Source organism: Microcoleus sp. B9-D4, from assembly GCF_036705105.1.
Lineage (GTDB): Bacteria > Cyanobacteriota > Cyanobacteriia > Cyanobacteriales > Microcoleaceae > Microcoleus.
Map to the genome: position 1 here is coordinate 67808 of NZ_JAUBTS010000012.1, position 57671 is coordinate 125478.

At 46.1% G+C, this 57671-nt stretch carries 51 protein-coding genes (1 of these 51 cut by a window edge); 18 read left to right on the forward strand and 33 right to left on the reverse strand.

Going from position 1 to position 57671, the window contains the following annotated elements:
- Positions 1-333: 333 nt before the first annotated feature.
- Positions 334-1809 carry an NB-ARC domain-containing protein gene (locus QUB24_RS10330; RefSeq protein WP_333153083.1) on the reverse strand — a complete coding sequence of 492 codons (1476 nt, stop codon included), beginning with the start codon at positions 1807-1809 and terminating at the stop codon, positions 334-336.
- 129 nt (positions 1810-1938) lie between these two features.
- On the opposite strand from QUB24_RS10330, the gene QUB24_RS10335 reads away from it, so the two are divergent.
- Positions 1939-2394, forward strand: coding sequence for a type II secretion system protein (locus QUB24_RS10335; protein WP_333153084.1), 456 nt, complete (start codon positions 1939-1941; stop codon positions 2392-2394).
- On the forward strand, positions 2391-2738 hold the full coding sequence (locus QUB24_RS10340) for a hypothetical protein (RefSeq protein ID WP_333153085.1): 348 nt from the start codon (positions 2391-2393) through the stop codon (positions 2736-2738). The genes QUB24_RS10335 and QUB24_RS10340 overlap by 4 nt, the downstream gene beginning before the upstream one ends.
- A 115-nt stretch (positions 2739-2853) precedes the next feature.
- On the opposite strand, the gene QUB24_RS10345 is transcribed toward QUB24_RS10340, so the two are convergent.
- The 6 genes from QUB24_RS10345 to QUB24_RS10365 form a co-directional block, all read right to left on the reverse strand.
- On the reverse strand, positions 2854-3111 hold the full coding sequence (locus tag QUB24_RS10345) for a hypothetical protein (RefSeq protein WP_333153086.1): 258 nt from the start codon (positions 3109-3111) through the stop codon (positions 2854-2856).
- Positions 3071-3163: a DUF6972 family protein gene (locus tag QUB24_RS33590; RefSeq protein ID WP_445300396.1), complete on the reverse strand. Its 93-nt coding sequence runs from the start codon at positions 3161-3163 to the stop codon at positions 3071-3073. Before QUB24_RS33590 ends, QUB24_RS10345 begins: the two co-directional genes overlap by 41 nt.
- 146 nt (positions 3164-3309) lie before the next feature.
- A complete protein-coding gene (locus QUB24_RS10350) occupies positions 3310-4254 on the reverse strand; it encodes a GDP-L-fucose synthase (protein WP_333153087.1) in 945 nt (314 codons plus the stop codon).
- Positions 4255-4658: 404 nt separating this feature from the next.
- The gene (gene gmd, locus QUB24_RS10355) at positions 4659-5690 is read right to left on the reverse strand and encodes a GDP-mannose 4,6-dehydratase (RefSeq protein ID WP_333054667.1); all 1032 of its coding nucleotides are present in this window, start codon (positions 5688-5690) and stop codon (positions 4659-4661) included.
- 445 nt (positions 5691-6135) lie between these two features.
- The gene (locus QUB24_RS10360) at positions 6136-6867 is read right to left on the reverse strand and encodes a sugar transferase (protein ID WP_333054666.1); all 732 of its coding nucleotides are present in this window, start codon (positions 6865-6867) and stop codon (positions 6136-6138) included.
- A 243-nt stretch (positions 6868-7110) separates the two neighbouring features.
- Positions 7111-8277, reverse strand: a complete 1167-nt coding sequence (locus QUB24_RS10365) for a glycosyltransferase (RefSeq protein ID WP_333153089.1) — start codon at positions 8275-8277, stop codon at positions 7111-7113.
- Between the two features lie 430 nt (positions 8278-8707).
- On the opposite strand from QUB24_RS10365, the gene QUB24_RS10370 reads away from it, so the two are divergent.
- Entirely contained in the window at positions 8708-10804 is a 2097-nt protein-coding gene (locus QUB24_RS10370) for an iron uptake porin (RefSeq protein WP_333153090.1), read from the forward strand.
- Between the two features lie 468 nt (positions 10805-11272).
- Here QUB24_RS10370 and QUB24_RS10375 read toward each other — a convergent pair whose 3' ends face one another.
- The gene (locus QUB24_RS10375) at positions 11273-13036 is read right to left on the reverse strand and encodes an NFACT RNA binding domain-containing protein (protein ID WP_333153091.1); all 1764 of its coding nucleotides are present in this window, start codon (positions 13034-13036) and stop codon (positions 11273-11275) included.
- A gap of 237 nt (positions 13037-13273) precedes the next feature.
- The gene (locus tag QUB24_RS10380; protein ID WP_333153092.1) at positions 13274-14827 is read right to left on the reverse strand and encodes an NAD(P)/FAD-dependent oxidoreductase; all 1554 of its coding nucleotides are present in this window, start codon (positions 14825-14827) and stop codon (positions 13274-13276) included.
- A 309-nt stretch (positions 14828-15136) separates the two neighbouring features.
- Between QUB24_RS10380 and QUB24_RS10385 the strand changes: the two genes are divergently transcribed.
- Complete coding sequence (locus QUB24_RS10385) at positions 15137-15724, forward strand: hypothetical protein (RefSeq protein WP_333153093.1); 588 nt, start codon at positions 15137-15139, stop codon at positions 15722-15724.
- Positions 15725-16088: 364 nt separating this feature from the next.
- Here the strand turns inward: QUB24_RS10385 and QUB24_RS10390 are convergent, their stop codons facing one another.
- On the reverse strand, positions 16089-16556 hold the full coding sequence (locus QUB24_RS10390) for a hypothetical protein (RefSeq protein ID WP_333153094.1): 468 nt from the start codon (positions 16554-16556) through the stop codon (positions 16089-16091).
- Between the two features lie 213 nt (positions 16557-16769).
- Here QUB24_RS10390 and QUB24_RS10395 point away from each other — a divergent pair, with 213 nt between their 5' ends.
- Positions 16770-16955, forward strand: coding sequence for a ribbon-helix-helix domain-containing protein (locus tag QUB24_RS10395; protein ID WP_333153095.1), 186 nt, complete (start codon positions 16770-16772; stop codon positions 16953-16955).
- A gap of 46 nt (positions 16956-17001) precedes the next feature.
- Here the strand turns inward: QUB24_RS10395 and QUB24_RS10400 are convergent, their stop codons facing one another.
- The gene (locus tag QUB24_RS10400; RefSeq protein ID WP_333153096.1) at positions 17002-17151 is read right to left on the reverse strand and encodes a hypothetical protein; all 150 of its coding nucleotides are present in this window, start codon (positions 17149-17151) and stop codon (positions 17002-17004) included.
- 213 nt (positions 17152-17364) lie between these two features.
- On the opposite strand from QUB24_RS10400, the gene QUB24_RS10405 reads away from it, so the two are divergent.
- The gene (locus tag QUB24_RS10405; RefSeq protein ID WP_333153097.1) at positions 17365-17550 is read left to right on the forward strand and encodes a ribbon-helix-helix domain-containing protein; all 186 of its coding nucleotides are present in this window, start codon (positions 17365-17367) and stop codon (positions 17548-17550) included.
- A 310-nt stretch (positions 17551-17860) separates the two neighbouring features.
- On the opposite strand, the gene QUB24_RS10410 is transcribed toward QUB24_RS10405, so the two are convergent.
- The 5 genes from QUB24_RS10410 to metK all read right to left on the reverse strand — a co-directional run bounded on the left by QUB24_RS10410 (position 17861) and on the right by metK (position 25652).
- The gene (locus tag QUB24_RS10410) at positions 17861-19825 is read right to left on the reverse strand and encodes an ATP-binding protein (RefSeq protein WP_333153098.1); all 1965 of its coding nucleotides are present in this window, start codon (positions 19823-19825) and stop codon (positions 17861-17863) included.
- 180 nt (positions 19826-20005) lie between these two features.
- The gene (locus tag QUB24_RS10415; RefSeq protein ID WP_333153099.1) at positions 20006-20404 is read right to left on the reverse strand and encodes a hypothetical protein; all 399 of its coding nucleotides are present in this window, start codon (positions 20402-20404) and stop codon (positions 20006-20008) included.
- Between the two features lie 146 nt (positions 20405-20550).
- Positions 20551-22467, reverse strand: coding sequence for a HEAT repeat domain-containing protein (locus QUB24_RS10420; RefSeq protein ID WP_333153101.1), 1917 nt, complete (start codon positions 22465-22467; stop codon positions 20551-20553).
- Between the two features lie 545 nt (positions 22468-23012).
- Positions 23013-24185, reverse strand: a complete 1173-nt coding sequence (locus tag QUB24_RS10425) for a family 10 glycosylhydrolase (RefSeq protein ID WP_333153102.1) — start codon at positions 24183-24185, stop codon at positions 23013-23015.
- Positions 24186-24389: 204 nt separating this feature from the next.
- Positions 24390-25652 carry a methionine adenosyltransferase gene (gene metK / locus QUB24_RS10430; protein WP_333153103.1) on the reverse strand — a complete coding sequence of 421 codons (1263 nt, stop codon included), beginning with the start codon at positions 25650-25652 and terminating at the stop codon, positions 24390-24392.
- Positions 25653-25965: 313 nt separating this feature from the next.
- On the opposite strand from metK, the gene QUB24_RS10435 reads away from it, so the two are divergent.
- On the forward strand, positions 25966-27690 hold the full coding sequence (locus tag QUB24_RS10435) for an AAA-like domain-containing protein (protein ID WP_333153104.1): 1725 nt from the start codon (positions 25966-25968) through the stop codon (positions 27688-27690).
- 92 nt (positions 27691-27782) lie between these two features.
- Here the strand turns inward: QUB24_RS10435 and QUB24_RS10440 are convergent, their stop codons facing one another.
- A complete protein-coding gene (locus tag QUB24_RS10440) occupies positions 27783-28130 on the reverse strand; it encodes a rhodanese-like domain-containing protein (protein WP_333153105.1) in 348 nt (115 codons plus the stop codon).
- 224 nt (positions 28131-28354) lie between these two features.
- Positions 28355-28984, reverse strand: coding sequence for a hypothetical protein (locus tag QUB24_RS10445; protein ID WP_333153106.1), 630 nt, complete (start codon positions 28982-28984; stop codon positions 28355-28357).
- A gap of 197 nt (positions 28985-29181) precedes the next feature.
- On the opposite strand from QUB24_RS10445, the gene rpsD reads away from it, so the two are divergent.
- Complete coding sequence (gene rpsD / locus QUB24_RS10450) at positions 29182-29790, forward strand: 30S ribosomal protein S4 (RefSeq protein ID WP_193975783.1); 609 nt, start codon at positions 29182-29184, stop codon at positions 29788-29790.
- A gap of 386 nt (positions 29791-30176) precedes the next feature.
- On the opposite strand, the gene QUB24_RS10455 is transcribed toward rpsD, so the two are convergent.
- The 5 genes from QUB24_RS10455 to QUB24_RS10475 all read right to left on the reverse strand — a co-directional run bounded on the left by QUB24_RS10455 (position 30177) and on the right by QUB24_RS10475 (position 36410).
- Complete coding sequence (locus tag QUB24_RS10455) at positions 30177-31379, reverse strand: catalase (protein ID WP_333153107.1); 1203 nt, start codon at positions 31377-31379, stop codon at positions 30177-30179.
- Positions 31380-31393: 14 nt separating this feature from the next.
- Positions 31394-31516 carry a hypothetical protein gene (locus tag QUB24_RS10460; RefSeq protein WP_333153108.1) on the reverse strand — a complete coding sequence of 41 codons (123 nt, stop codon included), beginning with the start codon at positions 31514-31516 and terminating at the stop codon, positions 31394-31396.
- 62 nt (positions 31517-31578) lie between these two features.
- The gene (locus QUB24_RS10465; RefSeq protein ID WP_333153109.1) at positions 31579-33294 is read right to left on the reverse strand and encodes a peroxidase family protein; all 1716 of its coding nucleotides are present in this window, start codon (positions 33292-33294) and stop codon (positions 31579-31581) included.
- A 6-nt stretch (positions 33295-33300) separates the two neighbouring features.
- Positions 33301-34344, reverse strand: a complete 1044-nt coding sequence (locus QUB24_RS10470) for a DUF2235 domain-containing protein (protein WP_333153110.1) — start codon at positions 34342-34344, stop codon at positions 33301-33303.
- A 632-nt stretch (positions 34345-34976) separates the two neighbouring features.
- Positions 34977-36410, reverse strand: coding sequence for an MFS transporter (locus tag QUB24_RS10475; RefSeq protein WP_333153145.1), 1434 nt, complete (start codon positions 36408-36410; stop codon positions 34977-34979).
- A gap of 1127 nt (positions 36411-37537) precedes the next feature.
- On the opposite strand from QUB24_RS10475, the gene cbiD reads away from it, so the two are divergent.
- The 3 genes from cbiD to QUB24_RS10490 all read left to right on the forward strand — a co-directional run bounded on the left by cbiD (position 37538) and on the right by QUB24_RS10490 (position 41225).
- Entirely contained in the window at positions 37538-38701 is a 1164-nt protein-coding gene (gene cbiD / locus QUB24_RS10480) for a cobalt-precorrin-5B (C(1))-methyltransferase CbiD (RefSeq protein WP_333153146.1), read from the forward strand.
- A gap of 346 nt (positions 38702-39047) precedes the next feature.
- Positions 39048-40649 (forward strand): glutamine-hydrolyzing GMP synthase, encoded by a 1602-nt coding sequence (gene guaA / locus QUB24_RS10485; RefSeq protein ID WP_445300397.1) that lies wholly within the window; start codon positions 39048-39050, stop codon positions 40647-40649.
- A 360-nt stretch (positions 40650-41009) separates the two neighbouring features.
- Positions 41010-41225: a hypothetical protein gene (locus QUB24_RS10490; protein ID WP_333054638.1), complete on the forward strand. Its 216-nt coding sequence runs from the start codon at positions 41010-41012 to the stop codon at positions 41223-41225.
- Positions 41226-41718: 493 nt separating this feature from the next.
- On the opposite strand, the gene QUB24_RS10495 is transcribed toward QUB24_RS10490, so the two are convergent.
- Complete coding sequence (locus QUB24_RS10495; RefSeq protein WP_333153113.1) at positions 41719-41901, reverse strand: hypothetical protein; 183 nt, start codon at positions 41899-41901, stop codon at positions 41719-41721.
- Here QUB24_RS10495 and QUB24_RS10500 point away from each other — a divergent pair.
- Positions 41888-42784: a pirin family protein gene (locus QUB24_RS10500; RefSeq protein ID WP_333153114.1), complete on the forward strand. Its 897-nt coding sequence runs from the start codon at positions 41888-41890 to the stop codon at positions 42782-42784. The two genes, QUB24_RS10495 and QUB24_RS10500, sit on opposite strands and share 14 nt — an antisense overlap.
- Positions 42785-42985: 201 nt before the next feature.
- Here the strand turns inward: QUB24_RS10500 and QUB24_RS10505 are convergent, their stop codons facing one another.
- The 5 genes from QUB24_RS10505 to QUB24_RS10525 all read right to left on the reverse strand — a co-directional run bounded on the left by QUB24_RS10505 (position 42986) and on the right by QUB24_RS10525 (position 49365).
- Positions 42986-43561, reverse strand: a complete 576-nt coding sequence (locus tag QUB24_RS10505; protein WP_333153115.1) for a TIGR04376 family protein — start codon at positions 43559-43561, stop codon at positions 42986-42988.
- Between the two features lie 335 nt (positions 43562-43896).
- On the reverse strand, positions 43897-45135 hold the full coding sequence (locus tag QUB24_RS10510; RefSeq protein ID WP_333153116.1) for a hypothetical protein: 1239 nt from the start codon (positions 45133-45135) through the stop codon (positions 43897-43899).
- A gap of 465 nt (positions 45136-45600) precedes the next feature.
- Positions 45601-46746: a hypothetical protein gene (locus QUB24_RS10515; protein ID WP_333153117.1), complete on the reverse strand. Its 1146-nt coding sequence runs from the start codon at positions 46744-46746 to the stop codon at positions 45601-45603.
- Between the two features lie 510 nt (positions 46747-47256).
- Entirely contained in the window at positions 47257-49179 is a 1923-nt protein-coding gene (locus QUB24_RS10520) for an ATP-binding cassette domain-containing protein (RefSeq protein ID WP_333153118.1), read from the reverse strand.
- A gap of 30 nt (positions 49180-49209) precedes the next feature.
- Complete coding sequence (locus tag QUB24_RS10525; protein WP_333153119.1) at positions 49210-49365, reverse strand: hypothetical protein; 156 nt, start codon at positions 49363-49365, stop codon at positions 49210-49212.
- A 250-nt stretch (positions 49366-49615) separates the two neighbouring features.
- On the opposite strand from QUB24_RS10525, the gene QUB24_RS10530 reads away from it, so the two are divergent.
- Together QUB24_RS10530 and QUB24_RS10535 are read left to right on the forward strand one after the other, a co-directional pair.
- Positions 49616-50125, forward strand: a complete 510-nt coding sequence (locus QUB24_RS10530; RefSeq protein ID WP_333153120.1) for a DUF262 domain-containing protein — start codon at positions 49616-49618, stop codon at positions 50123-50125.
- An 84-nt stretch (positions 50126-50209) separates the two neighbouring features.
- Positions 50210-50914: an MAE_28990/MAE_18760 family HEPN-like nuclease gene (locus QUB24_RS10535; RefSeq protein ID WP_333153121.1), complete on the forward strand. Its 705-nt coding sequence runs from the start codon at positions 50210-50212 to the stop codon at positions 50912-50914.
- Between the two features lie 50 nt (positions 50915-50964).
- Here QUB24_RS10535 and QUB24_RS10540 read toward each other — a convergent pair whose 3' ends face one another.
- Positions 50965-51216: a helix-turn-helix transcriptional regulator gene (locus QUB24_RS10540; RefSeq protein ID WP_333153122.1), complete on the reverse strand. Its 252-nt coding sequence runs from the start codon at positions 51214-51216 to the stop codon at positions 50965-50967.
- A 363-nt stretch (positions 51217-51579) separates the two neighbouring features.
- Between QUB24_RS10540 and QUB24_RS10545 the strand changes: the two genes are divergently transcribed.
- Positions 51580-51726, forward strand: a complete 147-nt coding sequence (locus QUB24_RS10545) for a hypothetical protein (protein WP_333153123.1) — start codon at positions 51580-51582, stop codon at positions 51724-51726.
- 213 nt (positions 51727-51939) lie between these two features.
- A complete protein-coding gene (locus QUB24_RS10550) occupies positions 51940-52311 on the forward strand; it encodes a DUF4342 domain-containing protein (protein ID WP_333153124.1) in 372 nt (123 codons plus the stop codon).
- A gap of 214 nt (positions 52312-52525) precedes the next feature.
- Here the strand turns inward: QUB24_RS10550 and QUB24_RS10555 are convergent, their stop codons facing one another.
- From QUB24_RS10555 to QUB24_RS10565, 3 genes are all read right to left on the reverse strand, one after another.
- On the reverse strand, positions 52526-53857 hold the full coding sequence (locus QUB24_RS10555) for a serine hydrolase (RefSeq protein ID WP_333153125.1): 1332 nt from the start codon (positions 53855-53857) through the stop codon (positions 52526-52528).
- Between the two features lie 291 nt (positions 53858-54148).
- Complete coding sequence (locus tag QUB24_RS10560; RefSeq protein WP_006633666.1) at positions 54149-54481, reverse strand: hypothetical protein; 333 nt, start codon at positions 54479-54481, stop codon at positions 54149-54151.
- A 31-nt stretch (positions 54482-54512) separates the two neighbouring features.
- Entirely contained in the window at positions 54513-54686 is a 174-nt protein-coding gene (locus QUB24_RS10565; protein ID WP_333153126.1) for a hypothetical protein, read from the reverse strand.
- Between the two features lie 276 nt (positions 54687-54962).
- On the opposite strand from QUB24_RS10565, the gene QUB24_RS10570 reads away from it, so the two are divergent.
- Together QUB24_RS10570 and QUB24_RS10575 are read left to right on the forward strand one after the other, a co-directional pair.
- Positions 54963-56828, forward strand: coding sequence for an AAA-like domain-containing protein (locus QUB24_RS10570; RefSeq protein ID WP_333153127.1), 1866 nt, complete (start codon positions 54963-54965; stop codon positions 56826-56828).
- A 117-nt stretch (positions 56829-56945) separates the two neighbouring features.
- Positions 56946-57671, forward strand: partial view of a phytanoyl-CoA dioxygenase family protein gene (locus tag QUB24_RS10575; RefSeq protein ID WP_333153129.1) — the 5' portion only. It continues 225 nt past the right edge of the window; only the first 726 of its 951 coding nucleotides appear in the window; its start codon is at positions 56946-56948; its stop codon lies beyond the right edge, outside the window.

The window sequence follows — 57671 nt, forward strand, 5'->3', positions numbered from 1 at the left end:
CACATTCTCTAGTCGGTTTTAACCGACTTTAGCTTTGAGGCAGGGGTTTCAACCCCTGCCGGACTGTCGGACTGTCGAAAAGTATCAACATTCGGTTTTAGTTAATGAAGGTTCAGCAGTATTCATATTTGCGATCGAATCTCTCGTCTGACTTGGAGTCCGACAGGGGTTGAAAACCCCTGTCTCATAGCGAAAGTCCTCTCAAAGAGGACTACAATTAATTGCATTTCCATCACATTCTCTAGTCGGTTTTAACCGACTTTAGCTTTGAGGCAGGGGTTTCAACCCCTGCCGGACTGTCGGACTGTCGGACTGTCGGACTGTCGGAAAGTATCAACAAACTGGATTTGAGAGCACATATTGTCTCACCACAGGACAAAGATTGAATAAACTTTCATTCTCCTGTTCTTCTATTTCAACAAGCGATCGCCTCCCCAAAGATTGCAGCCCGTTGAATAAGTCGGAGGGCGATAAATCGGCATCTTGTAGCAATTGCTCTATTGAAACTGAATTTGCTTCGCGGCTGAGGCGGCAGATGAGGTTTTTCTCTAATTCTGACAAACGATTTATCTGCGGGTGCAATGTTGCTGCCAATTCGACCCCTAAGAATAACATATCATATTTTAAAAATTCTGCAACCCTACCTCGGAATATTTCTTGAATGGTGGTGGCGACTATTTTTAACCACAATGGATTGCCTCGGTAGGCGTTAATTAGGTTTTCCCATGTTTCGGGATTGAGTAAACTTTTTTGTCGGAAAATTTCTGCTGCTGCTGCACCTATGCCTTTGAGTTGCAAGGTACGAACTGGTGATTTTTCTCCTTTTAACGCGGTAATTTCTCTGGGTGGTTCCCAACTGTTGAGAATTAAGCAACTGTTGTGGGTTGTTTCTCCGATTTGTCTGAAGAGGATGCTGTAATTTTCGCATTCGGGGCGGTAATTTCCTGCTAATTGTCCGCTGCTGAGAATGGTTTGCACGTCGTCTAGGATAATGAGACAGCGGTTTTTTCGCAGATATTCCATTAACAGGGAAAGTCGATCGGAAATGCTGGTAGGGAGTTCGATTTCGGGTTTATTTAAGAGAAATTCTAGGAGATTTTTTAGGGTAGTTTCTAACGGTGGGGAGTGGCGGAGACTTCGCCAGATGACGTATTCAAAGTTATGCTGAATTTTTTGGATGAGATGGAGGGAAAGTGAGGTTTTGCCGATGCCGCTGAGTCCTGATATGGCTGCGAGGTTGCACTTTTCTTGGACGATCGATGTTTCTAGGGTGGCGAGTTCGGATGTGCGATCGCACAATAATGAAATATGAGGTGCGTCTGCTAAGTCTAGTCTGGTTGGGGGTTGGGAGGTGTCTGAGGTGGGGGTTGAGGGCGATCGATCTTTTGGAACTTCGGGAGATTGGCTATCTGTACTGACATTGACGTTACAAAATACAAAATCATTACCAAAATTTTGTGAAACAATAAATACTTGTCGCCTCTCAAGTGTTGAGCGTAAATTCGATTGAGTTACTTCTTCATCTAATACATTTGATAAACGCTTCCATAATTTTGAGGCGATATTTCTGACGTGACCTTCGCTACAATATGATGTTTCTGCGATTTGAGAGTATTTTTGACCTTCCCATACACCCAGCAGGATGGCTTTTTGCAAATCGTCCAAGTGTTCTCCCATTTTGGCGAAAACCATTTCGTCGGCAAATCTCAAGACTTCTTGAACGTCCATTGGTCGGGTAGTTGTGACGGTTTGGGTTATTTTAGCATATATTTTCTGACATTTTATGACAGAGCTGACCAATTCTGACATTTTATGACGTTGTTTTAACTCAAAAAATTAATAAATACTGATATTTTATGATTTCACAAAACTAAAAAATAACGCATAATACATAATCAAACCCCTAGCAATTTCAATACAAACCATAATTTTGAAAAAATGGTTAATACTAAAAAGCCTGAACTGTGCAATAAGTTCAGTGAGGGATTTACCTTGATTGAACTGCTTGTTGTTATTGCAATAATTGGGATTTTATCAGCAATTGCTCTGCCCATATATTTGTGGCAAATCCAAAAGGCAAAGCAGGTTGAACCCAAAATATACACAGCAAGTTGCTTGCGAGTACAACAAGCCTCTTATGAAGGATACGGAAGTATTGCAGGAGAAGAAAATGCACAATTAGAAGAACAAGTTTTTAGCACTAACAACAAATACACAGTCAATGCTAGTTTGTACAAATCTCAAAATCCAGAAGAGTTAGTTCAAGCTGTTATCTGCTGTGTAGCAACCTCGAAACAGGAAAGTGATTCTTCCTATGCACAAGCTTTGGTTTATACCAATACAAATCAAGTAGTTTCAACAACTTGCGACCAAGTTGCATCTGTCAAGCCATGATTAAAAAATTACCAAATCTGACTGCTGCTGTTCTCGCATCAAGTATTTTTTCTGTGTCTTTACCAAGCAATGCACAAGCAGGAGTGCTTGGGGGTATTAATATGGCAAGAGCCTGCCAACAACAAACTCTTGTAGCCTATTTCGGCGCTGTATTAGTGGGCAATAACCCAAACGCTTACTCATGGCGTTGCCGTGTCTACGCCACTCCATTTCAATGGCCGACTTTGTGGGAATCTTCAGTCGATATGACTCGGGCTTGTAAAAGTCAATACAATAATAGTAGAGCATTTGCTGAAACAACTAATTGGCAAAGCCCGTATTCATGGCGGTGTCGTGTCAATTAAGAGTTTTTGTCTCACGCTGTCTCAGAGATGACTAGGGGTTTGTGAGGAATAAGTAAGAAAATCAAAAGCGATCGCCCTTCCTAAACCGAGGTGCGATCGCCCTCATTTTATTGACTCAAACTATTTCCGAGGCTAAAAGCCTACCATCAACTCGCTCATATTCATCTTCCACGAGCCACGAGTGAGCCTCATCGTAACTTGAACTTAAAAACAGCGGTTTATAATTCGCCGATGGCTCGTAAATACAACACTTACTATTTTTGCCACCCACTAACATCAGAATTCGAGGCGGGAAAACAATCGGATCTACCCACAACTCGATAAATTCCCAATCATTGATTTGTTCGACGAGGTTTGGTGCGGGGGATAACATGGTAATTATTGGTTTTTTTGATGATTTTAATTTCTGCGTAATACAGCGGAATGCGACTGCCGTTATTAGTGCCAGAAGGCGGACTGGTTTGTGTAGGATAGGTGGCAAGGGCAGACTATTATAAATGAGGTTTCTAACCCGCACTTAGTATTATTCCTAAAAAAACCCGGTTTCTTCAAGAAACCGGGTTGTTCACACTTACGCGGCGTGTTTTCGATACCAATCAATCGTATTTTTCAACCCATCCTTAAACTTCACCTCCGCAACAAAACCAAACTTTTCCTTAGCCCTTTGCGTATCCAAACAGCGGCGCGGCTGACCGTTCGGTTTGTCTGTTTCCCAAACAATTTCTCCCTCAAATCCCATCAATTCGCAAATCGTTTCCACTAAATCGCGAATTTTAACTTCGCTATTCGTTCCCAAATTAACCGGGTCAGATTCACTGTAATCTTGCGTTGCCATCACAATTCCCCGCGCGGCATCTGTGGAATACAAAAACTCGCGGCTAGGGCTGCCATCGCCCCAAACTGGCAGTGTTTTGTCTCCCCTTTCTTGGGCTTCGTGGACTTTGCGAATTAATGCGGGGATGACGTGGGAACTTTTCGGGTCAAAATTATCTTCCGGGCCGTATAAATTCACTGGTAGCAAATAGACACCGTTGAATCCGTACTGCTGGCGGTAGGATTGCAGTTGCACTAATAAGGCTTTTTTGGCAATTCCGTAAGGTGCATTAGTTACCTCTGGATAGCCGTTCCACAGGTCATCTTCTTTGAAAGGAACTGGGGTCAAGTTGGGATAGGCGCAAATCGTGCCGACGCAGACAAATTTTTCGACTCCTGCTTCGTAGGCGGCGTGGATTAGTTGCGCGCCCATCATCAAATTGTCGTAAAATAATTCAGCGGGTTTGAGTTGGTTTAAACCGATGCCGCCGACGTGGGCGGCGAGGTGTATGATGATATCTTGTTTGTCGGCGGCGCGCTTGCAGTTTTCCATGACGCGGAGGTCGCAGTCGATCGATCTAGTCACCGAAATTTTATCAGCATCGGCCCCTGCTTTCACTAGCTGGTCGATGACCTGACGGCCCAAGAAACCGGCGCCGCCCGTGACTAGAATGCGTTTGCTGCTTAAATCCAAGCTTGTCATAATTTTAGCCTCGGGATTTTGAATAAAGGTCGATCGACAATTTCAATTCTAAAATTGTTGCTTTAGCAAAAAAAGCTTTCAGCTACAGGATGAGGTTGCCCATAAATTTGTTGTAGCTGCGGCAGATAGGGACAATTTGCTGCGTGCACACCCGAAAGTTAGATTTATGAGCCGCGAGTCCTCAACTATTATTTTAATGTTTTTGTTAGCCCGCACAACCGAAAATTTGGCGAGCAATTAAGCGGGTTCTTTGAATGCCGATCCTGTTAATAGCTGTAACAACCCTCTCATCAGTTCTGAAGTGTGTGCAGGGGCTATCCCCCGGTGCGCGCCTTTCGCCAAAGGGGTAGACACGGGGGCCCTACCCCGACAAATTGTTGGCACTGACGGCTTGGTTTAGCGACTTAATCAAATCCGTTGCCCGAACCTCGACCTTGCTCCTCTAAAGCTTTCATGTCAGCATCTACCATTAAATGCACTAACTCCTGAAAAGTTACAGAAGGTTCCCAATTTAATTGCTGGCGCGCCTTAGTCGAATCGCCAATCAACAGTTCGACTTCTGCCGGCCGCAAGTAGCGTTCGTCAAACTCCACATATTTTTGCCAATCTAAATTGACGTAAGTAAAAGCCAAATCGAGAAATTCCTTAATGGAATGAGTCTCGTTGGTAGCAATGACATAATCGTCAGGCTTGTCTTGTTGCAGCATCAGCCACATGGCCCGCACGTAGTCTTTAGCATAGCCCCAATCCCGCTTAGAATCGAGATTGCCCAAGTAAATCTTTTTCTGCTTGCCGGCGACTATTCTGGCAACGGCGCGAGTAATTTTGCGAGTTACAAAAGTTTCGCCACGGCGGGGAGATTCGTGATTGAACAAGATGCCGTTGCAGGCAAAAAGCCCGTAAGATTCGCGATAATTTATTGTTTGCCAGTGACCGTAAACTTTGGCGCAGGCATAAGGACTTCTGGGATAAAAAGGAGTTGTTTCCTTTTGCGGAACTTCCTGTACCAAACCAAACATTTCCGAAGAACCTGCTTGATAGAACCGCACTTCAATGCCCGTGCGGTGCTGATAGTCCCGAATTGCTTCTAGCAGCCGCAATACTCCCATCCCTACTGTGTCAACCGTATATTCCGGAGAGTCAAAACTGACTCGAACGTGAGATTGAGCGCCTAAGTTATAAATTTCTACCGGCTGAACTTCTTCCAATATCCGGCGGAGAGTGGTGCCGTCCGTCAAGTCGCCGTAGTGTAGAAACAGGCGCGCACCCTCGCTGTGAGGATCGACATATATGTGGTCAATTCGATCGGTATTGAAACTAGAACTGCGCCGGATAATGCCGTGAACTTCATATCCTTTCTCTAACAGTAATTCGCTCAAGTACGAGCCGTCTTGACCTGTAATACCTGTTATTAGCGCTCGCTTACGTTGCGTCATCTGATTTTCCTTTGACAGGCTGTGTTAATTCACAATAAATTTTTTGGCAGAGGCTTTTGCTCCCTGCCGGCCGTATTCTCAAACTGCTTTATAAAACTTACTCAAACTTAACTTTAGTTACCTAAAGCCAGTTGAAGTTTACTTCCTACGCTGTTGGGTAGTGGGCTATCCCAAGATAAGTAGGCTATCCCCCTTAAGCCAAAGGTTATAGAGTTAAGTTTAACACCTAAACCTAAAGTAGTCTATCTAGAATAACTGATATTTCTAGATGAATAAGAGGTAGGTTTATTTAAGTATTTGCCCCTTTAGTTAAGCTGACAATTCTTCGATCGGCATCCAGGAACTGTTTAGTTTTGACAAAGAGTTTGTCGCTGATTGTCAGTAGTCAGCATCAGTGGTCAGTAACAAATAAAACTAACTACCGATTGCTGACTGCGGACAAAAATTAGTATGCGCCGTTATTTTTGGGAAAAATCACAACTCCAATTGTTTTGAAAACAATCCACATATCCATCCAAAGGTTTTTGTCATTTGCGTAATAGAGGTCGATTTGGACTCGGCGGGGATAGGGAATGTCGTTGCGACCGGACACTTGCCACAAGCCTGTAATTCCAGGTCTTATGGTGAGAATTTTGTTGATGTGATTGCCGTATCTCGGCAGTTCTTCTTCAACTAAAGGTCTGGGCCCGACGACGCTCATATCTCCTTTTAAAACATTCCAAAACTGGGGAAACTCGTCTAAACTGGTCATTCGTAAAAATCTTCCAATCCAGGTAATTCGAGGGTCTTGTTTCAGCTTGAAATTGTCCTCAAACTCTTGACGCAAATGCGGAGAATTTTCCATGATTTCCAGCAATATATCGTCCGCATTTTCCACCATCGTTCTGAATTTAAGGCAATAAAACCTTTTACGGTTTTTGCCTACTCGTTCCTGTACGTAAAAAATAGGACCGGGCGAGCTTAAGGCGATTAAGAAAGCCAAAAGCAGGTAAACCGGAGCAAACAGGATCAGAACCGATAAGGAAAACAGGATGTCAAATAACCGCTTGAAAAGTTCTCCGTCGAGGCTCTGTAGAGAACGACTTATGCGTCTATCTCCTTGCAGGACAGACCCAAAACCGCGTCTTGCGATCGCTCGAATTACCTTGCCGGAGATTAGTTGGCTGTCGGCAGTCATCTTACTCCTTCACTTCACACCACACACAGTCCTGATCATAAAGCCTCAAGACGCTTTGTTCTCTGAATTATGTTGCCAATACTCAATTTTCTGCCTTCAGAAGGCTTCAAAAGGCAGAAGGAAGAAGGAAGAGGGCTTCTGGCGGCACAAGGAAGAAGGCACAAAGCACTGATGCAGAGGTCTTCTGAAGGCACTTATACAAAGGCAGAAGGAAGATTGTCCCGCTATCGGGTTGTGGTACTCTCAAGCCCCAGACTCGGTAAAATCACGGGATTGAAATTCCTGATAGCAGCGTTCCACAAAAGCTAGATAGCGCTGCCCAAAGACTTCGGGGGCAAACTGTTCAGCGCGCAACCTGCTGATTTCTGGCTCAAATTTGCCTTGCAACTGCTCAAATTCCTCGACAGCTTCGACTAATGCTGCTGTGGTTTGGGAGGAAAAAAATAAACCAGTCCCTGTCTCTGGGTGTTGGCGAATGTCGAGCACTGTCTCCAAAGCGCCCCCTGCTGCATAGGAAATTACCGGTGTTCCGCAAGCTTGAGCCTCTACCAAAGCTATGCCAAAATCTTCGCAAGCTGCATAGACAAAGGCTTTCGCCTCTGCCATGTACTTTTCAACTATGGAGGCGGGCTGCCAGCCGAGCACTTGCACGTTGGGTTTGGCGAGAAGCCGAATCATTTCTAATTCTGGCCCGGTGCCGATAACAATGAGAGTATGCCCGAGTTGATTGAATGCTTGGACGATCGCACTTACGTTTTTGTAACTTACCAACCGACAAACTGTGACGTAAAAGTCTTGTTTTTGCCGCATCAAGGAAAATCGCTCGATATTTACCGGCGGATAAATCACCTGGGCCCGCCGCCGATAACACCGCCAAATTCTGCGCGCCGTGTGTTGAGAGTTAGCGATGAAATAATCAACGCGATTGGCGGAAATTACGTCCCACTGCCGCAGTCGATGCAACAAATATCGCGTCAGCAGACCCTGGATGCCCCGTCCGGCTTTGCTGCTACGCAAATAGTCAAAAGTTAAGTCCCAAGCGTAGCGCATGGGCGTGTGGCAGTAGCAGACGTGCATTTGCTGGGGACTGCTGAGGATGCCTTTGGCGACGGCATGGGATGATGAGAGGATGATGTCGTATTCTCGCAGATCTAGTTGTTCGATCGCGATCGGCAGAAATGGCAAATATTTTTGCACGCCGCTGCGGGCCTTGGGAAAGTGCTGCAAAAAAGTTGTGCCAATCTGTCGCCCGAAAAGATAGCTTTCGGGATTGGTTGATTCAAAGTCGATGAGGGCATAGATATCTGCCTCGTCTACGTGTTTGAGAATTTCCTGTACTACGAGTTCTGAACCGCCAGTAGCTAAGGGCGTCAACCATTCGTGAACTAGGGCGTATTTGAGTTGTTTCACTTGTATTTGTAGCCGATCGAACGATGTGTTAGCGCCAGTTCTGTCAATATTAATCTTACTGAGGGATCACTTACGCAATATCGGGGCATCAACCAGGTTTCTAGGTAGGTATCTTCAAACTGAGATGTTGCACCATTCTCAATTATTTGTTTAGGAACAGGCTTTTCGGCCTGTTCCACAAAGAGTGAATTTTCTTGTGGAACAGGCCGAAAAGCCTGTTAAGCGAGAATGGTGCTCTTCGGTGAGTCAAACCAAGGATTTTGGGAATAAACGGGGTTTTTGTCAAATCAGCCACAGCAAAACTGCACTCTCCGGCAGTGATTTCCCAGATTGTTGACAATAAATACTATTAGGCTCAATACTAAAGGTGATTTGCGATCGGCTAAATCTTCGGAACGGGCGATCGGCCGTAATGTGGTGTGAGGAAAAAATGTCCAGAATTTTGTGGAAGGGACTTTTAGTTAGTCCCGCTGTATTGGCAGCAAGTTTAGTCGTATCTTCGACGGCGCTAGCAGCAGAGAAACCTGTAGAAATTGCCACCACAGCTCAAGCTGATCAATTGCAATTAGCAGGTGCTGTAACCGAGGCAGCCAAGTCTGAGACGGCAAAGCCTGAGACAGCCGAACCAGCGTCACTAGCTAGCAAATCAACTGTTGAAACTATTGAGAAAGAAAGTGCGAACCTCTACGAGGGCTTTCCTTCGGATCGCTTCGCTAACACTAACGATTTGAGTGCCCCAGTTGCCGAACAGGTAAAAGCACCGGAAAACGCAGTTGCAGCAGATTTAGGCGAAACCAAACCCGCAGTCACGCCCGCAAATTTAAGTGCCGAACAACCTGTCGCGGAGCAAATCCCCGCAGTCGCGCCCGCAAACTTAAGCGAAACGCAACCCGCCACTACATCGGCTAATTTAAGCGCCCAAGAGCAGATTTCCCAATCGACTGATCCAAGTGCCCAACCTCCAGCACAGTCAGATGTTTTAGAACAAATCAACCAATACAGCGCAGAAGACAGTAGCAGCCAAGATGCGGCCGGCCAAGTAACCTCAGTTTCTCAACTTTCCGACGTTCGGCCCACAGATTGGGCGTTCCAAGCTTTGCAGTCTCTAGTAGAGCGCTACGGGTGTATAGCTGGCTATCCTGACGGCACTTTTCGCGGCAACCGGGCGATGACTCGCTACGAGTTTGCAGCAGGTTTAAATGCGTGTTTGGATAAAGTTAGCGAGCTGATTCAAGGCGGTTCCAGAAGTCTGGCGACGCGAGAAGATTTGGCTTCTGTGCAAAGGTTGCAAGAAGAATTTGCGGCGGAATTGGCAACTTTGCGCGGCCGCGTCGATGCTTTGGAAGCGCGCGCCTCTGAATTAGAAGCAAATCAGTTTTCAACTACGACTAAACTCAACGGCGAAGTCATATTTGGTTTGACAGGTATCGCTAGGGGAGAGGATGCTGAAGGTAACGATGCCGATAAAGCGACGGCTTTTGGCAGCAGGGTTCGTATCAATTTCGACACGAGTTTCTCTGGAGAAGATTTGCTGAGAACTCGATTGCAAGTTTTAAATTTGGGTTCGTTTTCTACTAATAATACGAAAACCGCTGAAGGGGAATTGCGGTTTAATGCCGGGCCTTTTGCCGAGGCTAGCAATACTGTAGGTTTAGATGCGCTGCTTTACCAATTCCCTCTCGGCAAAAGCACGACTGTAATTCTCGAAGCTAATGCCGGCGCTGCTGATGATTTTGCTAACACTGTCAACCCTTACTTTGACGGAGACGGCAGCTACGGCGCTCTTTCTAACTTCGGTACTCGCAACCCGATTTACTATTTGATTGGTGGTTCTGGTATCGCTCTACGACATCAGTTTGGGGAGAAACTGGAGCTGAGTTTGGGATATTTGGCCGGCAACGCCGCGAGTCCGACGCGGGGTAACGGTTTGTTCAACGGTTCTTACGGCGGTTTGGCTCAGTTGACTTTCAAACCCAACGAGAACATGGCTTTAGGTTTAACTTACGTTAATTCCTACAACTTTGTTACCGGTACTGGCAGCAATGCTTCTAATTTCCCGGTGCGTCTCGGTTCCTTCGGGCTCGACAGCGATAGCAATCTGCCAGTTTCTAGCAATTCCTACGGCGCGCAAGCTTCGTGGCAGTTGAACCGGGGATTTGCAATTGGCGGTTGGGCGGGTTACACTAATCAGCGCATTTTATCCAACTTGGCTACTCCTACGGGTTCTGTGCAGCGGGGAGACCAAAAAATTTGGAACTGGGCAGTTACTTTGGCTTTTCCTGATTTGTTGAAAGAAGGAAATGTGGCGGGGATTGTTGTAGGTATGGAGCCGCGGGTGACGAGTTCTACTAATCGGACTTTGCCGGAAGATAAGGATACTTCGCTGCACGTTGAAGGTTTTTATCAGTTTAAGTTGAGCGATAATATTTCTATCACTCCTGGTCTGATTTGGCTGACTGCTCCTGACCACAATAAGGATAATTCTGATTTGGTGATTGGGGTTGTTAGAACGACGTTTACTTTCTAGGAGCCGCACTTGGGGATTTTAGATTTTAGATTTTAGATTGGCAGTTTTAATCTAAAATCTAAAATCGCCAATCTAAAATCGGTGGGGGCTTGGGTTTAATGTCTAAACAGAAACGACCAGCTTTAGCTAAAGCTGGTCTGCACAAATAGTTAAATCCGTTGTGTTCCCACAGTGTTTTTCTCACAGTGAGGAAACCCAAGTTGCACGTTTCTTTGCAAAGGGTTCTAAAAGAAATATCATCTCTCTTAAGGGGTATTATAACAACAAAATTTAATTTTATGTAATAAAAGTTTACATTACAGAGGAATTTTAATGTGGAGGGGACGATCGCACTTCTGGTCACTTTGTATAATCAAACCGGAGTTCAAAAATCCGGTGTCTGCGTAGGTTTATCGGTTCCAAACAGGTTATTTTGGGTAAAAACGAGGTTTCGATTGCCGATCAACCTTTTTACACACTTTGTATAAATCAAGCCGGGGCTTGCTGCGGTCTACCCCAGACAATTCGCTCCTGCTTGTATACAACCATACCAGGTTTAGCACCTTTCGGCTTGTATACATATTTCGGTTCTGTATAAACCACGGGGACTTGTTCGCTGTGGCGGGCGCGACTGTAGTAAGCAGTCATGTCGGCGGCAAATTGCAAATCGGTTTCTTCCGCCACAGTACCCGGTTTGAGACGCAGCAAAGCGTGGCTTCCGGGAATCTCTAGGGTGTGGAACCACAAGTCGTAGTCGTTGGCGGTGCGAAAAGTGAGTTGGTCGTTTTGGCGATTGTTGCGCCCGATTAATAATTCAAAGCCGCTGGGAGTTTGGTAGCGATGAAATTCGATCGCAGCATTTTTGTCGGTACTGCGGTAATCTGGTACGTCTAGATATTTTTGCTGGATCAGTTCTTCGCGGATTTCGGCGAGGGTTTGCAAATCTTGGGTGTTGCGGTAGGTTTCCAATACCGAAAGTGCGACTTCAACTTGTTCTAAATAGTCGATTTCTTCCTGTACGGCGGCTAACAAAGGTTCTACTGCAATGCGAGCTCTTTTAAGTTTTTGGTGTTTTTTGTAGAGGGCTTGAGCATTTTGAACGGCGTTTTTTTCCGGGTTTAGGGAAATGATAACTGGTTTTTCGGTTTCAAAGTCGGGGAGAGAAATCGATTTCATTCCCGGTTCCCAATGCTGCAAATTGGCCATCAGTAAGTCGGCTTGGGATTTGTGGGTGTCGGCGTCTGCGGATTGCTGTAAACGTTCTTTAAATGTGTTGGCTTTGAGGCGCAGTTTTGCGAGGACGTTGTTGAGTTTTTGGGTAAGCTGATGCCGCAGTTGGGCGAATACTTCTTGATTGATTTCGCCTGTGTAGTAGCTGTTAAGTATTTCTTGAACCGAAGAGATGGAAGAATCAGAGGGCGGGCACGGGGGCACCGCCCCTACATTGTGATTTTCTGGTGTCTGCCAATCGATGACGGTGTAGCCTTCGGGGGTAAAACTCGGGTGAAATTTGGAGTTTTCTAGGCATTGCAGCCAGTATAGCCAGCGCTGGAATAGTTGCTGCCATTGGTCGGGATTGAGGCTGTCGGTGGATTGTTCCGGGTCTAAAGAAGCCGATCGAATCATTGACAAAACTAAGGCTTTACTCATCCCTCGGTAATTCTTCAACAGATTGCTCTTTAATTGCCCAGGAACCAGGCTAATTCGCGATTCCCAGCGGTTTTGAGATTCGCTCAGACTCGGCACTGCATCGGTCAAAGACGGGGGCATTTCGTAGGGTTGCCCGGTTTGGATGGGACGGACGGTGGACTGTTTGGCGCTGACTTGGTGGGCGCAGGTGACAACGAGGTTGTCTTGGGCAGTGAGGATGACGTTGCTGTACTTGCCCATGATTTCGGCGTACAGGTGCCAGAGGGCTGGTTCTCCGGGGCGTTTGGCGAATTGCAAGTCGATGACTCTTTCCCAGGATGAAACAGGGGCGATGGAAACTAAGGCTAAACCGCTGAGTTGGTGCCGCAGTTGTTCGCTGAAGGTGAAGGTGTCGGGAATGCGGGGCGGGGGGTCGCCGACGCAGATGCGGGCAGCCACTGGATGCCAGGAAAGGTCAATCCAGCCGCGCCCTTTCATGGTGCGGAGGGCTAGGGACACGGTAAATCGATCGCGCTGGTAGACTTGTTCTAAGCGCGCTGGCAGCCATTGGGCTCGCAGTTCGCTGCAAGCTGCGGTTAAAGTTGTAAAGTCTACGGGTTGCACGGTGGCCTCTTTGCGATCGAACTATCTATTTATATGCTGACAGATATTGGTCACATTTTACTAACTATATCAAATTATTCTTTACTCTTGACTTCGCATCCTTCGCTATGAAACCGCTTCAATAATCCCGTTAAAAAATAACAAATAACAAATAACTAATAGACATCTCCTAAAAAGCAGGTTTTGAACAGGCAGGATGCCTGTTCCACAATAATTATGGGAGATATCTAATAACAACTAACTAATAACTTCCCGAATCAATTGCAAATGTTTGTCCAAAGGTGCGATCGTATTGGCTGCGATCGCACCGCTAGCAGCAACAGCGGGCAAACCAATTCCCGGAAATGTCGAATCTCCGCAGCAAAACAGCCCCGCTAAAGGCGTTGTCGGGCCGGGAAACAAGCCGCTACCCGCCCGAATTCCGGGCCCGTAGGAACCGCGATGGCGGCGCAAAAACCGTTCGTGGGTGAGGGGTGTGCCAACTAAGGTGACTTCGCAGCGCGATCGAATATTGGGGATAATTCTCTCTAAGGCTTCCCACATTACCTCGGCGCGCGCTTGTTTTTGCAGCTTGTACTCTTGGCTGCTGCGATCGAGCTTTTGCCACAAATCGTAAGGCTCGTTTCCGGGGGTATATGCGTGAATGACGTGCTTTCCCGGAGGCGCGAGGTCGGGGTCGAGGAGGGAGGGAATCGAGACGAGAACGACGTTCTGAGGGGCAGAAACGCCCATTTCCCAGTCTTTGACGAAGATGTAGTGACAAGCCAAGTCCGATCGCACTCCGGCAGCATCAATTCCCAGATGCAGGTGCATGAAGCTGTCGCACTCTGGCGTCGCCTGCCTCTGTTGCCGAAACCTTTGCGGGACAGAGGTTTCAGGCAACAGTTTCAGGGTATCCCAAACGGAAGCGTTGGAGACGACGGCTTTGTGCGATCGAATTATTTTGCCCGATCGCAGCCGCACGCCCGCAGCCCGGTTGTTTTCCACCAAAACTTCTGCAACGTGGGAATTTAGCAGCAACTGCCCTCCGTGGCGCTCTAAACCGCGTACCAGGGCATTTACTAAAGCTGCACTACCGCCGATCGGATAGTCTAAAACTGCATTGGGGCGATACCAGTCGGCGAACATGAATGCGACTTCGGCTGCGATCGTTCCGTCGGCGGGAAGTCCAGACAGCAGGAAACACAACAAATTCAGCCAATTTCGGACAAACGGATCTGTGACATTTTTGTCCATTATTTTGCTGAAAGGGCCTGCAAGTGCGATCGCGTCGCCAGCACTTTGCAGGAAAGCCGGCGCAAATTTGCCGAGGGTAAAAACAGCGCCTAAATCGAAGCGCAAAGCCAAGGAGGGCAAGGCTATGGAAGCTTTGGCGTAGGGTTCCATGATGCGCTGGAGTTGCTGCCATTCGGCGACTGCTGCCGCGCCGCGCAGTTGTGCGAGCACTTCGCCAAATTGACTCGCACCAACGGATGTGTCGAAATCGCCTTCTGGCAAACAGCAACCCCAAGTATCGTAAGTGATGCAGGGGAGTTTTTCGCCGATCGCATCCAAAACTTGCCGCAGCGGATTGGCAGACGGGCTGTAGGATAATCCTGAGTACAGGGAGGGCCCGGAGTCGAAGCTAAATCCGCCGCGTTCAAAACCGTGTGCGGCCCCGCCCGCGATCGAATGGCTTTCGCAAACCACAACCTCAAAGCCATAGCGGGCAAGCATTGCAGCGCAAGTCAAGCCGCCAATCCCGCTGCCGATGATGATGATTTCTGTGTCTGTGGGCGCGATCGCAACCATGTTTTTCTCCGCTACTTCAGCTAATATTATCAATGTCTTGCAGCTTTAGGACTTAGGCATTTAACTGTAGGCTCGATCGCCCCTAGCCCCCCAAAACACAAGGGGGGGACAAGAAGCAAGCAGTTGACTGTAGGCTCGATCCCCCCTAGCCCCCCTTAATAAGGGGGGGACAAGAAGCAGTCAAAGTCCTTGTTAAAAATGGCGGGTTCAGAAGGATTCAAAGTCAACCCCTACTCCCCTTCTTAAGGGGGATTTAGGGGGATCTAGACTCAGCTACTACCCTTAAAATACAAATCTGTATATTATTAAATGGAAAATATATCTATTCTCGAACAAGCTGCCCAATCTAATTCTAAACCATCTCCCGACGCTGTAGTCGCCGCCCTCCTAGAATCTGAGAAAAACGCGAAAAAAAATAAAATTCGCTATTTTTTCGAGCAATTAATCGGCAACTGGCAACTCTGCTTTATCACTGGCACAAAAAAGACTCGACAAAAAGCGGGGATTGTGTTGGGTGCGGGACGTTACATCCCTCAGTGGATTGCGAAAATTCAAATTGCTTATTCGGCAGAACCTGTTGCTGAAGGGGAAGCGGATAGCGAAATCGGCAGGGTGGAGAATTCGGTGCAAGTTGGGGCGATCAAACTAACTCTTTCCGGGCCGACTAAGTTTTTGGTTAATAAAAATATTTTAGCTTTTGATTTTACCAGAATTACGGTGAAATTGTTGGGTAAAACTGTGTATCAAGGATTTATTCGCGGTGGAGAAGCGCGGGAGGCGGAATTTTTTAGTTTGAGTGTGGGGAAGCAGGCTTTTTTTGCATATTTTCTGGTAGAAGATGGGATAATTGCGGCTAGGGGAAGGGGCGGCGGCTTGGCTTTGTGGGGGAGAGTTTAGTGGAAATGTGCGATCGGGAAACAACAGTATTTATGGGTGTCAAGTTATCTGTAAGTCTCGTTTGTATCGAACTGTATATCCCCCTACATCATCAGGGCTGTTTCATTCTCTCGATGCCCGCCAGGGGTTGAAACCCCTGTCTCATAGCTGAAGTCGTCTGAAGACGACTGAAAGAGTCATTTGTCATTTATAGTCCTCATAGCGAGGACTTTTGCTATGAGGCTGGGGTTAAAACCCCGACGGACTTAATGCGGATTCGCTACAATTGTCATCGTCATTTGTGTTTATTAAACATCGCAAGAATTGCCAGTCTTGAACAGGCTTTCCGGCCTGTTCCACAATGATTATTGGAGAGGTTTATTGATTAGGTACGATCGCACATAACAACTTCAAACACACCCCCTGGAATAAACCGGCACAAAGCCCTCCGCCGATCGTCCGCATCTTGGCGGTTGACAAAACGCGCGATCGTATAGTGCTCAGCATTCGGCAAAATGCGGACGATCGCCCAAGAAGTGCGATCGCCTGTTTTCCCTCGCGGATTTGAGTTGAGTTCGATCGCGGGGCGATCGGCGATCGTCGGAGAATTTGCTTTTCTGAGAGTGTTGAGGTAGCGGGCGATCGTACTTCCTTTGAGATTCGCCCCGACGCGCAGAATCAGAAACACCGCAAAGCTTTCGATCTCTGGCCCAGTCATGCGCGCGCGATCGGCCTCAAAATCCTCATCAGAGTAGCTGCGGATACCCGACAGCAGTTGCTTGATGCCAAAATCATCTAAAGCTTGTTGATAGCCGCGGTTATATTCGCTGCCGTCGCTCACAGGCTTTACCATAGTAATTGTCTCCTTTTATGTGGATTGTCTCCTTGTATTTGGGGAACCATCAGCCAGCGCGGGCCCTGCGAAAGTTCAGCGCTGGCTTTTGACTTTTTTAGATTATACCACTTAAACGTTACATAAGTGTGTCGTAAATGACGTGAATTCGACAAGATAGCTCAGATACAGCACAATGACAATCACCGTAAACAAGAAAATACTGAGCCTCTGATGACCAAACGCTTAACCACTTATTTGGCTGATGGAATTCACGACATCCTTGAAGAGTGGGCAAGTCAAGAACGCCGTTCAGTCAGCAGCTTGTCAGCATTCATTTTGGAGCAAGCAGCCAGAGAACACCAAAAGGAAATGAAACAACAGCCCCAGCCATCGGATGACAAGCAGGAGAAGAGTTGAGTGCAGTTGGGGCGCTCTGTCAAACAAACTGACGACTGAAGTTTTTTTATTGCTGATTCATGCGCGCGCGATCGGCCTCAAAATCCTCATCAGAGTAGCTGCGGATACCCGACAGCAGTTGCGTGATGCCAAAATCATTCAAAGCTTGTTGATAGCCGCGGTTATATTCGCTGCCGTCGCTCACAGGCTTTACCATAGTAGTTGTCTCCTTTTATGTGGATTGTCTCCTTGTATTTGGGGAACCATCAGCCAGCGCGGGCCCGACGAAAGTTCAGCGCTGGCTTTTGACTTTTTGAAAGTATAGCATAGATATAGCACACATAAATGCTTTAAATGAGCCAAACTCGACAGGATGGTCTAGATACAGCACAATTACGATCGGCTTATACTAAAAAATAATGAATCTCTGATGACCAAACGCTTAGCGACCTATTTAGCCGATGGAATCTATGACATCCTTGAAGAGTGGGCAAGTCAAGAACGCCGTTCAGTCAGCAGCTTGTCAGCATTCATTTTGGAGCAAGCAGCCAGAGAACGCCAAAAGGAAATGAAACAACAGCCCCTGCCATCGGATGACAAGCAGGAGAAGAGTTGAGTGGACGCATTAAAGCCGAAGAAACCGGGTTTTTTGCGGTTTTTGCGGGCTGTAACGAAGTATTTGGCAAAAAAACCCGGTTTCTGACCACCCGTGCGTCCACTATATGAAATTTATCGGCATAGACTGAGGTTGGAGCTCAGCAGCCAGCGGTTTGTGCTGTTTGAAGTGGCAAAATAACCAATTAGAATTAATAGAGTGCGATCGCCCCCACTGACAAGACTAAAGCATTGGGACATACAGCCAGAGGTTTGAAACATAAATTTTCGCCCCTCTGCCTACCCCCTACATCTCTCGCCCCAAAATCACATCACCCGTTTCCCGCCGGTATCCGCACAGTGAAAATAGACCCTTTCCCCTCTTCACTTTCTACCAAAATTTCCCCGCCCATCATCTGACAGTAGTAGCGGCTAAGTGTCAGCCCCAATCCGGCGCCGTCGTAAGGTCGCGCCGCTGAAGAGTCAGCTTGGACAAAAGCTTCAAACAATTTGTGTTGTTGTTCTTCCGACATTCCAATTCCGGTATCCTTAACAGATAAACAAATCCAATCCGACTCTTGAACATTCGGCAGAGGACAAGCGATCGCCCCAGAAGGAATTTCATCGGCAGCCATTGAATCGTCAATCACCGATCGCCCTGCTGCATTCAATTTTCCACTTCCTGCAATGCGCTTCACAGTCACTTTCACCCTACCGTTTTTGGTGAACTTCGCAGCATTACTAAGCAGATGTATCAAAACCTGGCGCACTTTTTTGAAATCTGCGTGCATTATGCCCACAGTTCGATCGCACTCAATCTCCAAAACATTGCCATTTTTCTCTACCAACGGTTTCGCGGCACTCGCAACATTGTCAATCAGGGATTCGATGTCAAACTCCTGGATTTCGAGTTTCATACCCCCCGCTTCAATTTTTGACAAATCAAGGATATCGTTAATCAAAGATAGCAGATGCGCGCCTGCTTTTTCAATCTTCTGCAAGTCGGGTACAAACTCATCAAATCCAGCATCTTGGGCATCTTCTGAAAGTAGTTGACTGTAGCCAATAATCGCATTTAAAGGCGTCCGCAATTCGTGGCTCATATTTGCTAAAAACTGGCTTTTAGCAGTGTTAGCGGCGACTGCGACTTCCTTAGCTTGTTCTAATTCTTTTGTATGTCCCGAAACCCGCTCGATTAAGTGATTGAGAGAGGCCGCCAGAGAGCCGATTTCGCCTTGTCCGGTGACGGGTGCTCGCAAGTCAAAATTAGACTCAGCGGCTACTTGTTGGGCCACCTGAGTAACGCTGATCATAGGTTGAGCGATCGCCCGACTCGTCCGGTAAGCCACCATTCCAGCTACCACTACCGACAGCAGCATACTAAAAATAATTATGGCTTTTTCCATGCCTTGGGCGTCTTCCATCACTTCACCGCCTTGGCCCTCTTGCTGCTGGGCAATATCGAGGATTTTGCTCAATTCCTCAAGGCTGCTGTTGAGCTGTTTTACACCTTCTCCGCTTTCGATTGCGAGCAATTTTCTAGCCGACTCTATCTCCCGAGGCGATAGTTGCGATTGCTGGATTTCCTGCAAAGTTGACTTGAGAGTATCGGCGTAGGATTCTAAATTTTTAGTGCAATCTTGCACTAAAAGCTTGAGAACTTCCGGTTTTGCTGCCAGCCAAGCGGGTTGGCTGTCGGCAAAATTTTCTATACGCAACTGCAGATTTTTGGCCTGAGAAATACTCTTAACCAACTGCTCTTCTTGCTGTTTTAGCTTGACCGCATTATCTACAAAAGAATCTAGCTGTGAACCCTGCAATTGGGCCGTCAGGGTTGCCTCTTTAAAATTGCCGAGCAATTGCGCTTGTAGGTGAGCATCATTGAATTGCTTTAATCCTTGTCCTTGGTAGTAATCGGCAATTACCAGTCCACTCAGCGAGCCAAAAAAGCCGATTCCTATTGCCAGCAAATACCCGTAGCCAATTTTTTGATGGATAGGCAAACCGCCTATTTTAGATGGCAAACTTTCGCGGATTTTTAAGGATAAATTTTCTACCAAATTATCCTTGGCTTTTTTTTTATTTACGGTTTCTACAGAAGCCACTTCTCCGGCAATAAAAACTGGCATCTGTTTACCTAAATTGGTATTTTTTGGGTTAACCTTTCGCGTTTTCACGTTTTTTTTCGGCGGGTTAAATGGTTCTAATTCGGGATTCAATTCCCCCTGGTCTTCCCAAACGGTAACCGAAAAACTTGCTTCGTGTCCTGTTTTTTTTAGCAAGTTAATTTTTGACATATGCAACCCCTGTATTCTGTTAAAATCTATCACGCTCTTAAGTTCTCCAAACGGAAAAGCTTGTCTATTTGACCGTAAACATCTGCGAAAAAGCATCTGAAACTCTGGTCGAGTCAGAGGAGAAACTTAAATTCGGTTGATGTCTAAGAGATAATTAGGCTGTTGATGAATGTTGCCAAATTACTTTTTCCACTCGTAAAAGTCTGCAGCAGGCAAAAAAAATAAAACTTTATCCCCGCAGTGAATTATCCCCGCGTGGAATGTTACAGTCAGAAAATTCTCTCTGACCTGTTTTGCCTGTGAGTAGCCCAAAGCTGATATTGTCTGTTGACAATGCACCCGATTCCTTCGCTTTGGACTTTGGCTGCCAGCAATGCGACGATTGCTTGACGGTTTTTGTTGAGCATCCGACAACTTCATAGCACAGAATGTCACAAATGCGGCAGCCGATCGAACTTTTGCACCCTGGCGATCGACTTTTGGCATCGTTGCCCCGCAAAGACAAGTCTGAGGCGAAGTCTCGTTAATTGAGTATAACTGTAGCGGCTTGCGAAAAGAAACCCGGTTTCTGCGAGTCAATCGATTTTAGATTTTAGATTTTAGATTTTAGATTAAAGAATTGAAGCATTGACCCGACGGATAAATTCGGGGGCTTGTTTCTCGGATACAGGTTTTTTATTTCTGGACGGATGAATCACGTGGCGGGTATCCTGGATGCTTGATTGTCAATTTTTGGCAATGGCGAGTTCTGGAGTTGCGGTAGTCAATTCGATCGCCAGTGCTAGCTTACCGTCTCTACCCAAAGCTTCATCTGCCAAGTGTACCATCCAGCGATTCGGCTTGGCTTGGGGTCTGGCGGCGAGCACCAACGCCCAAGCTTCCCGTTCTTTGCCACGACCCAACAGCACAGCACACACAGTCAAAGCTGTGGCCGTTGAACGGCTGATCCCACTTTGGCCGCAGATGAGCAAACTGCCTCCCTGGGACGATATTTTAAGGGCGAAATCAATTATTTTCAGTATATCCTCAAGGGTAGGCAAGATTTGATCGGGGTCGTCAACGGGGGTGTCGAGGTCGTTAAACTCCAGGCACATTCGGTTCGGGATTTGATGAAAAGTTTTGGGTTCGGGCACACCCGGACTGCCGATCGAGATCAGGTATTTAATCTCGCGCCCCGCAGCGCGCTCAACAATGTATTCGCTGGCTTCTGCTTGCGAAGCAATCAGGATTTTCGGCAGTTTTTCACCCGATAAATCTGGGGAAACTGAGGGAGCAAAATCAACTGTTTCTGCCTCAGTGCTGACATCCGCCAAGTATTGGGCAGCCAGCGCACGAACGTCAGCAAATTCGGGATTTAAAGCTGTTTCCAGAGCAACAATAGCAGCCGTGGAGCCAATGTGACCGAGGGATTTAACAGCCTTTTGGCGCACTCCAGAATTTTCGTCCCCCAGCAGCCGCACCAAACCTGCCACAGCTTCCTCAGTCCCAATTTCCCCTAAAGCAGCAGCAACTCTCCACCGCACATAAGATTCGCTGTCGCCAATTGCGCTCGCCAGTCCCGCGACCACCATTTTTGGCAATTTCGCATCTCCCTCTGTATTGATGTTCCCAAGGGCAACCGCCGCCCTGCCGCGCACGAAAATATCTCGATCCGAGAGAGACCCGATTACGGCCACCATAGCCACCTCGCTGATGATTTCCCCCAACGCAGAAACTGCACTGCCGCGCACGTCTGAATCGTCATGGTTGAGGGCTTGCACCAACCCCGCCACAGCCGTTTCCGTGCCGATTTGTCCCAAGGCCTCGGCGGCCCTCAAAGAAACTGCATAGGAGTCGGGATCATCGTGAAGCAATTCTACTAAGCCGGGTACTGCCTCAGAATCGCCGATTTTCCCCAAAGCCGCCGCCGCCCTAGCGCGGACGATGTGATTTTCGTCTCTGAGGGCATTCAGCAGGCCGGGAACTACCTCAGAGACTCCGATTTTCCCGCAGTTGACTGCTGCCCGCCAGCGCACTTCGGAGTCTGGGTGTTTGAGGGCTTTCAGCAGCGCGGGGACGGCTATTTTCGGGTTAATTTTGCCCAAGGCCCAAACAGCCCAGGCGCGCACCTTGGAATCTGGGTGTTTGACGGCTTTGAGCAGTGCTACGGCGGCTGGTTTCGAGTCAATTTCTCCTAAAGCCCAAGCGGCCCAAGCTTGGATTTGGGAATCTTTGGATGCGAGCGATCGGGCTAATTCAATTACTGCTGCTTCGGAGCCGATTTTCCCGATCGCTCGAATCCCATCAAGGCGCACTGCACTTTCTTTGTGGTTCAATGCGGCCACCAACATCGGAATTGCCATATCGGAACTTGTTAGGGCCAGCAGTTGAATTTTGAGCAGCGGCGAAGTTGGGATTTTGTCGATTAATTTTATTGTGGCTATTTGAAATTCTGGCTTTACCGTTCCTGCTAGCTTCGAGCCGAGTTTTAAATTTACTTTTAGAGCTAATTTTACTGCCCGCAAAGCCAGACTTTGCTGTTCTACTTGTGGCAATATAGTCGCCAAGGTGTGCATCCCTTGTTTTTGTTTCAAATATTTTTGATGAAATTGAGCATCGCTGAGCTGGGGTAGCTGTTCGATGAGGCTTGCTGCTGAGGTCACTGATTTATCCTAATATTTTGGCGAGCGGTTGAGATTGCTCTTTTAAACTGTCTTTAAAAAATATGGCGTCTACAAAACGCTACTTCAAAAAAAAAAGCTTGCACCACTTCTAAAATATGTCTTATTCCACTATTTTTGCAACTCCCCAATTATTAATTATGGGGTTTGTTTGGGCGATCGGCTTGACAATTAATAGCGCTTGCTGCTTGGCCTCGCTGGGTTTTTAACTGACCTAGCTCTGCTATATCATTTTATACTCACATCTTGCACCATTGTCCGCAACAGGCAAGATGCCTGTTCCACAATAAAATTCACTCTTTGTGGAACAGGCATCTTGCCTGTTAATCAAAGCTTATTGAAAATCGTGCCACATCTTATTTTATACCAACTTGGTTTGAAATAGCGATCGGCGCGGTTGACAATCAAGCATCCAGGATACAAGCCCCCGGATTCATCCGTGGGCTCAATACTTCAATACTTCAATCTAAAATCTAAAATCGGTTGAACCCAGCCAACCGGAAACAGCTTGATTGCGGGACAATCTCTCAACGAGCATAGGGCCCTTTTTTCAAAACCTTAGCCAAAGCGTTATCGTTATCTCGCAAACCTTCGTAAAAAAACATCACTTCTCCTTGAATGCCGCAAGAGCGGTTGTAAGCAATTACTTGCAACAACTGTTCGGGAGTTATGCTATATTTGCTGCCTCGATTCGTCAACAAAATACCGGGCGACACACACTTTACTTGCTGCCCGCTAAGCTGTCCCGAAATCATTTTATCAACCAATTGTTTGTAAGCATTAAAATCGCGGCGATAAAACTGCGGGTGAAGCATATCCACCAAATTTTTGTCAACCCAGGCTTTAGAATCTTGCAAATATTCCGCCAGTCCCCAGTCATAAGGACTCGGCGACATCGATAGCAATAAATTAGGATTAATCGCTTTCACTTCTCGGTATAAACGAGCCACAAACTCAGTAATAATATTAGCACGCCACTGCAGCCAATGTGGCTCTTTACAATCCGATGGTGCTGCTTTACCGCACTCTTCTCGATAGCGTTTAACGGTTTTTTCGTCGTAACCGCCTTCTACCGGAAACGCAATGCGATCGTCTCCTTGAAGCCCGTCTACCGGATAATTCTTAGCAACTTCCAGCATCAACCCCAGCACAAAGTCTTGCACTTCCGGGTCAAGAGAATTCATCCACTCAAAGTTATTTTTCTTAAGTAAATTGCCGCTGGCATCACGGGCGATCCACTCAGGTTTTTTCGCCAGCAAATGACCGCCCTTGCGATTGTAAGAACTCACAAATCCGTATTCAAACCAAGGAATAACTTTGAGTCCGGCTCTATTTGCCTCAACAATTAATTCTGCCAAGGGGTCGCGACCTCGATACCGCGCGTCAATTTCCGCCCCAAATTGTTCGCACATAATTTGAGAAGGATAAGCCGTAAAACCCCCGTTCCAAACTACAGGAAAAACTGTATTAAATCCCGTATCGGCGAGAAAGTCCATTGCGTCAGCAATTCGCTGTTTTGAGGTGAGAACTTTGCAGTCAGTGCTGGGTATCCAAACGCCGCGAATTCCACCAGGATTGTCAGCCGGTAACGAACTTGGCAGCCCTGATGGATTTGGTGCAAAAAATCCAGTCGCCAACCGCTGTTGGAACGAAGAGACCAAACTGCGAATTGCAGATTGGAAAGGTGTGAAAAATCGCATTTATTTATTCTTTTTTTGTTGTAAGGTGCGGAGTACGCACGCTACGTTATTAATTTGTAGAACCCGATATTATTTATGGATAAGGTGCGCCGAAGAACACCCGATATTATTTATGAATAAGGTGCGGAGTACGCACCCTACATTCATTGGTAGCACCCCATATTATTTATGGATAAGGTGCGCTGGGCGCACCCCAAAATTGTACTATCCAGCTACTCCAGACAACTTCTGGCTCAAAGCTTCTTTCAAAAGTTCCGCCTTATCAGTTGCCTCCCAAGGCAAATCTAAATCAGTGCGTCCGAAGTGACCGTAAGCCGCCACATCTTGATAGAAACGGCCGCCTCTTTCAGCAGGCAAATTCTGCAAGTTAAATGCCTGAATGATTCCCGCAGGACGCAGTTCAAAATGCTGCTTCACAACTTCCAAAAGGCGATCGTCATCAACTTTCCCAGTGCCAAAAGTTTCGATCATCATGCTAACGGGCCGCGCAACGCCGATCGCATAACTCAACTGCACTTCGCACTTTTGGGCCAAACCAGCCGCTACGATATTTTTAGCAACGTAGCGACAAGCATAAGCCGCGCTGCGGTCTACCTTGGTGGGGTCTTTCCCAGAAAAAGCGCCGCCGCCGTGGCGGGAATAGCCGCCGTAGGTATCCACAATAATTTTGCGGCCCGTCAAACCCGAATCTCCTTGAGGCCCGCCGACGACAAATTTGCCGGTGGGGTTGACAAGGAAGCGAGTTTCTGAATCCGGCTGCACGCTAATATCGGCAAACACGGGTTGGACGACTGCAGTCCAAAGGTCTTCTTTGATCTTGGCTTGAACTGCGGCTGTTTCTGTGATGTCGCCGATCGTTTCGGTGTGCTGGGTAGAAATTAAAATCGTATCTATGCCAACAGGTTTGCCGTCCTCGTAAATCACCGTAACTTGGCTTTTGCCGTCGGGACGCAGGTAAGATAACTGACCGGTTTTGCGGACTGCTGCCAGTTGACGGCAAATCCGGTGCGCTAAACTAATCGGCAGAGGCATCAATTCCGGCGTTTCGTTGCAAGCAAAGCCGAACATCAAGCCTTGGTCGCCGGCTCCAATGGCGTCTAATTCCTCTTCACTCGATTGTTCCCGGCTTTCGTGGGCTGTATTCACCCCTTGAGCAATATCGGGAGACTGAGAATCAAGAGCTACCAACACTGAACAACTATTGGCAGAAAACCCGTTGTCAGCGTGGATGTAGCCAATATCGGCTATTTTTTTCCGGGCTAATTCTATGTAATTTACCTGAGCTTTAGTGGTAATTTCGCCCGTCAGCAGCATTAAGCCGGTGTTGACGACTACTTCGGCTGCGACGCGGCTTTTGGGGTCTTCAGTCAGTAAGGCATCTAAAATCGTATCTGAAATTTGATCGCAGATTTTATCGGGATGGCCTTCAGTGACCGATTCAGAGGTAAACAGGTAGCGGCGTGACAATGATTATTTCTCCTTAGATAGGGGCTCTTCCTGCGCGACCTCGACGACCGACGAGTTATTTTTCCGGTAAAGACCAAGAATGATCGCGTCTGGGCTACCGTCGAATTTTTGTCGATCTGCAGAGCCGTGTTGAAGCAGCATTTGATATTGGGTAAAGTGACACTACTATAGCAAAGTCAGTTCCGGCAAGTCCCTAAAAACTTAGATTTTGTAGGATTGTCGATCGATCTTGGACACCGCTCGTCTAGCTCCTAACCTGACAAAGGTTGACGCACAGTAAGATACAGTCAGGGTATCGCCTTGTGCAAGGACTATGCCAGGACTCCAAAAATCACCAAACTTGATCCAAACAGTTGCCGACCTAGAATTTCCCGGCGGCCCCATACCGCTTGACTCTCGATTTTATATTGAGCGCTCAGGGGCCGAAGCCCTCGCCTGTGCAGAAATTAGCAAACCCGGAGGCCTTGTTCGCATTAAAGCTCCCAAAAAAATGGGCAAAAGTTCGCTGATGCTGCGGATAATCCACGCGGCAGTCGATCGGGGATATCGCACAGTAACTTTAGATTTTCAGCAAGCCGACGCAGCGGTTTTTGCTAGTTTAGATAAATTTTTGCGCTGGCTTTGTGTCAATGTCGCTCGGCAACTCAAACTCGAACCAAATATTGATGAATTCTGGGATGAAGATATGGGCAGCAAGGTAAGCTGCACTATTTACTTTGAAAACTATTTGCTGGAACAAATTGACAGTCCCATTGTCTTGGTGATTAACGAAATAAATCGCATATTTGAACGGACTAACATTGCTCAAGATTTTCTTTCGATGATCCGTTTTTGGTACGAACAAGCTCGCGCTAGCAAAACTTGGCAAAAACTCCGCATCGTTGTCATTCATTCGACAGAAATTTATATTGCTTTAAATCTTAATCAATCTCCCTTTAATGTAGGAATGCCGATTAAAATATCAGAATTTACTGCTGAACAAGTTCAAGATTTGGCGTGCAGACACGGACTGAACTGGAGCAATAGCGATCCGATCGAGCAATTAATGAACATGGTAGGCGGGCATCCTTATTTAGTGCATTTAGCCCTGTATCACCTGGCAATTTTGCAACAAAATCGCCTCTCCGTCGATCGGGATGAACCAGGGAAGGAACTGGGGCTAGCCGAGTTGGCAGAATTGTTAACAGCAGCTCATACTCACAGCGGAATTTATAGCGACTACTTGCAAAATCAGTCGATCGCCATTCAACAGCAGCCAGAACTCGCCTCCGCCTTCCAACAGGTTGTCGATGTTAAAAATAGCGTTCACCTCGAACCTTTGATGGCTTATCAGTTAGACAGCATGGGACTTGTCAAATTAGAGGGAAATAACTGTAGTTTGTCTTGCGAATTATATCGCCTGTATTTTCAAGGGCAAAAGTTGTGTGAGGACAAGTTGTCGGTGGTTCGTTTTGAGGAGTTGCAGCAAGAAAATCAAAGGCTGCAAGCTTTGGTGAATGTGGACGAACTTACTCAAATTGGCAACAGACGGTATTTTGATAGTTGCTTGCGAACGGAATGGAAACATATGGCTCGCGAGGGGTCTCCTATATCTTTAATTTTGTGCGATCTCGATTATTTCAAAATATATAATGATACCTACGGACATCAAGCAGGAGATGAGTGTTTGCGATCGGTAGCTCAGACAATTCGCCGATCGCTCCCGCGCCCTGCTGATGTAGCTGCTCGCTACGGGGGCGAGGAATTTGCTGTGATTTTACCGGAAACTGATGGATCGGCAGCTCTGGTTGTTGCCGAACAAATTAGAGCGAAAGTGAAAGCTTTGAATATTATTTTTAACCCAGAGAGTGTTGACGGTCTACCTCATTCTGTGGTAACGATTAGTTTGGGAATTGCCAGCGTTGTTCCGAGCGAGGAAAATGATGCGATAACGCTACTACTGGCGGCTGACGAGGCTCTTTATGACTCGAAAAGGCACGGGCGCGATCGGCTCACTATGAGTACGCTTTTAAATTTTCGATTTGCTGCTGTTAATTAGCTAATTCCGGGGAAATATAATTCGTTTCTACACATACAAAGTCCGCCCGCGCGGACTCTGAAAAAAATGATAGTTAAGAACTGGATTTGATGTTAATAGCGGGGGACGGTTCGATCGACCACCATTGAGTAAGCATCGATACCGCCAACGATATTTTTAACGTTAGTAAATCCTTGAGCGGCTAACCACTGGCACATTTGAGCCGATCGCACTCCGTGATGGCACAGAACTAGGGTTTCTGTATCGCGATCGAGTCTAGCGCCAATTTCACCAGACCATTCGGCAAACTCGCTCAGCGGAAAAGCTACAAATCCCGGCAGCGCCGCGAGTTCAATTTCGTAAGGTTCCCGCACATCTACAAGCTGCAATTTCTCAGCATTGGTTTCTGCTAATTGGCGAGCTAATTCTTCGACTGTAATTTGAGCAAAAATTTCTGACATTTGATTAGGAAAAAGTAGTCATTAGTCATCAGTCATTAGTCATCAGTCATTAGTCATCAGTCATCAGTCAACAGTCATCAGTCAACAGTCATCAGTCAACAGTCAACAGTCATCAGTCATCAGTCATCAGTCAACAGTCATTAGTCAACAGTCAACAGTCAACAGTCAACAGTCATCAGTCAACAGTCATCAGTCAACAGTCAACAGTCAACTGTTAACAGTAATTAATTGAGGGGCGCAGGCGGTGGAATTAGCTCCACAGGAGGGGTAGGTGCAGGACGCCCGTCCAACTGGCTCACGCTGTCTCTGGGGTCAAGACAAGTGGCGATTAACCGGTCAGTGGGAAAGTCGAGCCTGCCGCTCAAACCGACTACGCATTCAGAAAACTGTTGTGGCAATAAACTGCGGCGGCATCCATCCAGCACTACCAGGGGATCAGCAGGTTGAGTTCGACTTTTGCCGTTAATATTCACTACGCAAGTAGCCAATTCGTTGGGACGCCTGACCCGCCGACAGCTAGAGAGCGCTTCGACACCAGAAATCTTGGTTTTGCGGTTGATTTGGAGGGCGCATTTAGATATGTCGCGGGGGCGGAGGGCGTCAGCACAAGCGGCGGCGGCGGCCTCTGCGGCCACTCCGGCTTCGATTAGTTCCAGGGCGCAGACGCGATAGGGATTCCTAGAGCGAGGGATTCTAATAGTGATGGCTGATGCTGGTGAGATTGGCAGTGCTGTTGCCAACAAACCGAGTGCTGCTAGCTGCGTGCCGAGAGCTAATATCCAGCGCGCGGTAGGGTTTGAGCCTGTCGGTGCTGGCTTTGGGGAAGAAGTGCGGGAGAAATTGCGGTTGTGCATGGCAGATCGAGTAGTGAGTTTTTTTGGCTGATTGGGGTGATCGAGCGATCGGCTTTTCCTTCAGAATTTACCGCACATTATGGATCGCCCTCCGGTCGATCGTTTTTTTATCGATCTTTGTTGGAATTTTGACCGTTACCAACATATAATATAGAGTCTGCATAAATATTGCATACAGATATTAGAGAGGAAAATAAATGTCTCGATATCGAGGCCCCCGATTGAGAATCGTCCGTCGCCTGAAAGAGTTGCCCGGTCTAACCCGCAAAACCCCCAGACGAGATTATCCGCCTGGACAGCACGGTCAAAACCGCAAAAAGCTCTCTGAGTATGCGGTTCGCTTGCAAGAAAAGCAAAAACTCCGTTTCAATTACGGTGTGACGGAACGCCAATTGCTCCGTTACGTCCGCAAAGCCCGCCGTGTCACGGGCTCCACAGGTCAAGTGTTACTGCAATTTTTGGAAATGCGCTTGGACAATACTGTGTTTCGGATGGGAATGGCTCCAACCATTCCGTCCGCTAGACAATTGGTAAATCACGGTCACATAACTGTCAATGACCGTGAAGTCAATATCGCCAGCTATCAGTGCAAGCCTGGTGATGTGGTTGCTGTGAAAAATAGAGAGCGCTCGCGCACAATGGTAGAAGCTAATCTCAAAGACCCAGGCTTGGCTCACTTGCCGAATCACTTGGAATTTGATAAGCAAAAACTAATTGGCAAAGTTAATGGCGTTATCGAACGCGAGTGGATTGCTCTACAGATTAACGAACTGCTAGTGGTGGAATACTACTCACGGCAAGCTTAAGTTATTAGTCATCAGTCGTTGGTCATTAGTCATCAGTTGGTTGCTAGCAGAATAATTAATAATTGGGTACGAACCCAGTTATTGATTAATTGCTACTGAATAATGAGGACTAAGGACTGAGGACTAAGAATTCATCATTTTTAACACTCCCACCCCTAAAAAGGGATGGGATTTTTTGAAGGTTTCGCTTGTTAACTTCCTTGAATTGCCATTTGCTCAGACGACACCTGCCTGATGGCATTAAATGATATCAAATCCGTTAGCATCGGAATAGTAAATTCGAGTTCACTGTTGACGGTTCACGGCGTCAACAGTCAACCCTCAACAGTCAACATCATTCCGGTGTAACCGGAAATGATATGATGTCCCAGGCTCAAATTATTTCCTTAAAATGTTTCTTCTCCGGTTGGTTCTTGGTGGACAATACCTCGCTTTTGAAGGCGATAATTCGCTACAACCGGGTAAACAACACCGCGTATCCGATTGATCGCACCTACTGGACGATGAACTGCTAAGCCGTTCCAGGGAGAATATCTCAGGTTTTCGTTGAAATCAGATTGTTTTTCATAATCAATAATCTGATGCTTGACGGTGAGACGACCTACTTTCAAAAAGGGTGATTCTTTTTCCTTCCAGACATTGATGCCATCGTCGATCGGCATTTTTAAGCTGGTTTGGAACTGAATGCCAAAATCCCAACAGTATTGGGCATCAGGTTTCGCCAAGGCTTGAATTAGATCATCCCGGTAATAATTGTCTGGTTTATTGGGATCTAAACCCAAGGCTTTAGCGCGATCGACAAAAGGAATTTTAGGAATTCCCGGTCGAGATTGTTCTGGAATTATCTCGTGCGGTGGTTCGGATGAAACTGGAGTAAACCCATACTTAATTACAGCCGGATATTCGACAGGAACTAGACCAGGCTGGGAGGGATCGAAATCGGGATAGAGGCCCAAAGCAGAGGGTGAACCGCTCCAATATTTTGCTGTTAGCAAACTCTTCGGAGTCCGGCTACCCGTAAGCGTTGACACAGCTAAAAAGTGTCTGGGATGTCGTATTAGCCACTTTTTCAATGTCTCTGGTGATTCAACAAGAGCAGAAAAAAAGCCGTAGTAGTCTTTGATGGTTTGGCTCACAAATATCTCTGAATTGTGAACAATAATGTCCTGGGTTTTTGACTCGTGGCTTTGCGCGAGTCGTTCCCCTTCCACCCCCATCACTTTCAGTGAGATTGAGCGCGAATCTTTTTGGTAATCAGGGTATACTTTGGTAGCCCCGTTAGCAAATCGCAACCAAACAGGATATTCTTTGGGTTTTGCTAGCAAACCTTGCTTAAGGGAAATAGCATTGAGTCGGGAAGAACTTAACGAAGCGCGTTGGCCCAATTCCTGTTTAATCGCTTCCTCATCAAAGTCAAAAATTTCCAGAGTTCCTTTAACGCACGCATGAGTTTTGGCGTGAGTATCTCGCAGCGCCCGCTCCTTATCCCCGTAAAGATTATCCATCCGAAGCTTGGCCTGCTCAACCAAAAGATCGTAGTATTTGCGTTCGTCCTGTTCGGGATATTCGGTAAATAACTTTTTGTTCATAACATAACCTTCTGTTAATCGCTAAAAAAGGCTGTACACAAACCGTTCCATCTGTGAAACAGTATAACTGCGGGTGCAATTGCTTCCGAATTGCCGTAGCCGATCGCTTGCGAAAATATCGCCTTTTTCTTCCTCATTTTTGAGGGCGCAGGTGTGTTTGCGCCCCCCACTACCTTGAGTCTTAGTTGTCAGCTACAACTTAAAGATCGAAGGATACTTTGTACTTAGGATCGCTTGGAGGAACATTACGATTCACTAAATCAGAGACTGTTTTGGTATTTTGGATAATTTCCCAACCAACCTCAGAAAAAGTTTCCTTATTGAAGACTTTAGGCGATAACAAAGGATTAGTTAAAGCTTGGGAGAAAGCATCAATGCCAATTATTCGTGCTACTAAAGGCGGAATTGCTGAATTTTTGCGGACATCTTCAGCGTACAATCCCACAAATAATTCAATCTTATCAACATGACCGTACAACTCTTTTAATTTCTGTTGAGCGTATTCGTCACCCGTAATTTGATTGAAATCAGTCACCCTGGGATAACCACACATTTCGCGGTAATCGTTATAACTGGCTAACTGCGCCTGCCGTCCGAGTTTAACAGATGCTAGTTCGGTAGCATCAATAAATGTATAGGGTGTTCCTGCGATCTTAAAATCAGGTGTGTTAAACAAACCAATTCTAGTGCCTGGTTGGGAACAACTTTCTTCCATCAATGCACCCAACCCTTTATCGATTAACATCTGATTATTCCAGAGGGAATCGTACATGGATTGTTCTTTACCGTCATAGATAAAGGTTTCCGGAATCGCACTATGCCAGCGATAGACAAAACTAAACTCAATCGCCATCCAATTTTCTCGATACCAACTTTCCTTGGTAAAAGCTTCAGGATCGGCAAAGAACCTAAAATTATAGGGCGTAATGTGGAAAATGTACTCTTCCATAATGATATTGAGAATAATCACCATGAGAATATTTCTCGCGGTTTGGAAGAGCCTCTCATCGTCCCATTCCGGATAGCTTTTGGACAAAACATCACAAATTCGATTATGCTCCCTGATACATAAAGTGTTGAGCATGACATAGCCAACTTGGACGTTTGCCCGTTCAACTCCCATTGCAAATAGCTTGCTTTTCTTTTGGGGGGGTTGTCTTTTCTCATCATTAAGGGGTGCATGAAGACCTTCAAATTGAGGATCGATAATACCCTGCTCAGGATCGGCATAATAAAAGAGTGGATATTCTTCTTCTACGCCATCTTTGCGCTTGAGTTTTTGGGTTTTAAATTTACCGTATTTGAAAGCTCTGAGCATATTTGTTTGTTTGCGGGTCAACCCGTAAACATTACACATATCAATCTGATGGTTGGAGGTATTTTTGAAGCGGTTTTGCTGATCTATCCGCAGAAAACTATCTGTAAACCACTGCACCCAATAGGGAAAGAGCAGAGTCGATTTTTCCGAATAAATGGTTTTTCCGTCTCTTTTTTGGAATAAGGTCTTTACTTTGTCCAGTGGTGGTAAGTTTCCTTCTTTGTTAAATTCTGGGTCGGGAGGTAAATGTCGCCCAGTATAAGTCTTGTCTGTAAGTGAATCCCAAGAGATGTAGGTATCAGTTTTCTTGGGAATATCTGTCCCTGGAATTTTGGGATCTAAGCCCATTAAGCTATAGGGAAGCGGGCGAGTCGGAAGTTTGTAAATGATGCTATTGAGAAAAAATTTGTTTAGTTTACGTTTCAGAGGCTCGTAACTTTGAACTAAATTCCAAATGGGTTTGAAATGAGTCAACGTATATGCTAAAGCTTTGTTGCTGAATCCATCTCTAGATGTATCTCTTGTCATGATTCCTTTTCCTTTCGATTGTTGTAGATTAGATCGTTTTCTTAGGTTCGGTTCTGAGAGATTGATCAACTTTGATCATTTTTCTATATTTTCAATTACTTTGGAGAGAATCTTTTGCAGATTCTTAGGCCGATAGTCTTGGCGTTTTTTCAATCGCTCGATCGCACTTTCATGAAGATCCTCAAGGGTCTCCCCCACCTCGCGCCACTTGATTCCTGCCAATTTGAAGAACCCAGGATTGTTTTGAAATGGAACCTTATAATCAGGCTTGATATCCTCAATAGCCTCTGGCTCAAATTCCAGCTTCAATTCAAAGTCACTGATTTGATCCAACATCCACTTCAAGACAGCATCTGATAACCCGCGGTATTCTGGCGTACCACCGCCGATGCAGCCATGCTCGCCTGGAAACCAAACTTGACGAAGCTTCTGGTTCGGGGCATCAGGATTTTTCTTCATCAGGGTAACATCAAAGACTTCGCGAATTTCGTCGATCGCAACGGCGTGCAACGCATTCTCAATATCCTTATTTAAAGTGGTGTCGTGGAATTTGTACCTTGTTTTGATCTGTCCCTCAAACTTCTTCAAGGCGGGTACAAGAGGAATACCAAGGGCTCCAACGGTGTCGAAACAACCAAGCAAGGTAATCGGGACGCGATCGCCCTTATCTTTGCCGAATTTTTCGCGGAAACTCTTTGCTTCCGAATGCTTTGGTGAAATCTCTCGCTTACGGTAAAGCTCGTAAGCTTGTGATGCCATGGTAACGTTACGGCGGGATAGGAGACCGGAGCAATAGATCATCCCCGCTAGACTCCTGACTGTGTAAGCACCGCGACTGAACCCGAATAGATAGATTTCGTCACCCTGATCGTAGTTGAAAGAAAGAAAACGATAGGCATCTTGTATATTTTTATCGATTCCCAGCCCAGTGACTCCGCCCACAATCTTGTTACTGTCTACTCCAATTCCCTCGTCATAAAACACAATCTGCGGAACCCCGTCACTGGCTGTCCGTTTGACGGCCTGGGCCAGCCTAACCACATTAGTTGGGCACTGAGTATCTAGTTTGTTCCAAGTTCCATCACAGCAAACTATCAGACGTTTCCCTGGTTTCGTCATTGTTAAATTCTCTATTTGAATTTTAAATGTGAGAGCGAGCTGTCTTTGGTAATCGGTTACAAGAGAATTGCCAATTCCGGTGTTTCTATCGCCTGACAGCGATCGCCGATCGTTGATTGCTGGAAATCGATATTTTGCTGGCAATCTTTAGCTTTTTCGATTCTCAGGATATTAGTCTCAAAACACCATCTAGTCTAGTTGGCTGTATTAAAATGTTAATTTTATTTATATTTCTTAACTAAAAAATTCAGAGCGTGAAATAGTAGGTTGGGTTCTGGGAAAGTCCTCGATTTACCTAAAACGTAAAAAAATCAGAGCGTGAAATAGTAGGATCGGTTCTGGGAAAATCCTCAATTCTCCTAACAGAAGTAGCAATCCGACGCCCTAGCTAAGAAACCTTTAAACACATTTACGGTCTGCCAGGTCAGTTTTGAGAACAGCTATATCTGATCGATTTGTCCGTTGGCTGCAAGATAATAGTGACGTATTGGCCGAACACACAGCAGATTTGGACTAGGTTTTAGATTAAAATTTGTTGCAGCAACTCTCAGGTTTTCTGCGATCGGCTTGAAGTTTTTAACAATCGGTGGGTTTTTCTGGTTTCTTGATCGATAAACTTGTGCGAAAATTTCCTAGCCCCGGTTAAATTTGAAACGTCCAAAAGTGGGGACGATCGACCGCAGCGACTGGCTACGAGGTTCTCGCACCAAAACCAAAGGCAGCAAGCCTGCCAGCCGCACAGCAGCCGAGAGGGCAAACAGTGCTCCCAAACTCATGCCGGGAAGTTCGGCAAGAAAGCCGCCGGCGGTAGTTCCCAAAGCCCCAGCTAATCCCGAAACCGCTGCGGCGATCGCAAAATAAGTCGAAGGTTGCTCGATCGACGCTATCTCCATTTGAATATTGTTACTACACAGCCCGATCGCGCCTAAAGTCGTTCCCCCCAGCAAGTGCAGCAGCGGCAGCCACACCCATAGGGCAAACGGGTAATTGCCCGTACCCAACCACAGCAAAGGCGTCAGGGCCACCACCAGCCCAACAGCAATTAGCAGCGGGCGATTTCCCCAGCGATCGGCCAACTTACCCCAAAACATCAGCAGCAGTAGATTTGCCCCGGAACTTAAGCTGGTGTAAATCGTTACCAAACTCACATCCAAGCTTAAATCTTTCAGTAAGTAGATATTAAAAAAAGGCGCGCTGAGATTAATAGCAAATGTCCACACACTGAAGTAAAGAATAAACATTAAAAAATTATAATCTTTCAGCACAGCAGGCACAAAATCTGTTAAGTGCTTTGCTTTTTTTTCGGTAAGTCGATCGCTCTGTGCATCTTTTTTGTATACCTGGGGATTCACATCAACCATGAAGCATTGACACCCCAAACTGATCATTCCCGCCAAAACACCCATCAATAAAACAATACCGTAGCCCAAAATAGGACCGCCGTCCCAAGTTGAAACTCCCAATCCCATCAACGGCACTCCCAGCAAAGTTATGAGGCTGACAGCACTGTTGCGAAAGCCAAAATAGCGTCCCCGCAAGCGCTGAGGAACCACAGCAGCCATCCAACTGAACCAGCTAGAATTGGCAAAAGCTGCCAGCACGCTAGCTGCTACGACTGTTACCAGTGTCCATTGCAGCAGTTGGTCGAGGTCTGCGTGCTGGGAACCCCAAACAATTGCCACCGCGAGCACCAGCCACAGCAGCCGCGACACGCCGAATACAAATAGGTTGTACCAGTGGCGACTGGTTGTCTGATCAGCGATGTAGGCTCCTAATGGTTGCAGGAGATTTACCACCATCGGAATAGCCGAGAATATACCTATTTCCACGCTGCTGGCGCCGAGTTGCAACAAGAAATTGCTCAGTAGCACCCCGCTGGTCGCCGACTCGAAGACAGCGGCAAAAACGCCATCTAGAGTTGAGGCTTTCAGAGTCGATCGAACGTCTTTTTTGGAAAATTTGAGAGCTGTTTTTGGATAGAGAACGAGCTGAAATATTTTCGGGTCTACTATTTCTGCAGTCTGAAGAGATAGAGGTTCATTTAACTCTGCAACTGGTTCAACCATAGTCAATCAATTTGAGATTTTAGATTTTAGATTGTAGATTGGAGAATTGAAGTAACAGGGTTAGATAAAACCAGCCCCACCTTCAAGAGGCTAGCTCGAAAGTAGGACTGGCACGTCCGGGTAATTCATATCAATATAAATGACTGGCGATCGCTAGGACATCAACCGCTTGGGAGATTTGACACTCCCTAGCCTAAAGGCGTAGGGATTCTTAATTCATCGACTGACCTTTAAGCGCTATGTCCTTTCGGCAATCTTTAAACTTTTCAACCGTGCAATTACACCAATTGACGAGCCTAATTCACAGCAACCCCAGAGGGTCTATCTCCAAAAGCGTACTAGGATACGAACCTAGAGTTCGGGTATGCCCTACCCTACTTAACAAATGAACTAAATTATTTTTTTTCTGGTAAAGAGAATGCGTCGATCCTCTAGCTGTTTTAAGAGTTTTCGCTGCTCTCGGTCCAACAATTTATGCCTAAAAGTGTGTCTCCGTTTCACGATGGCAAAGGAGTTTAACCTTGACTGTTCTAGTCTAGCACAAATACAAGAAATTTACGGATTTTTAGGAATGGATTTAAGAAATTAAAGCCGTCCTAGAAGGACGGGGTTTTAAACCCAATTTTCTGATAAATCTGCTAATTGTAAAAAAGTAGGTTTTAGGGCTTAACCAGGAAGCGAGCGCAGCATTTTGCATACCAAAAATTGCTCGAATTCCGCCTCAAACAAGTTCCCCAAAGGCAAAAGCAAATTTCGCGCGAGCTCACTCGGTTCTCAAATCTTTACGGCTAGCTAAATCTATAGAATGAAAGATGATCGACTTGCTGAGTATCGCTGCTAACTATTTGTACCTAATTCCTGGAATGCGTTTGTTCAGTCCCAGCGCTGGCGATCGAGATTCCGGGTTTTTTGTGAAAATCGCCCCCAGGTGCCGGTAAAGCTTCGGAGTGGGTTATTGGCGATCCTCGTAGAGGATCGCCAACTGGTAGGACAAAATTATAGTTGACAAAAATTACGCTAACTGCAGATAATAGCAAACCCTAGAATTACACTTAAATGTTTGAGGGGTATCAGTGCTAAGGCGTGATGTCGATCGCCAGCAAATTTATGTATTTCTGCATTTGATCGTGACCAAAACTCAACCTTTATCGGGGTATACATTGCCAGTATTTGCCTGTGCGGCGGCACTTGCAGCTTTGCGGTGCTTACGCGCAGGTATTCAGTCTCTAGAGAGCGTATCAGTAAATTTACTGGAACCGCCAATAACGGTAGAAATTCCGATCGAACAGGCGTCTGTACTCAAAACTGGTACCGCTTTAGGTGTGACTCGCTCCGATCCGGGGGACAATCTCGATCTGACTCGCAATACCCCCGTTTGGGCAATGGTGGAATTGGGGAATTGGGAAGGGGGAGAGAGGGAGAGGGGGAGAGAGGGAGAGGATGGGGGAGAGTCCGAGCAGATTGTGATTCTCGGCGGTGAAGGTATAGGGCGTCACACAGTCGGTGGAGGGGCGGCGATCTATGATTACGCAATGCGGCTGCTGCGATCGAATCTGAGCCGAGAACTCGCAGGGGGAGAAAAAATTACTGTCACCCTGATTCTGCCGTCAGGGCGGCAGCTAGCCACCCGCACTTCTAACGAAGCTTTCGGCGTGGTAGAAGGACTTTCGCTGCTGGGTACAACGGGCATTTCTCAACCGCTGAGCGCCCCTGGACAGTTGGAAGTTTACCGCGAACAACTGCAACAAAAAGCCGAACTGTTTGACTGTTTGGTTTTCTGCATCGGCGAAAACGGTTTGGATTTGGCGCGACAACTGGGGATTAATCCTGATAGGCTCGTCAAAACCGCTAACTGGCTCGGCCCGCTGCTGGTAGAGGCCGGATATCAGGGCGTGCAGTCAATTTTGCTGTTTGGCTATCACGGGAAACTGATGAAATTGGCTGCGGGAATTTTTCACACTCACCACCACCTCGCTGACGGGCGCAGGGAAATTCTCACAGCTTACTGTGCCAAAGCTGGAATGCCGGCTGATGCGTGTTCCGCAATTTTTGCCGCAGCGACAGCCGAAGAGGCTCTCGGGCAACTGCGGGCTTTAGACGCCGAGTTTGGGAGCAATTGGGTCGATCTAATTTACGGCGACATCGCCCGACAAATAGACTTGCGGTCATCGGATTGCATTTTTACTCACACTAACTTGCACATCCCCGTGGGATCGGTGATGTTCGGGCGCGATCGCAAAATTATTATTAAAAGTGACATAGGAGATACATTTTTGACCCAAATTTGTTAATGTAGTGTGAATATCCCTGAATTATGTTTAAAACATCGGTCAGGGATAATATTTAACAAGTAATAATTCTCTGTCCCTAGACCTTAATTATACTAGGTTGCTTCTGGAAGCAATTTCTGAAGCAAGAATTCAATTAATTAGGGTAAGGATGAAGTAAATCTATGCTTGCCCTGTGCCCGATTAATCGACTAACATCGCTGACTGCAATCTAGTATAAATAAGATTTATTCCTAGCGACAAATGGTTGCTCGCCTTCCTTAGTCTTGCACTGAGACCGCGATAGATACCTCCGCTACTTTCGACCCAATTAGCACTTAGCAATTACGCAATAACCGTGACTACTCAAATAGAAACTGAATCCGTTCTCACAAACTCTTTTCTGCAGCAGATAGAGCGCCAGATCATCGTGATTCTCGACTTCGGTTCGCAATATTCCGAACTGATTGCTCGTCGAATTCGCGAAACTCAAGTATATTCAGAAGTTATTTCTTACCGGACTACTGCAGAACAGTTAAAAGCTATCAATCCTAAAGGAATTATTCTTTCAGGAGGCCCAAGTTCTGTATACGATGAAAAAGCACCCCACTGCGACCCAGAAATTTGGAATTTGGGAATACCGGTGTTGGGAGTGTGCTACGGGATGCAGTTGATGGTAAAGCAGCTCGGAGGCACGGTTGAACGATCGAAATTAGCGGAATACGGCAAGGCATCGCTATTTATTGACGATCCTACGGATTTGCTGACAAACGTCGAAGAGGGCAGCACGATGTGGATGAGCCACGGAGACTCGTGTACTGAACTGCCGCCTGGTTTCGAGATCCTCGCTCACACTGACAATACTCCGTGTGCTGCTGTTGCTCACCACGAGAAAAATTTGTACGGGGTTCAGTTTCACCCAGAAGTAGTTCACTCGATCGGGGGAATAGCTTTAATTCGCAATTTTGTTTACCACATTTGCGAGTGCGAACCGACTTGGACGACTGCTACTTTTGTGGAGGAATCGATTCGCGAAATTCGCGCGCAAGTGGGAGATAAACGAGTTTTGCTGGCTCTATCGGGCGGTGTAGATTCTTCTACTTTGGCTTTCTTGCTGCATAAGGCGATCGGCGACCAACTTACCTGTATGTTTATCGACCAAGGGTTTATGCGGAAGTATGAACCAGAACGGTTGGTAAAATTATTTAAAGAGCAATTCCACATTGATGTTGAGTATGTTAATGCTCGCGAACGCTTTTTAGCTCAACTTGAAGGGATTACCGATCCTGAAGTAAAACGCAAGCGGATCGGTCACGAATTTATCAACGTATTTGAAGAAGAATCGAAGCGTCTGGGCCCCTTTGACTACCTCGCACAAGGTACTCTTTATCCTGATGTGATTGAGTCGGCTGATACTAATGCAGACCCGAAAAGTGGCGAGCGAGTTGCTGTTAAAATTAAAAGTCACCACAACGTCGGCGGTTTGCCGAAAGATTTGCGATTTAAGCTGATTGAACCGCTGCGAAAACTGTTTAAGGATGAGGTGCGAAAAGTCGGCCGGTCGATCGGGCTTCCCGAAGAAATCGTGAACCGACAACCTTTCCCCGGCCCGGGATTGGCGATTCGGATCATAGGAGAAGTTACCTCAGAGAGACTAAATATTTTGCGGGATGCTGACTTCATTGTTCGCCAGGAAATTAACCGGCACGGATTGTACGGGGAACTTTGGCAAGCTTTTGCAGTTTTGCTGCCGATTCGCAGTGTAGGCGTGATGGGCGATCAGCGCACTTATGCTTACCCGATCGTCTTGCGATTTATTAAGAGTGAAGACGGGATGACGGCTGATTGGGCGCGGGTTCCTTACGATTTGTTGGAACTGATCTCGAACCGGATTGTGAATGAGGTTAAGGGGGTGAACCGAGTGGTTTACGATATTACTTCTAAGCCACCGGGAACGATCGAGTGGGAGTGATTTGTAGTTAGCGATTAGGTAGGCGGACTAATTTTTTGTCTGTCTACTTATTTTGATTTTGGATAAAAGGGCGATTCCCCATATTCCGCCCTTTGACTCTCACATTTAGGTATTTTTGACCAAGCCATGAGGTTTGCGTCAATTTTGAGGGAATTCCCAGTCAACAGTGGCTCAAAGGGCAGAATGTGGGTTCTAATTGTTCCAGCGCTGCATTGGTTTCAATGTTGTGACTTCGATCACTGGTAACACGGACTTGGTTCACCGAAGATTTTCAGTATTATCACGGAAAAAAACCAGCACCATCACTTGCTCTTAGGAGAAACCACGAGATGATTAAGGTGTCGAGTTCAAAACAATCCCATGTATCCAGTTAATCTTCTCCCCGGCGCTATCAACGAATTAATTGCCACTGTCACCGATACTCACCGCGTTACCAAGGCCGACCGCTACGGCATGATGGCCGCCATCCTCGATGAGTCTATCAGTGAAGAAGAACGTGGCTCACTTGATCGTCTGATTCGCTCCCTGGTCAAAGGTAGGATTCAAGTCAGTGATGAACTCTCCATCGTCTCTTGACATTCCCCAGCTATCAGGCGTGGGGATTCTTGGTTCTGGCGACACACCTTAAAACTATCTATCCTTGCGGCAATACTTAAACCAAATATCCGTTCAAATGAACCAAATATCGAGCCTAATTTAGTTAGTCCCAGAGGGTTTTATCTCCCCAAGCGTTCGAGAATTACTTCTCATGTTACCGGATGCCCTACGGTACGTTTTAACTTCCCAAAATTTACTTTTCTGGTTTTGGCTTACGTTAGTCAGCCTAGCTATAGTCAGCCTAGCTATGTTTTTCGTGATTTTCGCCACCCACTAACCATTATTATTTTCCGACCAGTCGTTTGAGCTTGGTGTCTCATGTGTATCGGCGGTTATTCTACCTGTGGTATAAGTATCATTGTACTCTACTTTAAATAGAATGCTAGGAAATTTGAAAAATAGATACTAACGCAACTAAAGGATTAAAACAAAAATCGGCAATCAATTAAAGCCGTCCTATTAAGAAGGGGCTTTAGACCCAATTATCTTGGTAAGCAGAAAGCGGGTTGAGAACTCGACACTCTACAACGGCTTTCCGTTGGGGAAGTTTAAACAAGTCACTGATACAACTCTCTAGGGATAGCTTTTTGTATAATGCACTTTTGAGATAGACGATTAGCGTTCCCAACTTCATAAACATTATGACGGATACCATCCAGCATCTCATTGAGCCACACATTCAAGATTTGGGTGGATTCCAAGCCCGCCGCTTGCTTCCCTCAGACGTTCTAGCCCTGGTAGGCCCGTTCATCTTTTTTGACCATCTGGGCCCTGCGGTGTTTCCACCCGGTCGGGGCGTGGATGTCAGGCCGCATCCGCACATAAACTTAGCAACCGTCACCTACCTGTTTGAAGGCGTTTTGCTGCATCGTGATAGTGTCGGCAGTGTTCAAGAAATCCGTCCCGGTGCGGTGAACTGGATGACGGCAGGGCGAGGCATTGTCCACTCTGAACGCACGCCTGACGACGATCGCAGCAAAGAAGCCATCCTGCATGGCATTCAAACTTGGATAGCACTTCCCGATGAATACGAAGAAACCGACCCCTGGTTTCGGCATCATCCGGCTTCTGAGTTGCCTGCTTGGGAGGATGCAGGAGTTTCGTTCACCCTAATTGCGGGTGAGGCCTATGGTCGCACTTCCCCAGTTCAAATATTTTCACCCTTGATTTATCTGGACGTGCAACTAGCTCCTGGCAAGCAATTTACCTTACCGGGTCATTACAGCGAACAGGCTGTTTACAGCGTAACAGAGGGGCTTGTTATTGATGGAGTGCCTCTGGAACAACATCGGTTAGCGGTTCTAAATTCCGGCACTGAAGTAAAGATTTCTGCTTCAGGCAAGGCTCGTTGTATTGTGATTGGCGGTGAACCTGTTGGTGAGCGGCATAAGTGGTGGAATTTTGTTTCGAGTCGGCACTCGCGCATTGAGCAAGCTAAACTCGATTGGAGAGAGGGACGGTTTGCTCAGGTTCCTCAAGAGACAGAGTTTATTCCGCTGCCTGAAGAGCCACCTTCTCAAGCAGAGCAACCGTTGTGAATAACCACAGCGATTTAACTTGAAAAACTGTTTTTTGATGCAGAATTTGTCTTTTTTACTCTAATCTTCACGGATATTATTTCAAAATCGGCGTTGCTTAATCAGGGTATGAAAAAAATCAGTGGGAAATCGGGAAGCTTTGTGGCTACTGGTTTATATGACTTGCATATTGAGCCTTTCATACCGTAAATCAGCAACGCCCTATCTGCCTATATTCCGCTTCATTCGATCGAGTTCTTCGTCTGCTTCCCAGCGTTGAAACTTTTCTTCTAAAGGATCTGCAGCCGTAAAACTGTTATAATTAGAACTCTGATTCCAACCCTTTGTATCCCAATTCTGCTCTGTTTTAGTGGTAGTGCGAGTTGCAGCTTCGGCCGCTTTTGCTCGGACTTCTTTTCGCCGTACTTGAATTTGGCGGTACAGTTCTTTTGCTTTTTCAATCCGTTCTTTGCAGCCTTGCATTTGACCCCAGCGCTGATTTCCCTGACGCAGCAAAGCTGCTTGCCGCTCTTGGGCTGCTTGAGCTAAATCCAGCCTTTGAGCAGCTTTAGCTTTGTTGATGCGATCGTTCCAGCGCTGAATTTCTTGGGCGGCGGAGAGAATTTCGGCTTGCAGTTTTTTCTCTTGTTTTTGGATATCGAGAATCAGCCGCAGAGTGTCTTCTTCTTGTTCCTTCAGTTGTTCTTCTATTGCCTGCAATTCCAGATGGGGATTGCTACGCAAAAATTCTTCTAATCGGGTTTCTAGAAAGCGGCTGAAATCATCAAATAAGCCCATTTTTTATATGTCCTCAGTCATCTGTTATGAGTCATTAGTCATTGGTCATTAGTTATTAGTCATTGGTTCTTAGTCACAGGAGATCGATTATCGAGCCTGAGTTGTTAGTTATAGCAGAAGAAAGTTCGGCAACGAATTGGGGAAGCGATTTAACGGATAGAAGGAAGAAGCAATAAGAGCAATGGTTTCAGCAATTAAGAACGTCTTGGCGGTTCCTATATTATAACTGTTTTCACTGCTCGTGATATACAGCCCGATCGCTGCCCATTACTGATTACCGATGACCTAACTCATAACTAATGACTGATAACTAATGACTCATAACTGATGACTGATTAGAACTTTTGGCCGACAAAAACCGATCGCACATCTCCTCCCTTGCGGATAACGGCTTCTTGATTTTTGATTTCTGCCAGCGTCCAACCGCTAGCGCCAATGCTTTCGCCCACATAAATTCTGCGGGCTACGCCATCTACTTCAAACAAAGCAGCCGATCGATCGCCCAACTCCAAAATCCCTACCAACGTGTGCGCGGAAGTCGGGGCGCTGCTGACGGCCGGTGCGGATTGCTCCGGTGCGGGCGCGGATTGCTGGGCTGCAGGCGCTGGTGCCGGTTCGGTTTCGCGAGCCAAAATCTTTGGCTGGGGAGACTCCGAGGGGGAAGGGGAAGCGGCGAGGGGATCTCGATTTCCCGCAGCGGCGAGCGCACGACCGGAGGCTGGAGCAGCAGGCGAGGGGGAAACTGCCGCGGTTTGAGGAGCAGCCGGAGCAGCCGGAGCAGCCGGAGCAGCAGCCACCTGAGCAGGCGGAGCTACAGTCACCTGAGCGGGGGGAGGGATCACTACGATTTGGGGTGCTGGTGCTCCCGGCTGTGCACCGGCTTGTTCTAGGGCATCAGCGATGCGGTTGACTGCGGTCGAAAGGCCTGCGGTTGCGGGCGGCGCGCCGGAAATTTGAATGCTCGGCAGCGTCCCTGGGGTGGGGGCTCCGGGAACTCCTGCAAGTTGGGGGTTAGCCTGGGGTGCTTTTTTTTGTTCGATCGCTTCTAGCGAGCGCTGCACGTATTCGACAAACGGGGTGTCAGGTGCTGTTTTGCCACTTGCTACCGGCCTCTGTGGTGCGGGGGCGGCGGGCAAGCGCACGAGTCCCGACCTGCTTGCGAGCCATAACCCCATGACTAGCAGCAGCGACCCACATGCTGCTCCCAGCAGGATTCTGTCGAATGATTGTTTGGACTGCTGTTTTTTGGTTGTTTCTAGGGCGACTTGGCGGGCGATCGCTTCTACGTCTTTTTCGCCCCGCTGCGACTGGGGGGGTGCCAACTGCGACAAAACTATTTGAGGTACCGATATCGACTTGAGCGCCACGAATTCTGGCTGCACTGGTTCCGATGGCAGTCCGCTGCTGCCGTCGAATGCTCGATCGACTCCTTCAAACAGTTCGTCCATCAACCGATCGGCGTAGGACTCTACTGCCACTGCTTCGGCTGGCACTGTTTCCACCGTCGCCCTCACGGCGATCGGCTCTGACGCTGATTCCAAAGACATCTGTTCGGCGATTACTTTTTGAGGCATAGTTTTCTGTTTGCTCCCGCTCCTCGACAACCCTGAGATTCTCAACTTCAGACTTCTACAGGATACTTGTGATGTTGACCAATTCTTGGCTCAGAACAGGTCAATTGTATCTCACTCATCACCATATTTTTAGTCCTCGGCCAACTTACTTTGCCCGATCGACTTTTGTTTTACCTGTTTTGGGCCTTTTCGCCCCTGTTTTCTGCTGCCAGTCTTATTTGCTTACCCTGACTTTTTCTGCATATTCTACTGCTTTTGTCAACCCCACCCTCCGGGGCTTCGCAGTTTTTGACACACAGCTTTACTTAAGGCGATCGCAAAAAAAGCGGGTTTTTTGTCGCTGTTTCCGATCGCTTTGCAGCTTTGACAAGGATTTCAGACTTTTACCCGTCTTAAGTTTCTTTGTCCGTTTGCTTAAAATTGGATTTTGGAAAATAATTTTAATCCCAACTCCCAATTTCAACTTCATGACAGCCAAAATATTGTCATTACTATCCCTTGACAGAGGATAAAAGCTAAGGGAAAAATCCAGCGAAACATTTGCATCATCCCAGCGGTGAAATCTGGTTTTTTGTGGTTTTTTTGCAAGAAATGCACGGTGACATTAGCCTGAATCGCCAAAAAGAAAAAGATATAACAGATAAATATGTAGGCATCCAGCAGAGTCATGTAAGATAATCTCGGCAAAGCATTAGCAACAGTGAAGTTAAAAGTTATTGCCGTGAGGGTGCTGGTCATGCCTACACTCATCTGAGGGTTAAAAGCCGTGTTTCCATCCATCCAAAAAGTCGCCCAAGAAAGCAGCGTAATTAGCAGCAGGGGACTAAAGACTTTAAATAGGTAAAACTGGTAATTGCGCTTGAGTTTAAGTTCAAAAGTGTATCGCGAATAGTTTTTATTTTCTAGTTCAAATTTGTTGGAAGTGACTGTACTTTTCAATTCCCTAATTTGCCATTCGGATAAAGAAACGAAAGAATCCTTGCTGTATCCAGTCAGCTTGGGATCTTTTTGGAAAACTACACGTCGGTCATCAAAAGACAATGATTCCAAAACAACCTTAGCTGTTTGCGAATCAAAGGGAAACTTTCTCAAATTTAAGTCAGATGATACAGTGGCGTTAACGAGTTCTAAATAAGTGACGGTGCCGTCGGGCTGCGCGGTTAATTCCACCGCGCCTTTTTTCGCCGCTGATGGAGAGTTGACAATTGTTAAAACTGGTTCCCATATTTTTTCGGGAGTGTAGCGAATTTCTGTGTCGCCAACTGCATTGGGATCAAATGCTAGGCGCCGGTCTTGCCAAGTGGCCGACAAATAACCGCTGACATCAAAAGTTTCATCTGATTGATTAATGCGACCGATGTTGGTCAAATAGAAACCGATGGCAACTTCTGTTGGCTTGTCAGCGTTGGGAGGACTTTTGAGACCAGCTTTGGGAGTTTCTAGGGGCGGTGTTGTCGGGGCTGTGGCTGCGGTGGTTGACCTTGGTGCGGCTGCGGGGAAATTGGTGGGAGTATTTTGAGCGGCGACTGGGGAATAGGTAAAAAGGGCAGCAGTTAATGCTAAGCTCACCAGAGCTGATATTGTGTGAGCTTTCAGTCGATTGTTGTTCATCTGATCGTATTCCTCGGACTAAGATGATTTTTTTTACAGTCGCTGAGCAGAATCGGCTGAGAAACCGGATTGTTAGCTATGGTAATTGAACTGCAATCAAGCAATTACCGGAATTAACGGGATTTCTGCATCCAAGATAGTTTAAGTTAGATCTACTCTGCTGAAAATTACTGACGAAAATTCCTGATGCTGGATTGGGTTGTTGATTGTTGGCGGTAATTTTTGTAACACTACTGCATTGATTATTTATACTAGGACTGACGCAGAAATACCAAATAAACCGGGTTTTTTACTCCTAGTTAAAAGCTCAAATGCAGTTTTTTTGTCACAAAACCAGGTTTTTGGGTAACTTTTGTATATCACCCACACAATTTTTTGTCAACAGCCCTGGGGTGCTGTGTATCTTCTTTTCAGAGCGATATACTGCCCAAGCTATTTATCGTTTCTCATTAAATTTGTGAAGCCATCGAAAACATCTCTTAAAATATTTCCAATTTCAGCAACCCCAAATTAACCCACCCGTTCGGCCAATTCCAACCAGCGCTCAGTCGCCCGATCGATCTCCTGCGTCAACTGAGCCAAACGATCCGATAACTTCTTCATCTCTGCAAACCCGCTCGGAGCATTGTGAGACAAAATCTTCTCGATGTCTTCTTTTTCAGCTTCCATCTTTGGAATTTGACTTTCTAATTGTTCGTATTCCCGCTTCTCATTGAAGGAGACTTTGGGAGCTTTTTGAGTGGAATTTGTGGATTTTGAATTGTTAGATTCAACGGTGCGGGTAAGTTTTTCTTTTTCTTTTTGCCCTTGGATTTCCTTAGTTTCTTCGGCTTTCTTGTAATCTAAATAAACCGAATAATTGCCGGGATACAAGCGCAAATTGCCCCCAGGCTCCAAGGCGAAAACCATGTCGATCGTGCGATCGAGAAAATAGCGATCGTGGGACACCACAATCACGCAGCCGTTAAAATCTTCGAGATAATCCTCCAAAACCGCCAAAGTCTGCACGTCCAGGTCGTTTGTCGGTTCGTCCAAAATCAGCACGTTTGGCGCACTCATCAGCACTTTCAACAGAAATAACCGGCGCTTTTCTCCGCCAGAAAGTTTGTTAATCGGTGCATACTGTTGGTTCGGTGGAAACAGAAACTTTTCCAACATTTGAGAAGCGGTAATGATTTCGCCGTCCGCCGTTTGCACCAATTCCGCCACACTTTTCAAGTATTCAATAACTCGCTGGTCTTCGTTCGGCGTCAAATCCTCTGAATGCTGGTCAAAATAACCGATATGAATGGTTGTGCCAATTTCGACAGTACCCGAATCCGGCTGAATGCGTCCGGTGATGATATCCATCAGCGTCGATTTTCCCGCACCGTTGCAGCCAATAATTCCTATCCGGTCTTCGGGTGTGAAATTGTAGGTAAAATCTTTAATTAAAGTGCGATCGCCGTAAGCCTTAGAGATATTCAGTAACTCAATCACCTTCTTACCAATCCGGCGGCCCGCTGTCGCAATTTCAACTTTGCCATTGGCTGTTTTGAACTCCTGGGCTCGCATATCTTTAATGCGATCGATCCGAGCTTTTTGCTTGGTACTGCGCGCCTTCGGCCCGCGTTTGAGCCATTCCAATTCGCGCCTCAATACACCCGCGTGTTTGCGAACACTGCTGGCGGCGGATTCTTCAGCTAAGGCTTTTTTCTCCAAGTAATAAGCGTAATTGCCAGCATAATTGTAAAGGTCGCCGCGATCGATCTCCAAAATGCGATTGGTAACGCGATCGAGAAAATAGCGATCGTGCGTAATCAGCAGCAAAGCACCGCGATAGCCGTTCAAATAGTTCTGCAACCACTCCACAGACAGCGCATCCAAGTGGTTTGTCGGTTCATCCATCAGCAACACATCGGGCTCGGACAACAAGGCTGTTGCTAAGGCAATTCGCTTGCGGTAGCCGCCCGACAAGTCGGCAATTTTCGCATCAAAATCCTCAATCCCCAACTTGGTCAAAATCAATTTCGCCTTGGTTTCCAAATCCCACGCATCCACCTCATCAATGCGTTCAGACACCGCAGACAGACGCGCCATCAACTTGTCTGTATCGCCTTTGCCGTGGGACAATTGATCGGAAATTTCCTCGTATTCGCGCACTAAAGCCATTTGTTCGCCACTGTCGGCAAATACTTGCTCTAAGACTGTGTGATTTTCGTCTAAATCAGGCTGTTGGGGGAGATAGACAATTTTAGACCCTGGATTGACCCAGCGATCGCCAGAGTCGATCGACTCCAAGCCTGCAATCATTTTCAGCAGGGTTGATTTCCCGGAACCGTTGGTGCCGATGAGTCCGACTTTATCGCCTTCATCCAGGCTGAAACTGGCATCTGTCAAGAGTTCCTTGATGCCGAAGTCTTTTTTGATCGATCGCAGAGTAAAAATAGTCATGAGTATAGAAAGTCATTTACCTGACTTAGTTTAACGCAAGTTCGATCGAGTCCGGCTGCGTCGGTATGGTCTATCGTTCCGATGAAACTTCTTCAAGACAAGGGCGAACTCGATTTTTCGGACTATATAAGTATTGATAAATGGGTGAACTTTGACTGAAGTGCGATCGGCAGTGGGGATTGACAAACAAAAATCCTATGCAGTAAAATGTCACTATTAAAATAATGAGACTGCATATTGCAGTCTCATCATCTATCTAACCTGCTGAGTTATGTGTGATAGTTCAGCCGAGTTCTTATCTATGACATGCCGTAATCCAGTAGCCCCTAATCCTGAGTTGTAGCGTATTATAAATATTGGGCGTACAATAATCAAACATTGCTATATTAATTAGGGCTACAGCTATTTAAGCAAAGTTATAAAGAAGTAGGTTCTTATGTCTAAAGCAGTTAAGCAAGACATCATCACTAGGGCAGAAGCTCAAATTGACGAAATAAGGCAAGAAATTGACTACGATACGAGAGAATACACCATCGAACTCATAGTCAATAAATACCTGGAAAAAGATGATGGCAATCTCAGTGAAATTTATATTCCTGAATTTCAAAGAAACTTGAGATGGGATATTAATCATCAATCTCTATTCATTGAATCCATTATTCTTGGTGTTCCTCTTGCTGCCATCATTGTCGCAGAAATCAAAGAAACTGGAAAACTAGCGATTGTTGATGGAGCTCAGAGGGTGATGACTCTGGCAGCTTTCCTAACAAATCAGTTGCAACTGAGCAACCTCAAAACATTAGATTCTCTAAATGGTTCCTATTTTACAGATCTCGCACCCTCACGCCAAAGAAAGTTTAAAAATACTTCACTCCGAACGATCGTTTTCTCAGACAAAGCTGATAAGAGAGTAATAAATGAAGTGTTTTATCGCATCAACTCTTGAGAAGATATTGAATGGCGTACCGACAGATTTTTTCAGTAAACTTAAGAGATATGATGTTAAGAACCAACTTTTAAGTCACAGCCCATGAAAGAGTTTATCAGAGACTTTAACAGGCGAGTGGCAGAAATCCAGAAATATTTTGAATTAGTAGATAAAATCGAACAACTTGGTGCATTGTCTGCTAAATCGATCGTCTTCCCATCAGGTGAATATATTGTTGATAGCGAGATTCAAAAAATATTGAAGTCTCATTGTTATCTACTATTATACAATCTTGTCGAATCTTCTATTAGAAATGGTATAACTGCAATTCATGATGTTATTTTAATCGAGCAATTAACTTATAAAGATTTAAGTCCAAAAATAAAGAGATTGTGGTTGCTGAACGATAAAAGTAAAAGTTTCAGAGATTCATATATCAAAAAAGATAGTGTAGCTGACAATCTTCAGGAATTAATTAGATCGGTTGTGGATGATGAGATGGTTTCGTTAGATCCATCTAATATTCCAATATCGGGAAATTTGGATGCTAAAACTATCAAAGAACTCATCGATATGTACGGTTTCTTTGGAAATTTAGGAGTGGCGAGTAAAGAAATCGATGATATTCTGAATTTTGTGGTTAAGATACGATGCGATTTGGCACATGGAAATGTTTCATTTAGTGAGGCTTCAAGTCAAATACTTTGGAGCAAGTTAGTTGATGACAAAGATAAATTGGTTAAATATCTGACTCATCTGCTGAATAATATTGATAATTATATTGAGAAGAAGAAATACAGAATCTAGCTGTCGGTAGCGAGTAGGCTAACAAATTGCAAACCCTCGCTAGATTGTGCCTAAATAGCAATCACTCTTGTCTTAGCGTCTGAATCAGATTCAGGTTTTGCAATCACCCGAATCTCCACATCACTACCCAGCGCGTTTAAGAACCGGAACAGGCGATCTCTTGAAAACTCAGATAGTTTGCCACGCAGCAAATCAGTGATTTTAGAGCGATCGATTCCCAGGCATTTTGCTGCTTCAATCTGGGTCAATTTTCGCACTGTAATTAGTTCACTAATTTGGCGGACAAGTTCTGCTTTAATCAAGAATTATGAATAATTGGGCAGCCCTAGATCCGCAAAAATATTGCCACTACTCGATCGCGCCTTAATTTTATCGCTCATTTTTATCCTCCTTTAGGGTTGGGACAGTTATTAGATCATAAGACACACTATTACGCTCTGCGATGAATATAGCATTATTCACGAAGCCCTGAAGATTTTGCCAGAGGAGGAGCTAAAGATTAGACCTCTTGCAAAAATCCTTTCATCAATTGATGGGACGGGCTCTCCGGCCCGTCCCACAAGAAGAAATAACTCTTGTGGGACGGGCCGGAGAGCCCGTCCTAATTATTTTTGCAAGAGGTCTATTAATTGTATTGAAGCTTTGGCAGAACTTGAAGACACCGAATGTCACAGAAAAAGAAAATTTCCCAACAAGCAAAATGGTTGGCTTTGTTGGTAAGTGCCAGCGATCGCCGATCGGTATCCAACTTAAAAATTCAACACAGCAACCACCTGGACCGGGCTGGCAGTACGCACCTTACTTGTATCTAGAGACGGGTTGTTTCAACAATATCTTCTCTACCTTTAGGAAGAGATAAACCTGCCCTGATATAACCCCAAAAAAATAAGGTTTTGAGTAAAAAGCCAGGGGGGGAAAGTACGAATGCCGATTGTAGGGTTTCCTTGCCTGTCATTCCCAAGTGCGATCGCCGAAGATAAGGGTATAGAAATTAAACGGCTGGTTTTCACCCGCCCTTACACAAAATGAACTCACAACTAGAACAACAAGTAACAATTCTACAAGACGAAACAGCAGCGGCCGGAAATTCAGCCAACCCAACAGTTGAAACTAATGTATTCGCCTCAGAATTTGTAACAGAGGAAAAAGTCAGAGTGGAAGAGTTCAAGATTAGCGCCGACAGTTTAATTGCTAAAGTCAAAGAACTAATTCAGCAAGGAAAACTCCGCCGCCTCGTCATCAAAAACTCGCAAGGGCGGACTTTGGCAGACATTCCGCTGATGGCGGGATTGGTAGGCGGCGTTGCAGGATCAGTAGTCTTTCCCATTGCTGCTGTACTTGCTACAGTGGGGGCAGTTGCGGCTCATTTGACTGTAGCAATCGAGCGCAAAGAATAGTCCTTAGTAATTAAAAATCTTCTCTTCAAGTCCGCGAAGGCGGACTTTGTTTGTTTAGTAGCGATTTCAATCGCCGAATTGTCTGATAAACCTGAGATATTGCATTATTCTCAAGAACAGGCAAGATGCCTGTTCCACAAAGAGTAGATTTTCTTGTGGAAGGGGCCCCAGAGTCCGTTCAAAAGGCTTATTGACAATGGTGCAACATCTCGGATCAACGCAAATTATCCGGTACTCTCGCCGCAGGTTGGTCTAAATAATTGTAAACAATCCGCGAAATTCGACGGACAAAATCTCTCACAATCGGGTCATTGTAAGGACGTTTGACAAAGATTGCCGCTAAATAACGCTTACCGTTGGGCATATCAATAATTCCCGCATCGCCAACTACAAAGCCGATATCTCCGGTTTTGTCCGCAATAACTGCACCGGGCCCCAAACCGGATGGCAAAAGCGTTCTAGTTGTAGTATGCCGCAGTAATTCTAAAGCTTGTTCCCGGCTCGATTCAGAAACTAATTTATCGCGAGACAGCATCGCCAGCAACTTTACCATATCCACAGAACTTGTTGTATTTGTTCCTTTAAAATCGCCGAGCCAATTGCGAATTCTCGTATCAGTTAATCCCCAAGTGCGAAAACGCTCGTTGAGTTTAGCAATTCCCCCCAAACGTTCAATAATCATATTGGTGGCTGTATTGTCGCTGATGGTAATCATTTTATCTACGGTTTCTCTGATGCTAAACCGAGTTCCATCTGGTTCGTCTTGCATAGTTCCAGAGCCGCTGGCAACTAAGTCGGACTTCATAACTAATGTTTCGTCTAGGCTAACTTTTCCTGCGTCTACATCTTGATAAAAGGCTATCAGAATAGGTAATTTGATGGTACTGGCTGCCGGAAATACTCGATCGCCCTTGATATCCAAATAGTTTCCTGTATCTAAATCCAGAAAAAACATTCCGGCGCTCAGGGATCTATACTGTTCGATCGCACTTTCGATTTGAGGTTTGATGGCTGTCATTTCCGAGCCTGTTGACATCACCAAATCACTGGAATAGTTTCTCTGATTTCCCGGCGAAACAGTGGGCGTAACTTGACCTGCTGCTTGTTCTATGCCGGTAATAGCTGTTGGGATAAAAGACTCGTTCCCCGCTATTTGCTCGGGATTTGGCAACTGGAATGACCAGCGCGTGGCAGATTCTCTAATGACTCGGACTTTTTGCGGGTCTAACTTATAACCGGGAGTTAATTGTATCACTAACCTGGTAGTTCCGGTGTCAAACTGCCCGACTCTAATTTGTTGAATAGCTGAGTTGTAGCTTTGAGGGCTTTCGGGATACTCCAAGACTATTCCCGGTAAATCAATTACTAAGCGGGTGGGATTGGCGATTAGTTTGACTTCCGGCTGAACTCCTGAATCTGTTGTTAAATTGAGTTGGTTTTCGCGGGCATCGAAGTGCCAAGATGTTAGTGTATCGGCTTTTGCGGGCAGGGCGATCGAGAAAAGACTAAGGGCGGCCGGCAACAGCCATCGCAGTTTTACAGTCATGTTTGAAGAGAAAGAGTTTAACGGCTGCTCCGAGAAAGCGGCGGTCACAGTGTTCTCGACCGCTTTCGAGACGAAGCACCTAGCATCATACAGTCAACTCTTGCCCGCAGCCGTATTTTTTTTATTTTCTCTGAGAGTATTCCGTTTCCGGGACTCATATCAAATCCGGTTCTATTACCCCTTTTTCTTCCTGTCTCGCGCAGGCGGACAAAACTTTGTACACTGGCGAATTCTTTTGGCAGAATTCTTGTTTTGTATGCACCAATTTTATTCACCTGAGATGAATTCAAATTAGGCGACTTCCCGATTTCTAGCATCTTCGAGCGAGTCGATCGCGGCTTTGAGAAAAACTTTTCCTTTAGCAACAAATCGGCGATCGCTCAAAGGATCGTAAGCTTCCCAATTACCGCTAACTTCGCGATCGCGCCACAAAAACCAGCAGCGGTAGATTTCCCCGCTATCTATATCATCGCACAAAGCCAGCCAATCATCCCCCGTGAGAGCGCTGGCATCTAATGCTACCAATTCCACCCATGCAAGTGCAGTGCAGGCATCGATCGCCTCAGCATCAACCGAGTCAGATTTTGTAGCTATAGGTTGCGGCGAACACAGTGTAGACTTCATAATTTCTCCTTAATTAAATGAATGAATTTGCCTATTTATGGAACTGACCCGGTACGCCAAGTGGAAAAACTGTGTTTTGATAAATTTCTGGTTGGTCAAATTTACCAGCGGCTGATGCTTCTGTTAAATTATTAAGTGTATTAATTGTGAAAATGGCGGCAGTTCCCAAAGCGGCCATTGCCAGTCTGTGTAAGATTTTGTTCATTTGGGTTCTCCTTTTTTGCTTCGTGTATCTACTCTAAAAAGTTAAATCGTCATTAGCGGCGGAGATTGGGGAGTTAAGAAAAACTTTTTCTCCTCAAATATATTCAACTGTTGAAGCCGTTATCAGGACAGAGTTTGAGGAGTCGATCGCCCCAAAAACCTCTCCAAGTAAAATCCCTTAAATTCCGGCTGGCTGATTATCTTCCTTAAAATCGCCCAAAATAGGGACTTAAGGCGTTAAAATTTCTAGATTCGTTCCCCTTTCAGTGCAAGCGAAGTGCTCAAGTCAAAACGCGATCGCGGTCGCATTCTCACTGCCTCTGGCTTAAAGAAACTTAACGAGGCGCTCCAAGAATGGTCTGACCGACATAACATTAGAGGTACTCTGACGGAAATCGAGGCTGAATCTGGCGTCGGTGCCGATACAGTCAGCAAAATTAAGCAGGGTAGAGAAGGTGCGGATTTGAGTAAAATTCGGCAGTTGTTCGCGGCTTTTGAGATGACTCTGGCTGCTAGCGACCATCGATCGGCTAAACTTGAGGAACCGGAAAATTTAGACGAGCTGGACAATTTGCCACCAGCGGGGGAAACAGCCACCAGCAGCAGAATTGTTAAAGTATTTGTCAGTTATCGCAGCGCCGAACCCGATCGCGAGTTGGGAAAACAGTTAGAAACGGCCTTAAGCGCGATCGGTCATACAGTTTTCACAGCAGAAAATAACATTAGATTAGGAGATAATTGGTTCGATCGCATTAATTTATTCCTCCAAGAATGCGATTATTTGCTGCTACTGTTGCCGCCAACGGGAAACCAAAGCGAACTACTAACATATCAAGTTCAGCAAGCAAAAGAACTACAAGACTCCCGCCCTGACAGAAAACCCATAATTCTCCCCATCCGCGTCGGCTTTCCCCTGAACGCGCCTCTAAATCACGACTTGCGGGGCTATCTGTACCGCATCAAACAGAGGGAATGGAAAACCACCGCCGACACTCCAATTATTATCGAAGAAGTTCTGAATTTGCTAGCAGAAAAACCCGCACCCGTCACAGAACAAACGGAAGATTTAACACAAAAACAGCTATTAGAAATTAGCAGCGACGAAATACCTCTACCCGCCGCCGAACCCGAATTACCGGGAGGACAAGTCGATGTCGCTTCTCAATTTTATGTAGAACGCCCGCCCATCGAAGAACGCTGCTATCAAACTATTGTGCAGCCCAGCGCCTTAATTAGAATTAAAGCACCGAGACAAATGGGCAAAACTTCCTTGATGGCAAGAATTTTGCATCACGGAGCCCGTCAAGGCTATTGCACCGTGCCGCTAACTTTTCAGTTAGTAGATAAAGCCGTATTTGCCAACTTAGATAAATTCTTAAAGTGGTTTTGCGCTTACGTCGGGCGCGAGTTGCACTTACCAAATCAATTAGACGATTATTGGGACGAGATTTTTGGCAGCAAAGTCAACTGCAAAGATTACTTTGAAAAATACATTTTGCCGCAAATCGACAGTCCTTTAATTTTAGGATTAGACGAGATCGATCGCGTTTTCCAATATCCCGACATTGCCGAAGACTTTTTAGGATTGCTGCGGGCGTGGCACGAAGAATCGAAGCGACGCGACATCTGGAAAAAACTGCGATTAATTGTAGTTCACTCCACCGAAGTTTACATCCCGATGAACATCAATCAATCGCCTTTTAACGTCGGACTGCCCGTAGATTTGCCCGAATTCAACTCTCAGCAAATACAAGATTTAGCAGCGCGCCATAATTTGAATTGGTCGGATGCAGAAGTTGAAAACTTGATGGCAATTGTCGGCGGACATCCGTATTTAGTGCGAGTTGCATTATATCACATTTCGCGATCGGGTTTGACACTCGATGAATTAAAAGAAAGTGCGATCGCAGATGCGGGAATTTACAGCGACCATTTGCGCCGGCAGTTGTGGAATTTAGAAGAATATCCTGAGTTAGCGCAGGGGATGAGAGAGATTGTAGCGGCGGACTCTCCGGTGCAATTAAAAGCGATGCAGGCGTTTAAATTAGACAGTTTGGGGTTGGTGAAATTGCATGGTAACGAGTGCGTGCCGAGGTGCGAACTGTATCGACAATATTTTAAAACTAATTGGGGAGTTAATTAATTGTAGATTTTAGCTCGTTAATGACGTAGAATCAGCAGTAGGGGGAAAGAGCAGCACAAATATCGCATCATGGCGATCCGGCTTTTCCCTGTGCAGTATCAACGTAAAATAGGATCGATGACTGAAGAAACCGTGACTCTGAGAAAGTCTCTTGACTTAGATAAATTAATTCCACTTCTGCCCCAAGCAGAAGATATTAACTACTGGCGCGAGCTCAACCCCAATTCAACTATTTCCGATCGACCATTTGAAGGCTTTTCACAATTTTCGGGAATCCCAAAAGCAGAAATTGACGAGTACAGGCTGCAACTGCGAGAAGAAGGCTATTTCCAAACACCTAGCGTCATACCTGCTGCGACTATTCACCAGATGCGCGACTGTATAGAAAATGTCCGAAAAGCCGGGTTTCCGACAATGTTTGCCCTCGTCTACGATGTCTTCTATCAAGCATTTGGTTACTTTAACTCAACCTTGACAGGAATTTTGGGAAACGGCTACAAGCTAGTTCCAAATTTTTGGGTTTATTACATAGAAACTTCTGACAGTGGCAAAGGATTTGAGCCTCACCGCGACGCCGAGTACGAAAATACTATAGACTCCAACGGTATGCCGACAGTGCTTACTCTCTGGGTGACAATTACTGAGGCCAATCCCCTCAATTCATGTATGTACATGATTCCGGCTAACCGCGATCCAGAGTATGCTGAAGCTATCAAAAATCTCAAGACGAAAGCTACTAAATTTGCCTTGGAAGATATCCGGGCTTTACCGACACAAGCTGGTACTCTATCGTGCTGGGATCAATACGTTTTTCACTGGGGAAGCCGCAGCAGCAGTCGGGCT

Excerpts from the sequence above, each read along its gene's own strand:
- QUB24_RS10330 (WP_333153083.1), bottom strand. The coding sequence starts at position 1,809 with ATGTCAGAATTGGTCAGCTCTGTCATAAAATGTCAGAAAATATATGCT.
- QUB24_RS10335 (WP_333153084.1), top strand. The coding sequence starts at position 1,939 with ATGGTTAATACTAAAAAGCCTGAACTGTGCAATAAGTTCAGTGAGGGA.
- QUB24_RS10340 (WP_333153085.1), top strand. The coding sequence starts at position 2,391 with ATGATTAAAAAATTACCAAATCTGACTGCTGCTGTTCTCGCATCAAGT.
- QUB24_RS10345 (WP_333153086.1), bottom strand. The coding sequence starts at position 3,111 with ATGTTATCCCCCGCACCAAACCTCGTCGAACAAATCAATGATTGGGAA.
- QUB24_RS10350 (WP_333153087.1), bottom strand. The coding sequence starts at position 4,254 with ATGACAAGCTTGGATTTAAGCAGCAAACGCATTCTAGTCACGGGCGGC.
- gmd (WP_333054667.1), bottom strand. The coding sequence starts at position 5,690 with ATGACGCAACGTAAGCGAGCGCTAATAACAGGTATTACAGGTCAAGAC.
- QUB24_RS10360 (WP_333054666.1), bottom strand. The coding sequence starts at position 6,867 with ATGACTGCCGACAGCCAACTAATCTCCGGCAAGGTAATTCGAGCGATC.
- QUB24_RS10370 (WP_333153090.1), top strand. The coding sequence starts at position 8,708 with ATGTCCAGAATTTTGTGGAAGGGACTTTTAGTTAGTCCCGCTGTATTG.
- QUB24_RS10380 (WP_333153092.1), bottom strand. The coding sequence starts at position 14,827 with ATGGTTGCGATCGCGCCCACAGACACAGAAATCATCATCATCGGCAGC.
- QUB24_RS10385 (WP_333153093.1), top strand. The coding sequence starts at position 15,137 with ATGGAAAATATATCTATTCTCGAACAAGCTGCCCAATCTAATTCTAAA.
- QUB24_RS10390 (WP_333153094.1), bottom strand. The coding sequence starts at position 16,556 with ATGGTAAAGCCTGTGAGCGACGGCAGCGAATATAACCGCGGCTATCAA.
- QUB24_RS10395 (WP_333153095.1), top strand. The coding sequence starts at position 16,770 with ATGACCAAACGCTTAACCACTTATTTGGCTGATGGAATTCACGACATC.
- QUB24_RS10400 (WP_333153096.1), bottom strand. The coding sequence starts at position 17,151 with ATGGTAAAGCCTGTGAGCGACGGCAGCGAATATAACCGCGGCTATCAA.
- QUB24_RS10405 (WP_333153097.1), top strand. The coding sequence starts at position 17,365 with ATGACCAAACGCTTAGCGACCTATTTAGCCGATGGAATCTATGACATC.
- QUB24_RS10410 (WP_333153098.1), bottom strand. The coding sequence starts at position 19,825 with ATGTCAAAAATTAACTTGCTAAAAAAAACAGGACACGAAGCAAGTTTT.
- QUB24_RS10425 (WP_333153102.1), bottom strand. The coding sequence starts at position 24,185 with ATGCGATTTTTCACACCTTTCCAATCTGCAATTCGCAGTTTGGTCTCT.
- QUB24_RS10435 (WP_333153104.1), top strand. The coding sequence starts at position 25,966 with ATGCCAGGACTCCAAAAATCACCAAACTTGATCCAAACAGTTGCCGAC.
- QUB24_RS10440 (WP_333153105.1), bottom strand. The coding sequence starts at position 28,130 with ATGTCAGAAATTTTTGCTCAAATTACAGTCGAAGAATTAGCTCGCCAA.
- QUB24_RS10445 (WP_333153106.1), bottom strand. The coding sequence starts at position 28,984 with ATGCACAACCGCAATTTCTCCCGCACTTCTTCCCCAAAGCCAGCACCG.
- rpsD (WP_193975783.1), top strand. The coding sequence starts at position 29,182 with ATGTCTCGATATCGAGGCCCCCGATTGAGAATCGTCCGTCGCCTGAAA.
- QUB24_RS10455 (WP_333153107.1), bottom strand. The coding sequence starts at position 31,379 with ATGAACAAAAAGTTATTTACCGAATATCCCGAACAGGACGAACGCAAA.
- QUB24_RS10460 (WP_333153108.1), bottom strand. The coding sequence starts at position 31,516 with ATGAGGAAGAAAAAGGCGATATTTTCGCAAGCGATCGGCTACGGCAAT.
- QUB24_RS10470 (WP_333153110.1), bottom strand. The coding sequence starts at position 34,344 with ATGACGAAACCAGGGAAACGTCTGATAGTTTGCTGTGATGGAACTTGG.
- QUB24_RS10475 (WP_333153145.1), bottom strand. The coding sequence starts at position 36,410 with ATGGTTGAACCAGTTGCAGAGTTAAATGAACCTCTATCTCTTCAGACT.
- QUB24_RS10490 (WP_333054638.1), top strand. The coding sequence starts at position 41,010 with ATGTATCCAGTTAATCTTCTCCCCGGCGCTATCAACGAATTAATTGCC.
- QUB24_RS10500 (WP_333153114.1), top strand. The coding sequence starts at position 41,888 with ATGACGGATACCATCCAGCATCTCATTGAGCCACACATTCAAGATTTG.
- QUB24_RS10495 (WP_333153113.1), bottom strand. The coding sequence starts at position 41,901 with ATGGTATCCGTCATAATGTTTATGAAGTTGGGAACGCTAATCGTCTAT.
- QUB24_RS10505 (WP_333153115.1), bottom strand. The coding sequence starts at position 43,561 with ATGGGCTTATTTGATGATTTCAGCCGCTTTCTAGAAACCCGATTAGAA.
- QUB24_RS10510 (WP_333153116.1), bottom strand. The coding sequence starts at position 45,135 with ATGCCTCAAAAAGTAATCGCCGAACAGATGTCTTTGGAATCAGCGTCA.
- QUB24_RS10515 (WP_333153117.1), bottom strand. The coding sequence starts at position 46,746 with ATGAACAACAATCGACTGAAAGCTCACACAATATCAGCTCTGGTGAGC.
- QUB24_RS10520 (WP_333153118.1), bottom strand. The coding sequence starts at position 49,179 with ATGACTATTTTTACTCTGCGATCGATCAAAAAAGACTTCGGCATCAAG.
- QUB24_RS10530 (WP_333153120.1), top strand. The coding sequence starts at position 49,616 with ATGTCTAAAGCAGTTAAGCAAGACATCATCACTAGGGCAGAAGCTCAA.
- QUB24_RS10535 (WP_333153121.1), top strand. The coding sequence starts at position 50,210 with ATGAAAGAGTTTATCAGAGACTTTAACAGGCGAGTGGCAGAAATCCAG.
- QUB24_RS10545 (WP_333153123.1), top strand. The coding sequence starts at position 51,580 with ATGTCACAGAAAAAGAAAATTTCCCAACAAGCAAAATGGTTGGCTTTG.
- QUB24_RS10550 (WP_333153124.1), top strand. The coding sequence starts at position 51,940 with ATGAACTCACAACTAGAACAACAAGTAACAATTCTACAAGACGAAACA.
- QUB24_RS10555 (WP_333153125.1), bottom strand. The coding sequence starts at position 53,857 with ATGACTGTAAAACTGCGATGGCTGTTGCCGGCCGCCCTTAGTCTTTTC.
- QUB24_RS10560 (WP_006633666.1), bottom strand. The coding sequence starts at position 54,481 with ATGAAGTCTACACTGTGTTCGCCGCAACCTATAGCTACAAAATCTGAC.
- QUB24_RS10565 (WP_333153126.1), bottom strand. The coding sequence starts at position 54,686 with ATGAACAAAATCTTACACAGACTGGCAATGGCCGCTTTGGGAACTGCC.